Annotated in this window: 56 protein-coding genes and 3 tRNA genes (1 of these 59 running past the window's edge); 29 read left to right on the top strand and 30 right to left on the bottom strand. The window is 62.2% G+C overall.

Annotated features, from left to right (window positions below; genetic code table 11):
* The 7 genes from KUW00_RS09540 to KUW00_RS09510 form a co-directional block, all read left to right on the top strand.
* Window positions 1–210 carry the 3' portion of a phage tail terminator-like protein gene (locus tag KUW00_RS09540; RefSeq protein WP_222568913.1) on the top strand. Its footprint begins 189 nt before the window's first position, so 210 of the gene's 399 nt are visible here — the last part of the coding sequence; its start codon lies beyond the left edge, outside the window; the stop codon is at window positions 208–210.
* A gap of 61 nt (window positions 211–271) precedes the next feature.
* Complete coding sequence (locus KUW00_RS09535) at window positions 272–1,186, top strand: phage tail tube protein (RefSeq protein WP_222568912.1); 915 nt, start codon at window positions 272–274, stop codon at window positions 1,184–1,186.
* Window positions 1,187–1,196: 10 nt separating this feature from the next.
* Window positions 1,197–1,592, top strand: coding sequence for a hypothetical protein (locus KUW00_RS09530; RefSeq protein ID WP_108448757.1), 396 nt, complete (start codon window positions 1,197–1,199; stop codon window positions 1,590–1,592).
* Window positions 1,593–1,874: 282 nt separating this feature from the next.
* The gene (locus KUW00_RS09525; protein WP_222568911.1) at window positions 1,875–2,177 is read left to right on the top strand and encodes a hypothetical protein; all 303 of its coding nucleotides are present in this window, start codon (window positions 1,875–1,877) and stop codon (window positions 2,175–2,177) included.
* An 85-nt stretch (window positions 2,178–2,262) separates the two neighbouring features.
* Window positions 2,263–4,221 carry a hypothetical protein gene (locus tag KUW00_RS09520; RefSeq protein ID WP_222568910.1) on the top strand — a complete coding sequence of 653 codons (1,959 nt, stop codon included), beginning with the start codon at window positions 2,263–2,265 and terminating at the stop codon, window positions 4,219–4,221.
* Between the two features lie 3 nt (window positions 4,222–4,224).
* Window positions 4,225–4,581: a phage tail protein gene (locus tag KUW00_RS09515; RefSeq protein WP_222568909.1), complete on the top strand. Its 357-nt coding sequence runs from the start codon at window positions 4,225–4,227 to the stop codon at window positions 4,579–4,581.
* Complete coding sequence (locus KUW00_RS09510) at window positions 4,578–5,288, top strand: phage minor tail protein L (protein ID WP_045994111.1); 711 nt, start codon at window positions 4,578–4,580, stop codon at window positions 5,286–5,288. Before KUW00_RS09515 ends, KUW00_RS09510 begins: the two co-directional genes overlap by 4 nt.
* Before the next feature lies 1 nt (window position 5,289).
* Here KUW00_RS09510 and KUW00_RS09505 read toward each other — a convergent pair whose 3' ends face one another.
* The gene (locus KUW00_RS09505; RefSeq protein ID WP_222568908.1) at window positions 5,290–5,508 is read right to left on the bottom strand and encodes a hypothetical protein; all 219 of its coding nucleotides are present in this window, start codon (window positions 5,506–5,508) and stop codon (window positions 5,290–5,292) included.
* A 64-nt stretch (window positions 5,509–5,572) separates the two neighbouring features.
* Here KUW00_RS09505 and KUW00_RS09500 point away from each other — a divergent pair, with 64 nt between their 5' ends.
* Genes KUW00_RS09500 through KUW00_RS09465 form a run of 8 tightly spaced genes read left to right on the top strand, consistent with a single transcriptional unit; the run spans window position 5,573 to window position 13,543 of the window.
* Window positions 5,573–6,313 carry an NlpC/P60 family protein gene (locus KUW00_RS09500; RefSeq protein ID WP_261392076.1) on the top strand — a complete coding sequence of 247 codons (741 nt, stop codon included), beginning with the start codon at window positions 5,573–5,575 and terminating at the stop codon, window positions 6,311–6,313.
* Window positions 6,313–6,888 (top strand): tail assembly protein, encoded by a 576-nt coding sequence (locus KUW00_RS09495; protein ID WP_222568906.1) that lies wholly within the window; start codon window positions 6,313–6,315, stop codon window positions 6,886–6,888. The genes KUW00_RS09500 and KUW00_RS09495 overlap by 1 nt, the downstream gene beginning before the upstream one ends.
* Complete coding sequence (locus KUW00_RS09490) at window positions 6,885–10,187, top strand: host specificity protein J (RefSeq protein WP_222568905.1); 3,303 nt, start codon at window positions 6,885–6,887, stop codon at window positions 10,185–10,187. The genes KUW00_RS09495 and KUW00_RS09490 overlap by 4 nt, the downstream gene beginning before the upstream one ends.
* A complete protein-coding gene (locus KUW00_RS09485; RefSeq protein ID WP_222568904.1) occupies window positions 10,184–10,570 on the top strand; it encodes a hypothetical protein in 387 nt (128 codons plus the stop codon). The genes KUW00_RS09490 and KUW00_RS09485 overlap by 4 nt, the downstream gene beginning before the upstream one ends.
* Window positions 10,563–10,922, top strand: coding sequence for a hypothetical protein (locus tag KUW00_RS09480; RefSeq protein WP_222568903.1), 360 nt, complete (start codon window positions 10,563–10,565; stop codon window positions 10,920–10,922). The genes KUW00_RS09485 and KUW00_RS09480 overlap by 8 nt, the downstream gene beginning before the upstream one ends.
* A 39-nt stretch (window positions 10,923–10,961) precedes the next feature.
* Window positions 10,962–12,722: a prophage tail fiber N-terminal domain-containing protein gene (locus KUW00_RS09475; RefSeq protein WP_222568902.1), complete on the top strand. Its 1,761-nt coding sequence runs from the start codon at window positions 10,962–10,964 to the stop codon at window positions 12,720–12,722.
* A 16-nt stretch (window positions 12,723–12,738) separates the two neighbouring features.
* Window positions 12,739–13,161 (top strand): hypothetical protein, encoded by a 423-nt coding sequence (locus KUW00_RS09470; protein ID WP_222568901.1) that lies wholly within the window; start codon window positions 12,739–12,741, stop codon window positions 13,159–13,161.
* Window positions 13,154–13,543: a hypothetical protein gene (locus tag KUW00_RS09465; RefSeq protein WP_222568900.1), complete on the top strand. Its 390-nt coding sequence runs from the start codon at window positions 13,154–13,156 to the stop codon at window positions 13,541–13,543. The genes KUW00_RS09470 and KUW00_RS09465 overlap by 8 nt, the downstream gene beginning before the upstream one ends.
* Window positions 13,544–13,551: 8 nt before the next feature.
* On the opposite strand, the gene KUW00_RS09460 is transcribed toward KUW00_RS09465, so the two are convergent.
* Both KUW00_RS09460 and KUW00_RS09455 read right to left on the bottom strand, forming a co-directional pair.
* Window positions 13,552–14,352, bottom strand: a complete 801-nt coding sequence (locus tag KUW00_RS09460) for a hypothetical protein (RefSeq protein ID WP_222568899.1) — start codon at window positions 14,350–14,352, stop codon at window positions 13,552–13,554.
* A 19-nt stretch (window positions 14,353–14,371) separates the two neighbouring features.
* Entirely contained in the window at window positions 14,372–14,659 is a 288-nt protein-coding gene (locus tag KUW00_RS09455) for a hypothetical protein (RefSeq protein ID WP_222568898.1), read from the bottom strand.
* 1,226 nt (window positions 14,660–15,885) lie between these two features.
* Here KUW00_RS09455 and KUW00_RS09450 point away from each other — a divergent pair.
* The 4 genes from KUW00_RS09450 (at window position 15,886) to nadB (ending at window position 20,436) form a co-directional block, all read left to right on the top strand.
* Entirely contained in the window at window positions 15,886–16,089 is a 204-nt protein-coding gene (locus KUW00_RS09450) for a hypothetical protein (protein ID WP_213227044.1), read from the top strand.
* Window positions 16,090–17,176: 1,087 nt separating this feature from the next.
* Entirely contained in the window at window positions 17,177–17,395 is a 219-nt protein-coding gene (locus KUW00_RS09445) for a hypothetical protein (protein WP_045994191.1), read from the top strand.
* A 343-nt stretch (window positions 17,396–17,738) separates the two neighbouring features.
* Complete coding sequence (locus KUW00_RS09440; protein ID WP_222568897.1) at window positions 17,739–18,884, top strand: FUSC family protein; 1,146 nt, start codon at window positions 17,739–17,741, stop codon at window positions 18,882–18,884.
* A complete protein-coding gene (gene nadB, locus KUW00_RS09435) occupies window positions 18,865–20,436 on the top strand; it encodes an L-aspartate oxidase (protein WP_124804848.1) in 1,572 nt (523 codons plus the stop codon). Before KUW00_RS09440 ends, nadB begins: the two co-directional genes overlap by 20 nt.
* A 25-nt stretch (window positions 20,437–20,461) precedes the next feature.
* On the opposite strand, the gene KUW00_RS09430 is transcribed toward nadB, so the two are convergent.
* Entirely contained in the window at window positions 20,462–21,154 is a 693-nt protein-coding gene (locus tag KUW00_RS09430; RefSeq protein WP_045994194.1) for an energy-coupling factor ABC transporter permease, read from the bottom strand.
* Window positions 21,155–21,359: 205 nt separating this feature from the next.
* Complete coding sequence (gene purU, locus KUW00_RS09425; protein ID WP_045994195.1) at window positions 21,360–22,214, bottom strand: formyltetrahydrofolate deformylase; 855 nt, start codon at window positions 22,212–22,214, stop codon at window positions 21,360–21,362.
* A 289-nt stretch (window positions 22,215–22,503) separates the two neighbouring features.
* On the opposite strand from purU, the gene KUW00_RS09420 reads away from it, so the two are divergent.
* Window positions 22,504–24,090: a ribonuclease J gene (locus KUW00_RS09420; protein WP_222516510.1), complete on the top strand. Its 1,587-nt coding sequence runs from the start codon at window positions 22,504–22,506 to the stop codon at window positions 24,088–24,090.
* 216 nt (window positions 24,091–24,306) lie between these two features.
* Here the strand turns inward: KUW00_RS09420 and KUW00_RS09415 are convergent, their stop codons facing one another.
* From KUW00_RS09415 to mobA, 7 genes are all read right to left on the bottom strand, one after another.
* Window positions 24,307–24,591: a hypothetical protein gene (locus KUW00_RS09415; RefSeq protein WP_045994196.1), complete on the bottom strand. Its 285-nt coding sequence runs from the start codon at window positions 24,589–24,591 to the stop codon at window positions 24,307–24,309.
* Window positions 24,592–24,894: 303 nt separating this feature from the next.
* Entirely contained in the window at window positions 24,895–25,887 is a 993-nt protein-coding gene (moaA, locus tag KUW00_RS09410) for a GTP 3',8-cyclase MoaA (RefSeq protein ID WP_222516511.1), read from the bottom strand.
* Window positions 25,884–26,342: a molybdopterin synthase catalytic subunit MoaE gene (gene moaE / locus KUW00_RS09405; RefSeq protein ID WP_108133107.1), complete on the bottom strand. Its 459-nt coding sequence runs from the start codon at window positions 26,340–26,342 to the stop codon at window positions 25,884–25,886. Before moaE ends, moaA begins: the two co-directional genes overlap by 4 nt.
* Window positions 26,343–26,345: 3 nt before the next feature.
* Window positions 26,346–27,158, bottom strand: coding sequence for a cyclic pyranopterin monophosphate synthase MoaC (gene moaC / locus KUW00_RS09400; protein ID WP_108133106.1), 813 nt, complete (start codon window positions 27,156–27,158; stop codon window positions 26,346–26,348).
* Between the two features lie 9 nt (window positions 27,159–27,167).
* Window positions 27,168–28,418, bottom strand: a complete 1,251-nt coding sequence (glp, locus tag KUW00_RS09395; RefSeq protein WP_222568896.1) for a gephyrin-like molybdotransferase Glp — start codon at window positions 28,416–28,418, stop codon at window positions 27,168–27,170.
* Window positions 28,415–28,984: a molybdopterin-guanine dinucleotide biosynthesis protein B gene (gene mobB, locus KUW00_RS09390; RefSeq protein WP_108448785.1), complete on the bottom strand. Its 570-nt coding sequence runs from the start codon at window positions 28,982–28,984 to the stop codon at window positions 28,415–28,417. The genes glp and mobB overlap by 4 nt, the downstream gene beginning before the upstream one ends.
* On the bottom strand, window positions 28,981–29,592 hold the full coding sequence (mobA, locus tag KUW00_RS09385) for a molybdenum cofactor guanylyltransferase MobA (protein ID WP_045994202.1): 612 nt from the start codon (window positions 29,590–29,592) through the stop codon (window positions 28,981–28,983). The genes mobB and mobA overlap by 4 nt, the downstream gene beginning before the upstream one ends.
* 175 nt (window positions 29,593–29,767) lie before the next feature.
* Between mobA and KUW00_RS09380 the strand changes: the two genes are divergently transcribed.
* The gene (locus KUW00_RS09380) at window positions 29,768–30,349 is read left to right on the top strand and encodes a cupin domain-containing protein (protein ID WP_108133103.1); all 582 of its coding nucleotides are present in this window, start codon (window positions 29,768–29,770) and stop codon (window positions 30,347–30,349) included.
* Window positions 30,350–30,552: 203 nt separating this feature from the next.
* On the opposite strand, the gene KUW00_RS09375 is transcribed toward KUW00_RS09380, so the two are convergent.
* The 15 genes from KUW00_RS09375 to KUW00_RS09305 form a co-directional block, all read right to left on the bottom strand.
* Window positions 30,553–31,806 carry a uracil-xanthine permease family protein gene (locus tag KUW00_RS09375; protein WP_222568895.1) on the bottom strand — a complete coding sequence of 418 codons (1,254 nt, stop codon included), beginning with the start codon at window positions 31,804–31,806 and terminating at the stop codon, window positions 30,553–30,555.
* Window positions 31,807–32,071: 265 nt separating this feature from the next.
* Window positions 32,072–33,811 carry an ABC transporter substrate-binding protein gene (locus KUW00_RS09370; RefSeq protein WP_045994205.1) on the bottom strand — a complete coding sequence of 580 codons (1,740 nt, stop codon included), beginning with the start codon at window positions 33,809–33,811 and terminating at the stop codon, window positions 32,072–32,074.
* Window positions 33,812–33,877: 66 nt separating this feature from the next.
* A complete protein-coding gene (locus KUW00_RS09365) occupies window positions 33,878–34,150 on the bottom strand; it encodes a DUF2160 domain-containing protein (RefSeq protein WP_108133102.1) in 273 nt (90 codons plus the stop codon).
* Between the two features lie 11 nt (window positions 34,151–34,161).
* Complete coding sequence (locus tag KUW00_RS09360) at window positions 34,162–35,055, bottom strand: carbohydrate ABC transporter permease (protein WP_108133101.1); 894 nt, start codon at window positions 35,053–35,055, stop codon at window positions 34,162–34,164.
* Window positions 35,048–35,935, bottom strand: coding sequence for a carbohydrate ABC transporter permease (locus KUW00_RS09355; RefSeq protein WP_045994208.1), 888 nt, complete (start codon window positions 35,933–35,935; stop codon window positions 35,048–35,050). Before KUW00_RS09355 ends, KUW00_RS09360 begins: the two co-directional genes overlap by 8 nt.
* A complete protein-coding gene (locus KUW00_RS09350; protein WP_222568894.1) occupies window positions 35,932–37,035 on the bottom strand; it encodes an ABC transporter ATP-binding protein in 1,104 nt (367 codons plus the stop codon). The genes KUW00_RS09355 and KUW00_RS09350 overlap by 4 nt, the downstream gene beginning before the upstream one ends.
* 1 nt (window position 37,036) lies before the next feature.
* Window positions 37,037–38,191 carry an ABC transporter ATP-binding protein gene (locus tag KUW00_RS09345; RefSeq protein WP_108448787.1) on the bottom strand — a complete coding sequence of 385 codons (1,155 nt, stop codon included), beginning with the start codon at window positions 38,189–38,191 and terminating at the stop codon, window positions 37,037–37,039.
* A gap of 309 nt (window positions 38,192–38,500) precedes the next feature.
* The gene (locus KUW00_RS09340; RefSeq protein ID WP_108133098.1) at window positions 38,501–38,851 is read right to left on the bottom strand and encodes a hypothetical protein; all 351 of its coding nucleotides are present in this window, start codon (window positions 38,849–38,851) and stop codon (window positions 38,501–38,503) included.
* 224 nt (window positions 38,852–39,075) lie between these two features.
* Window positions 39,076–39,705 (bottom strand): uracil phosphoribosyltransferase, encoded by a 630-nt coding sequence (upp, locus tag KUW00_RS09335; RefSeq protein ID WP_045994211.1) that lies wholly within the window; start codon window positions 39,703–39,705, stop codon window positions 39,076–39,078.
* A 160-nt stretch (window positions 39,706–39,865) separates the two neighbouring features.
* Window positions 39,866–40,549, bottom strand: a complete 684-nt coding sequence (ung, locus tag KUW00_RS09330) for a uracil-DNA glycosylase (RefSeq protein WP_222516520.1) — start codon at window positions 40,547–40,549, stop codon at window positions 39,866–39,868.
* A 5-nt stretch (window positions 40,550–40,554) separates the two neighbouring features.
* Window positions 40,555–41,031, bottom strand: coding sequence for a xanthine phosphoribosyltransferase (gene gpt / locus KUW00_RS09325; RefSeq protein WP_045994212.1), 477 nt, complete (start codon window positions 41,029–41,031; stop codon window positions 40,555–40,557).
* A gap of 3 nt (window positions 41,032–41,034) precedes the next feature.
* Complete coding sequence (locus KUW00_RS09320; protein ID WP_108133097.1) at window positions 41,035–41,580, bottom strand: adenine phosphoribosyltransferase; 546 nt, start codon at window positions 41,578–41,580, stop codon at window positions 41,035–41,037.
* 133 nt (window positions 41,581–41,713) lie between these two features.
* Window positions 41,714–43,045 (bottom strand): NCS2 family permease, encoded by a 1,332-nt coding sequence (locus KUW00_RS09315; RefSeq protein ID WP_108133096.1) that lies wholly within the window; start codon window positions 43,043–43,045, stop codon window positions 41,714–41,716.
* A gap of 318 nt (window positions 43,046–43,363) precedes the next feature.
* Complete coding sequence (locus KUW00_RS09310) at window positions 43,364–43,921, bottom strand: cytochrome P460 family protein (protein ID WP_231498667.1); 558 nt, start codon at window positions 43,919–43,921, stop codon at window positions 43,364–43,366.
* A gap of 154 nt (window positions 43,922–44,075) precedes the next feature.
* A complete protein-coding gene (locus KUW00_RS09305) occupies window positions 44,076–44,696 on the bottom strand; it encodes a riboflavin synthase subunit alpha (protein ID WP_108133095.1) in 621 nt (206 codons plus the stop codon).
* A 415-nt stretch (window positions 44,697–45,111) separates the two neighbouring features.
* On the opposite strand from KUW00_RS09305, the gene KUW00_RS09300 reads away from it, so the two are divergent.
* From KUW00_RS09300 to KUW00_RS09285, 4 genes are all read left to right on the top strand, one after another.
* Entirely contained in the window at window positions 45,112–46,155 is a 1,044-nt protein-coding gene (locus KUW00_RS09300; protein ID WP_108133094.1) for a methionine ABC transporter ATP-binding protein, read from the top strand.
* The gene (locus KUW00_RS09295; RefSeq protein ID WP_045992473.1) at window positions 46,136–46,789 is read left to right on the top strand and encodes a methionine ABC transporter permease; all 654 of its coding nucleotides are present in this window, start codon (window positions 46,136–46,138) and stop codon (window positions 46,787–46,789) included. The genes KUW00_RS09300 and KUW00_RS09295 overlap by 20 nt, the downstream gene beginning before the upstream one ends.
* 104 nt (window positions 46,790–46,893) lie before the next feature.
* The gene (locus tag KUW00_RS09290; RefSeq protein WP_045992474.1) at window positions 46,894–47,688 is read left to right on the top strand and encodes a MetQ/NlpA family ABC transporter substrate-binding protein; all 795 of its coding nucleotides are present in this window, start codon (window positions 46,894–46,896) and stop codon (window positions 47,686–47,688) included.
* Window positions 47,689–47,767: 79 nt separating this feature from the next.
* Entirely contained in the window at window positions 47,768–48,232 is a 465-nt protein-coding gene (locus KUW00_RS09285) for a GAF domain-containing protein (RefSeq protein WP_045992475.1), read from the top strand.
* Between the two features lie 179 nt (window positions 48,233–48,411).
* Here the strand turns inward: KUW00_RS09285 and KUW00_RS09280 are convergent.
* The 3 genes from KUW00_RS09280 to KUW00_RS09270 all read right to left on the bottom strand — a co-directional run bounded on the left by KUW00_RS09280 (window position 48,412) and on the right by KUW00_RS09270 (window position 48,727).
* Window positions 48,412–48,488, bottom strand: a tRNA-Val gene (locus tag KUW00_RS09280).
* Between the two features lie 61 nt (window positions 48,489–48,549).
* Window positions 48,550–48,626: transfer RNA gene (locus KUW00_RS09275), tRNA-Val, on the bottom strand.
* A 24-nt stretch (window positions 48,627–48,650) separates the two neighbouring features.
* Window positions 48,651–48,727, bottom strand: a tRNA-Val gene (locus KUW00_RS09270).
* 425 nt (window positions 48,728–49,152) lie between these two features.
* Between KUW00_RS09270 and KUW00_RS09265 the strand changes: the two genes are divergently transcribed.
* From KUW00_RS09265 to KUW00_RS09250, 4 genes are all read left to right on the top strand, one after another.
* Entirely contained in the window at window positions 49,153–49,911 is a 759-nt protein-coding gene (locus KUW00_RS09265; RefSeq protein WP_222568893.1) for a DeoR/GlpR family transcriptional regulator, read from the top strand.
* Window positions 49,912–50,318: 407 nt separating this feature from the next.
* A complete protein-coding gene (glpK, locus tag KUW00_RS09260; RefSeq protein WP_222568892.1) occupies window positions 50,319–51,821 on the top strand; it encodes a glycerol kinase GlpK in 1,503 nt (500 codons plus the stop codon).
* A 51-nt stretch (window positions 51,822–51,872) separates the two neighbouring features.
* Window positions 51,873–53,501, top strand: a complete 1,629-nt coding sequence (locus tag KUW00_RS09255) for a glycerol-3-phosphate dehydrogenase/oxidase (protein WP_222568891.1) — start codon at window positions 51,873–51,875, stop codon at window positions 53,499–53,501.
* Window positions 53,502–53,610: 109 nt separating this feature from the next.
* Complete coding sequence (locus KUW00_RS09250) at window positions 53,611–54,687, top strand: endonuclease/exonuclease/phosphatase family protein (RefSeq protein ID WP_045992479.1); 1,077 nt, start codon at window positions 53,611–53,613, stop codon at window positions 54,685–54,687.
* Window positions 54,688–54,880 lie beyond the last annotated feature (193 nt).

Genomic DNA, 54,880 nt, shown 5'->3' with positions numbered 1-54,880 from the left:
GTTCGCCGCCCCGGGCTGATCATGTGCCAGGTGTTCACCAAGGACAATCAGGGCAGCCGGCAGGCGTACCAGATCGCCGACGCCCTGGCTGCGCACCTGCAGTTCTGGCGTACCGGGCACCTTGAGACGCTCGCCTCGTCAGTGCAGCGCGCGGGCCCCTCTGACGGCTGGTATCAACTGAACGTATCGACGCCCTTCCGCGTCGGCTAAACCGCCCCACCGCCCACCTCCGAGCCGCCTTGAGCGGTTTTTTTCATGCCTGGAGAAAATCATGAGCTCAGGTTCTCAGATCGCAACCTACCTCGCTCCCGAGTCCACGCCCGGGGAAACGCCCGATCCGGCGACCTGGGACACTCTGCGCCTCGCCGGCAATACCCTGACGCCCAACGTCTCCACCGAGGTCTCTGCCGAGAAACGTGAGACGCGCATGCAGGGCGGCGGCATCATCACCAGCCTCGACTACTCCGGTGACCTGGCCGGCGAGATGAGCGCGGGCACGTTCGACAAGCTGCTCGAGGCGGCCTTCTACGGCACCTGGGCGACCGATGTGCTGGAGATTGGTGCTGATCGTCATACCTTCACCATCGTGAAGGCATTCAAGGACATTGGCGTCTACTCAACCTTCAAGGGCGTGCACATTGGCGCCATGCAGCTCGACATCCCCGAAGAAGGCAAGGTGACCTGTAGCTTCACCGGCATGGGCCTCGGCTATGAGGACGGCGAGGCCGACCCGACCGCTGCTGGCACCGTGAATCCTCAAACAACCACCGTGGCGATGGGCTCGGCCACCAGTGTGGGCGACATCCTGGTCGACGGCGCTACGCTGGCTGGCGAGGCCTGCATCAGCGCCCTTTCCATGTCCATCGACAACACGCTGCAAACACAGCGTTGCCTCGGCAAGGCCGGCCCCGGCGCCCTGATTGCCACGTCGGCCAACGTCTCCGGCTCGCTCACCATGGCCTGGAGCAAGGCGGCCTGGAACCAATGGAAGAAGATGCTGACCCGCGAGGCTATCGGCGTGTCCTTCCCTCTGACCGATGCCGCCGGCAACAGCTACACCTTCGAGCTGCCTGAGATCGAGATCGATGGTGATCTGCCTGACGGCGGCAACGACGACATTGTGCAGGTGTCGCTCAACTACACCGCCAAGAACACCCCCATCAAAGTCACCCGCGTGCTGGTATAAGGAATCTACGATGGCTTTCAATGCAGAGCAGAACGACCCCGCCAAGATCGATGGCGGCGCCTGGGTAGAATTGCGCGGAGCCAAGTGGCTGATTGCCCGCTCAGGCAACGCCGCATACCGCGAGGAGCTTGAGGCCCTGCGCACCAACCTGCCCGAGTCACAAGCTGAGCGCATGGAGGCTGAGGCGCGGGCTCTGGCGAAGGGTATCCTTCGAGGCTGGGAGGATGTCGTCGACCGCAACGGCGACCCTATACCTTTCACGGTGGCCAATGCCACACGCGTGCTGCTCGACAACGATGATCTAGCCATTGAGCTGGCCCAAGAATCCCGCCGGCGTGAGCACTTCCGCAGGGAGGACATTGCCGAGCAGGGAAAAAAGCCGCGGCAGCGCTCAAGTACCGCCTGACAACAGCCGGGCGAGAAACCAAGCTCGCCACGATCGCCAAGGCGCTCAATCTCACCAAGCAGGTTGAGCCGCCAGAGATCGACGAGCGCTGCGCCTTCTGGCTGCACCTGTTCGACCTCCTCTCCCCATCAAGGCCTGCTGGCTTGGGGGCCATCCGGCCCATACCATTGTCTGAGATGGCTGCTTTACGCCAGATGATGGTGCTACCCTGCTCAGCGGATGAATTCATCTCTGTCATTCGGGAGATGGACTGGGCATACATGGAAAGCAGGGGATAACAACATGAAGGGATGGCTGACGCTTGCGGCCGCCGCGCTTCTGACGGGGGAGGTAACAGCTGCCGACCATGATGCTTGCAGCGTGCGGTCGCAGCTTGCCGAGGAGATCATGTGGCATCGCCAGGCAGGCACCCCGATCCGCGAAGTGGTAGACCTGACCTCTCAGGACGGCCCTAACTCTCCGTACATAACGGCGATGATCAACATGGCTTATGAGCGGCAAGCGGCAAGGTCCGAGGAATACCAAAAGATCCAGAGAACCGAGTTCGGGAACGTGTTTTATCTCCACTGTATGCAGCAGGAGTAAGTCCTCCCGCATTGATTCTCACCGATCCCTCCCCTCACTTGTAATCACCCGCCGTTGAGCGGGTTTTTTATGCCTGGAGATTGTGATGCCCTATTCCAGCCGCCTTGAGTTAGTGATCGACAGCCGAAACGGGGAGCGCTCCTTGTCGCGCATCGAGCGCAAGCTGGAGGGCGTGGATCGCCAAGGGCAGAAGAGCCAGCGCTCCCTCTACAACATCGGCAAGGCTGTCAGACTGGCCAGCGGCGCAGCGGTGGGCCTTGGCGTAATAGGCGGTGCCATGGGCGCCATGGCGAACTACGCCTCGAATGCCGCCGTCGAGATCGAGCGCATGGCCGGCCTGGCCAACACCAGCGTAGAGAGCTTCCAGCGCATGACCTATGCCGCTGGTCAGCACAACATCGAACAGGAAAAGGTCTCAGACATCCTCAAGGATGTAAACGGTCGGGTAGGCGAGTTCCTGCAAAGCGGCTCTGGTGAGATGGCCGACTTCTTTGACAACATCGCCCCCAAAATTGGCGTCACCGCTGAGCAGTTCCGAAACCTGTCTGGCCCCCAAGCGCTCCAGCTCTACTACGACAGCCTGGAAAGAGCGGGGCTGAACCAGCAAGAGATGACGTTCTACATGGAGAGCATGGCTGACGAAGCCACCTCTTTGATCCCTCTGTTGCGCAACGGCGGCGAGGAGTTCCGGCGCCTTGGCGATGAGGCGCAGAAAAGCGGCCGCATCCTCTCGAGACTGGAGATCGACCGGCTCAAGGACATCAAATCGGAGTTCTCCGACCTTGGGGCGCTGCTGACGACCGAGACATCGCGCGCGGTGTCCCAATTCGACAACTTGATGAAGTCCTCCCTGGAGGGGATTGCCGGTGGCGTCGAGTACCTGGCTCAGCGCTTCAACGTTCTCATGGATACGTTTCGCAATGCTGACGAGATGCGCAGCCTGGTAGCGATCAATGAGCAAATCGCCGAGATCGAGAACCGGGTCAATCGTGGTATCGGCGCTGGCAGCGGCGCCTTGGGCACCGGCACCTTGGGCGCCGAGATCCGAGCGGCGGCAGGACAGACCGAGGATGATCTCGCCGAACTCATCGCCCTGCGCGCGAGGCGCGAGGAGCTGATGTCGGAGGCGGGGAGCGACAATCGCCCCGACCCCGAGGAGCTTGTTCTTCCCCGTCTCAATAGCAAGGACCGGGCCGCGGCTGAGCGGGAGCTAGCCAAAGCAGAGCGTGAGCGTATGCGCGAAGAGGAGCGACTGGCGCAGACCCAGCAGACGCTGCTCGACCGACTCTATCCGCTGGAGGCTGCACACCGACGGTATCGCGAAGAACTCGGTCTGCTCGATCTCAAGGCCGCAGCCGACGACACGCTGAACCTCGCAGACGCCCAGGAGCGACTACGCACACAGTTTTCGGTAGAGCTGACCGGCGGCTTCATGGAGCAGATCGCCACCGGCGGGCTGGCGGAAAAGGTCAAGGAGACTGACGACCTCACTCGGGATCTTGGGCTGACCTTCTCCAGCGCATTCGAGGACGCCATCGTGGGCGGCGAGGGCTTTCGTGACGTCCTGTCCGGCATTGCCGAGGATATTGCTCGCCTTGCCGTTCGCAAGAGCGTCACCGAGCCGGCGGTGGACTGGCTTGGAACCGCGCTGTCATTAGGCGCCAGGGCCTTCGGCGGGGGCAGCCCTATCCAAGGTGGCTTTACATCAGCCATCGATACCGGGGCATCCTATATTGGGCAGGCGCACGATGGCATTGACCGCATCCCCCGGGAAGGCACCTGGCTGCTGGATGGGGGAGAGCGCGTTATGACTTCACCCCAGGCTGACAAGCTCGATCGGTTCCTAGCGTCGCAGCAATCTACTCCGGTTGCTACTACTACCACCATCAACATTCAAGCGCCCATCACCGTGCAGGCGCAGCCGGGCACAAGCGATCGAGACGCAGAACGCCAAGGGCGCGCTGCAGGTAAAGCCCTTGAAGCAACAATGGTTCAAGTCATTCAAAACCAGATGCGCCCCGGCGGGCTGCTCGCCAAGAGGTAACCCATGGAGATCGACTTCCTCCCCGATATTGGCCGGGAGCCTGACTATGGGCTGACCGGCGGCGGCTCGTTTGCTGTGGATGCGGTGAGCTTTGGCGACGGATACGAGCAGCGTCGCCCCGCCGGTATCAACTCGTCCAGGCGAGAGTGGACCGTGACGTGGAGCCTCATCACCCAAGAGCAGATGGAGCGCTTGCGGGACTTCCTGCTGGAGCGCCGGGGCGTTTACGCCTTCCTGTGGCAGGTCTCCGGAGAGCCCGAGGCATGGCGCGTGGCCTGCAAAGAGCACCCAAAGGTCACCGAGGACACCTTTAAGCGGCACACCCTGACAGCCACTTTCATCGAGGACTTCGGGCTATGAGCCAGGTCATCGCTTCCGACACCCAGCGACTGGAGCAGGACGCGATCGTCACCATGTTCGAGCTAGATGCTCGCAACTATGGCGACGGCATTCTGCGCTTCGCGCCCTACCCGGTCGACGGCGGTCCAGTTCGGTTCAATGGCTACGAGTACCAGCCGGTGCCGATCAAGGCAGAGGGCTTCGAGTGGAACGGCCAGGGCACCCTGCCCCGTCCGACGCTCACGGTCACCGCCATGGAGCTCGCGTTTCTGTCGCTGGTGATCAGTGCCGACGACCTGGTCGGAGCCCCGGTCAAGCGCCTGAGGACCTACCGCCGGCACCTGGATGACGGAACGGCGCCCGACCCAGAGGCCTTGTTCCCGATCGACTACTACGTGATCGAGCGCAAGGCCTCGCAGAACCGCCGGCAGATTCAGTTCGAGCTGTCGGTGCAGATGGACCAGGAAGGCCGGATGATTCCCCACCGGCAGATCCTGCGAGACTCGTGCACGCACCGTTACCGCTGGTGGGATGGCACCCAGTACCGCTACGAGGGCGTGACCTGCCCCTATTCTGGCTCCGGCGAGTGGGAGGCTGATGGGTCAGATGCCCTGCCCGGCATGGGGCGCGATGTGTGCGGCAAGCGGTTGAGCGACTGTCGGTTGAGGTTCGGGCAAGCCGGCGTCCTCCCGACGCGGGCATTTCCGGGTGTAGGCCGGGTTAGATGATTCAAAAGTTGCCAGGCTTTGCGCCTACATCAGCGAGAAGACGCTCTCGCTCTAATTCCACAGAATCAATCAGTTCAGAGATGCTCATCTCAGCGCCTTCATCCGGTAAACACATGGTGAACACCCAGTGGACGCCTGCGTCATTGAGGTAATTAGCCTCGACGATACCCCCTCTACAAGGCTCGTCGATGCAAACCTTAGTTAACTTCCAATTACTCATGCCGAATCCTCAATTTGAGGTTTTGAGTATTTCCCATTTTTAGCATCGGGTGATCACGCAACCAATGCCATTAGTCGACTGTCTGAGTTCGAATCATAATGAGGCGCTAATACGCGCCGAAGCCCTGGCCGCCTATCCAAATGAGGCTGTGTGGTTGATCACCGACCACGGCTGCCGGCAGGTAGCCAATGTGGCAGACGCCCCCCGAACCAGCTTCGCCATTGCCAAGCGCGATATGGCAGCGGCCACCGCCCAGGGTCTGCGGGCCATTGTTCACTCACACCCGGACTACCCGGACTGCCCCAGCGAGGCCGACATGCGCGGCCAGATTGCCTCGGGCGTTCCGTGGGGGATCGTGGCCACCGATGGCAACGCCACGACACCCGTTCGCTGGTGGGGCGGCGGCGACCGGCCGGAGCTTATCGGCAGGGGCTTCGTCCACGGCGTGACCGACTGCTACGCCCTGATCCGCGACTACTACGCGATGGAACTGGGCATCGATCTTCCCGAGTTTCCTCGCTCGTGGGAATGGTGGCTCAAAGGGCAAGACCTCTACCGCCAGGGTTTCGAGCAGGCGGGGTTCCGCGTTATCGAAGCGGACAAGGCCATGCCCGGCGATATGTGGTTCGCCCAGCTTCGCAGCGACGTGCCCAACCATGGCGGCGTCCTGGTCGAGAACGGGCTATGCCTGCACCATCCGTCTGGCCGGCATCCTGTCGACCCCACCCGGATTTCGCGCCGAGACCCTGCCGCCCGTTGGATCCCCTACATCACCCACTGGCTCCGACACACGTCGAGGGACTGATGAAAACGCTCTATCTGCATGGCTTTCTTGGGGCTCGCTTCGGCGAGTCCTTTTCGTTGGACGTCCGTGATCCTGCCGAGGCCATCCGTGCGCTGCTGATCCAAATTCCCGGGCTCGAAGCTGTCATCCGTGATGGCGACTGGCATGTCGTGCGCGGCCCCCTCGATGGCGGCGTGTCGCTCGACGAAGAAGGTTTGATGGTCGGCATGGATGACGAAACCGAGATTCATCTGCTCCCGGCGGTCGCCGGAGCTGGGGGCGATGGTATCTGGCAGACCATTGCGGGCGCCGTCCTGATGGTTGCCAGCTTCTGGGCTGGCCCCGTTTTCGGGCCCGGGATGTTCAATGCCGGCCTGGCTCTTGCCTTGGGGGGAGTCGCACAGATGCTGTCGCCCACCCCGCAGACAGGCGACTACGGCGAGCGGGAGCGACCCGACGAGCGCCCTTCTTTCCTGTTCGATGGACCCACCAACACCAGCACCCAGGGCCTTCCGGTGCCGGTGATCTACGGCCGCGTGAAGGTCGGCAGCGTTGTGGCATCTGCCGGCATGACTGCTGAGGAGCTGGACGAATGACCGATCTGGTTGTCTATGGCGCGAAAGGCGGCAAGGGCGGCGGCGATGAGGCCCGCACTCCCCGCGAGGCGCCCAACACCCTTCGCTCCACCTCCAAGGCCAGGATCATCGACGTGCTGGGCGAGGGGCCGATTGTCGGCCTGACCAATGGCCTCAAGAGCATCTATCTGGATGAGACGCCGCTGCAGGATGAGGGCGGCGACTTCAACTTCCAAGGCGTGACCGTTCACACCCGCACTGGTGAGCCTGATCAGTCGCACATCGCCGGCTTCCCTGCGGTGGAGACTGCCAACGATGTATCGACCGAGGTGACCAACGCCACGCCAGTCATTCGCACCGTCACCAACCCGGAGGCCGATGCCGCTCGCGTTACCGTCCAGGTGCAGGCGCTAAGCTATCAGAACGTCGAGAATGGCGATCTGCTGCCCACCGAGGTGGCGGTGGCCGTCGATGTTCGCCCCAATGGAGGCAGCTGGTCCGAGAAGCGCTACGACATCATCAAGGGCAAGACCACCAGCCCCTACCAGCGGTCCTATCGTGTGCCGCTCACCGGCGATGGCCCCTGGGACATCCGCGTGCGCCGAGTGACGCCCGACAACAGCAGCGCCACCCTGCGCAACGCGACGTACTGGGCCACTTACACCGAGATCATCGACGCCAAGCTGCAGTATCCCGATACCGCACTGGTCGGGCTCGAGGTCGATGCCCAGGACTTTGGCAGCCAGATCCCCTCGCGGAGCTACGACGTCAAGGGCCTGATCGTCCGGGTGCCGACCAACTACAACCCCGAGACTCGCGAATACGCCGGCCTGTGGAACGGCTCGTTCAGGATGGCGTGGACCGACAACCCCGCGTGGTGCTTCCTCGACCTGGCCACCAGCGAGCGGTACGGCGCCGGGCTGGAGAACGTCGACAAGTGGGGCCTCTACCAGATCGCGCAATACTGCGACGAGCTGATCCCTGATGGCTTCGGCGGCCAAGAGCCGCGCTTCACCTTCAACACCGTGCTGTCGAGCCGAGAGGAAGCCATCAAGGCACTCAGCACCTTGGCGACTGCGTTCCGTGGCATGACCTACTGGGGCGCCAATACCGTCATGGCGACAGCCGACATGCCGGCCGATCCGGTCAAGCTGGTGTCACCGGCCAATGTCGTCGACGGTGAATTCGAGTACAGCGGTACCGCGCTCAAGGCCAGGCACTCGGTCGCTCTGGTGAGCTGGAACGACCCTGGCGACAACTACCGCCTCCAGGTCGAGGTCGTTGAGGATGCCGATGCCGTCCAGCAATTCGGCTGGAAGCAGATCGACGTCACCGCCGTAGGCTGCACCAGTCGCGGCCAGGCACACCGCCTTGGCAAGTGGATGCTCTACAGCGAGCGCGCTGAGACCGAGACGATCACCTACCAGGCAAGCGTCGACCATGCCGACCTACGCCCGGGCGACATTATCGCAGTCAACGACCCGACCACGGCCGGCGCCCGGCTCTCTGGCCGGATCGTTCGCCCTGGGCTGTCTGCCCTGGTGCTTGACCAGGTGCCCGAGCAGGTCAGCGGCAGCGACTGGTATCTGGACGTACTGTTGCCCACCGGGGGGATTGAGCGCCGGCAGGTCGATCGGTTCGCAGGCGATCATGTCGAGTTGGTCAGCCCGCTCTCAGCTGAGCCGATCCGTGGCGCCATCTGGATGCTGTCGAGCCAGGACGTCGAGCCGCGCAAGTTCCGGGTGCTGTCCGTTGCTGAGCAGGAGACGGCGATCTACCAGATCACCGCCGTCGAGCACGACCCGACAAAGTACGATCGCGTCGAGCAGGGCCTCAGCCTGCCGGACGAGGATTACACGCTGATCCCGACCGGCCCGGTGGCGGCGCCCTACTCCATTACCGTCGAGGCATCCAAGTACCTGGCCGGCGGCACCGAGCACCAGAAGATCACCGTCAGTTGGACGCCCAGCGATGACGCTCGAGTCGTCCGTTACATTGCCGAGGTGCAGGGGCCGAATGACGTGTCATGGGGTGAGGCCTTCACCGGCCCGGGCACATCGTTCGACATCCTCGATGCAGAGCCGGGTGAATGGCAGATCCGTGTCCGCGGCATCACCGGTACCGGCTCCGCGTCGCCCTGGGCGTACCGGACCACCAACGTGGCCGGCCTGCTGCTGCCGACGCCGCCGGATAGCGTGGACATCCGTACGGGAACCTTCGAGATCACGCTGATCCCGAACGGCCTCTACCCTGGGCAGATGTGGGAATTCTGGCGATCTAACGTCGCACTCGACACAGGACTGATCGAGTCGAATGCAGTGCGCGTCGGCGTGGCGCCTACCCTGACCGACACCGATCTCGAGCCCGACACCACGTATTACTACTACGTGCGCGGCATCAACGCCTACGGCGTCTCGAGTTGGTACCCGGTGCAGGCCACCACCGAGAACGACCCCGACAAGATCATGTCGGTGATCAGCGGGCAGATCAAACAGACGGATCTGTTCACGGACCTGAGCCAGAACATCGACGGGCTCAACTCCAGCTATGTGCTGAACGTGACTGGCGGCGGTCGAGTGGCAGGCTTCGGCACGGCCTACGACGAAGATCAGGACGTCTTCGACTTCGGCGTGCTGGCGGACCGGTTCTACATCGCCCAGCCAGGTGACGGCGCCGCCGAGGTGATCCCGTTCATCTTCACCGATGGCACGCTGTACCTGAAAGAAGCGCTAATCCAATACCTGACGTTCACCAAGCTCAAGGCGTCCGATGGCTCGTTCATTGTGGAGAACGGCAAGGTCAAGGCCAGCTACATCCAGGCCGATGAGCTCCATGTGGATTACGGCAAGCTGTTCAACATCGACGTGCAGAACGCCCACATCCGCAACAGCGCCATCACCAACGCCAAGATCGGCAATGCAGCGATCACCACCGCCAAGATTGGTAATGCACAGGTCGACAGGCTGCAGCTCGCTGGGGAGGCGGTGATCATCCCAGTCGGCACGTCTCGAACCTCTGGAAGAAGCAGCAACGGCAATTGGGCCAGCTGGCTATCGGTATACCTCAATGCTGAGGGTGGCCGAGTCTTCGCCAATTTCTCGGCGACCAATGCAACAGGCGGCGGCGGCCGTCCCTACTTCCGGTGGAAGGTCGATGGCAGTGTGTGGTTCGAAATTCCCACGGGCACCGGCGAGCTCAACCACGCCTGCACCCTCGATGTCGGAAACCGCAATGGCGTCACTATTGCCATTGAGTGTCGCGGTGCCGGCACCGTCAATTCCACGCAATCCACCCTGACAGCAGAGGGCAAAAAACGATGATCGTCGCGATCTACTGCGAGCGGACCGGTGTCATCCTACGCGTCACAGGCTGTCCCGAAGACCATGTCGAGATGCAGTGTGGCGAAGACGAGGGCTATATCGAGGTCGAGACAGGCTTCGACGACGCTGCCCACTACGTGGACCTGGCAGACGGCCAAATCAAGTCGAAGCAGCGCCGGGATGCCCAGGTTGCCGTCGAGGGCTTAACGGCCACCATCACTGGGCTGGAGCCTGGAACCCTGCTGGCGATGGACGGCCACCAGATGGTCACAACCGGCGACAGCGCCCAGCTCGATGTCGATGTGCCGGGCACCTACCAGATCAAGCTGGTCGGCCCCGCTTGGCGCCTCGATGAAACCCTAGAGGTGGCGATCGATGGATAGGTTGAGCGTTCGCCGGTTCTCCTCCCGAGCAGAGGCCGAGCGGCACTATCTGGAATTAGTGGACAGCGAGGCCGAGGCTGCTCGCTACGTTTCAACCGCCCAAGAGGCCGTCTACCAACTCAAGTTGGCCGAGGCGGCCCAAGGCGCGGGGCCAATGGTCGAAGCCGAGGCGACCGCCACAGACGCTGACGTGACCACCGTATGTCAGCGCATCAAGCGTGCTCGCACCCGATGGGAAAAGCGTGCCGGCACCATCGAGGAGGCGCGTATCGCGGCCAAAGCCGATATTCGAAGATCCGACACACCCGCCGACATGCATCGGGCCCTGGCCCGCTTTCGCAACGCACTCTAACAGCCCGCCAAGCGCGGGCTTTTTTGTGGGAGACACACCATGGCAGTGACGCTTACCGGCGTACTGAAAGACCCCTATGGCCAGCCGCTGCCCGGGGCGACCATTCGCTTTGACGCCGTCAGGACATCCACCACCGTCCTGAACCACATCCGTGCCGAGGCTATCACCGATGCCCAGGGCGACTACTCCATCTCCGTCGAGGTGGGTCGCTACGACGTGCGCGTGATGCAAGGCCGGTCATTCCTCGAGCTCGCCAAGAACCTGGAAGTGCGTGCTGACTCCACCGCCACCGATCTCAATGAACTGGTGGTCGAGTGGCAAGGCGAACAGGACCTGACGCCTGGCATCGTGATCGAGTTCCGGGCATTGGTGGACGAAGCCCGCGGATACCGGGATGAGGCTGCAAGCTCCGCTGATTCAGCATCAAGCGATGCCGAAGCCACGGCAGCAGACAGAATCCAGACAGGTCAGGACGCCCAGGCCACCGCTGCAGACAGGCAGCAGACAGGGCTGGACGCCCAAGCGACGGCCGCCGATCGACAACAAACAGGCCTCGATCGCCTAGCAACATCCGATGACCGACAGTACATCGACGGGCGCGTCACCCATGTGAACGATCAGGTCGATCACATCGATAGCCAGCGTCAGGCAGTTGATACTGCGGCTGGCAACGCTGCGAACAGCGCCAGTGCCGCCGATGGACACGCAACCGATGCCGGCGACTCCGCCCTAGAGGCCCAACACTGGGCCCAATACCCGAACGATACACCGGTGCCAGAGGGTGACGGCTCCCAGTTCTCCGCCGCTCACTGGGCGGAAGTTTCCCGGCAGCGTGCCGTTAACGCCATGGTCGCCCAAGGCGCCTGGGATGCGAGCACCGGCTCCCTGCCGCCCGAGCCGACTGGGGCCAGCTACTGGCTGGTCACTGGCGCGGCGAATGGCGAGACCATCGGCGGTGTCGAGTACCGCAACAAGGACATGCTGCTCTGGACGCCCAACGAGAGCGGCGGTGGTGGCACTTGGTCGAAGATCGATAACACCGACAGCGTCGCCAGTGTTGCCGGCAAAACTGGCGCCGTCACGCTCGTGCCGGGAGACGTTGGTGCAGATCCCGCTGGAACAGCTTCATCTGCCGTCGCGACACACGAGGCAAAAAGCTCTGCTCATACTCCCGCACAGGTCGGCGCCGACCCAGCGGGCTCAGCCGAAAGCGCTGAGCAGGCCGCCAAGGACCACGCTGACACCAAGGCCAGCGAGGCTCAGGCCTACGCAGTACAGCGCGGCAACCACACCGGCACGCAGCCGCTGAGCACTATCTCAGATGCCGGGACGGCGGCTGCAGCCAACGTGGGTACCGGTGCGAATGACGTTCCCAAGACATCCCAGGCTGATGCACGGTATGCGCGGCTGTCCGGGGCGAACGATTTTGACACGATGCCTACGGTAAATGGGCATGACATGATCGAATCGGACAGCAACGATGATGGTGAGTGGACCCGTTGGGCGGATGGAACTCAACACTGTGTTGCAGAAGAAGTCTTTGTGGAAGACATAACTGACATGTGGGGGGATATTTCGATGGGGCCACTGGGGCGTAATCTTACTTTCCCTGTTCCCTTCGTCTCTCCCCCCAATTTTCTGGGCTCGATACTCAACACCACTACTGGGGGGCTTATATTGTGTGGTCACATATCGGAAGCATCTAATACGGCAAGCGGAGGCATGCGACCAGTCAGGGGTACTCCCTTATCAGGACTGACAAATAAGTACCTAGCTTTTGCTTGGGGCTATTGGAAATAATTAAGGAAGGGCACAGATGAAAATAAAGTTACTGGCAACTGCGCAGGCGCCCGACCGCTACTCCTTCTCCCAGGAAATAGTTGTTGCAAATGAGGCAGGTCACGAAAAAGCATACGACCTGTCTTCCTTCCCTGAGGGCGGGGGGTTCAAAGAGGCAGAAAAGCTGCCGTCAGGGGCTCAGGCTATCCGGTGCATTGAGCGCGTTAACGGGGAGCTATACGTAACCCTCGTACAGAAAGTTATAGCCGGACAATACCCAGGCCGCAAAGCCCACTGGCGAGAGTCGCCCATCATCGACGCCGACGACTACGACCCCAATACCTGCTACGTCATCCCCACCGGCATGGCTGGCGTAGACGATTACGAGATTGTCCAAGGCGTGGATGTCGCCGGCAACACAGGCTGGACGGTTCGCAAGAAGGAGATCGCAGATGGGTAACGTGTACTGGATTCCGCCCAAGACCGAGGCTGAAAAGCTGGCGGAGGCTCAGCAGGCTGCAATGCGCCGCGTCAATGCGGCGTACGAGGCCGAGCTGGCCAGCATCCGCAGCGAGTATCCCGAGTCTGAGCAGATGACTTGGGACAAGCAGGAGCGCGAGGCACGGGCGTTTCTGGCTGACTCAGCCACCGCCACGCCCCTACTGGATGCCATGGCCACTGGCCGAGGCATGGACAAGGCCGAGCTGGCTACGCGCATCATCGCCAAAGCCGATGCCTGGATGCAGGCAAGCGGCCTGGCAACAGGGAAGCGCCAGGCTCTTGAGGATCAGGTAAAGGCTGCAGAGACAGTGGAAGCGGTTGAGTCGATAGGCTGGGAGTAACGATGCAACTATGGGTGACCTTGCTTCTTAAGCTTGGCCACCCTTTCCACAGTAGCTCTTTTCCTTCCAACGAATAGCCGATCTTCGCCGACAACCATATCTAAATTTATCTCATCAATTCTACCTTGATCACGGATCACCAATGGCGAATGTCGCTTCCCCTGTTGCACGGCCACTAAAACCATATCTGGGCAAATCGGTATAATAGAAAGCTTTGGTGGAGTCATGGGAGCAACAAAATCTCCTGCTTGAGATATAACAAGCTGCCATTTGACGTCAGGATTTTCAGATAAGAACGCCATAATATCCATCAGCATCTTCGACCCAGTATAGTCAACACCTCTAACTATAGCTCTGCCTCCTCTACTGACTATCCCAGTAATATTTCTTGACTCAAGAACATCTAATTCAACATCATTCAGGTCGCCGGCTGAGCAGCCAAATAATTCTTGATCTTCCAGCACATTCCTCGATAAGTAATCTTTTGCGCGCCAAGCAGCGTAATATTCGCTTGCAGCAGAATGACTTCTGAAGACACGCTCAGACTTACACCTGGCTATTTTATTGTGCAACCCCTTTTCATAGCTAGCAGCAACTTTCTCCGCACCATGGCTCCATTGCCGAGGCAACCATGACCCCCTCCAGCTTCGACTTTTCCTTTCAATTTTTTGCGCTGTTTCTGAGAAAACATAAAGATAGCCGCATGAAGAAAACTCAGAGATGATGCAACTCGACAAAATATGATGTTTGGTGCTAATCCCAAGCGATAGCGATTTATTGTGCTGCGGAGAAGGGTAATTATTCGTCATTAGTCGCCCTAGCTTCTGGTCAATACCTACGTCTCACCTGCCCCACTTCTGCCCGCTGGTCCTTCGCCAGCCGCCACACTCCATCGCTGATGCCGTGCTTGCGTGATAGCAGGTACTGCGGTGTGCCTGGTTCCCACCGGTCACCCGCGGGCTCGTCGCCCAGCCGGCAGCGCCCGCTGATCAGCCAACCCTGCCAGACAACGTGGTACTCGACCAGCCTGTCGATCGGCGGCGATGACCGGCTCAGGCCGAGCCAGCCCTTGCGCTCGAGGCGTTTGCGCCACTGGGTGATCCCGTACTCGCTCATTGGCACCACTGGGTCTTGCTGGCCCCTGGCCGGTGTGGCCGTGCGAGACAATCAGTACGGGCACGAGTCAGCTCTACGAAAAGTGGCGCTCAATCCGGTTGCAGTGAGTTCCGGATAGCCTCGTGGCCACATGAACGGCATTTTATGATGTAGCACCTCCCATGCGGGGCACCCGGCCGGATCTCGAACTGGCTCCACGGTGAGCGATCCGTGACGTTGAACTCGGCAGAGTGGCATTTCAGGCAGTACATTTCCCAGCCGCCTTCCACGGTCGCAAAATTGATCATCGGCATGTCCAACATGACTATCCTACGTCTAGCCTCCTAGTGCTTAGCGTAGAACATAATGTCAGCTTCTGTGCCGAAGCGGTACTAGCCGAGTAAGTCTGTGCAGGCTCAGCCGTCTGCCTGCTGACTACCAAAGACACCAGGCTCACGAGCACCGGGGCTCATTGAGATGGCGTCACAGCATGATGTCGTAGCTGACTGCCCACTTCAGCCATACCAGTCAGGCTGCATAGAGGCGCGCAGGTTCTTGTGGCCACAGGCCCTGCACGTAATGATGAAGCATCTGCCCCAAGGACCGTCTGGCACCACTTCGAAAAGCCTCCAGCCTTGCCGCCCTGTCTCCTGAAATTCGACGGCTTGGCAAACCAAGCACCGCATTTCCAGCCCGCTCTCCACAACCTGGTAACTGATCATCTGCGTGAGCATCCCTGTCTCCTGAAAACAAAGTGCTTGGCTCAGCGTAGATCAGAACGGTACGAGGTGCGATCCACAATCTACGATCTGCTATAACCTTTCCGCCATCGCCACTACCTTGCTCGCAACCCGAATCTAAGATGGTCGAAGACTATCCGGATGCAGCGATTTTCGTCGCGATACATGGCGGCATACGCGGCACCTGACGGTGTATCGTCCCCCATTTTTTGTTTCAGGCTGAATTTCGAATTGGAGCCACGGAGAATCTGAGTAGTGGTTAAACTCTAGCGTGTAACAGTTTCTACAGAACAGCTCCCATCCACCATCTACAGCTGTAAAGCTTATTATTTCTTCTCTCATGAGCCCTGCCCCTGCGAGCCAAAATTCACTGACCTGTGCTCGAACACGCCGCAACCAGGCCTTAAAACTATCTTTTTTCACTTCTCTATGCTGGTCCGAGCGTGAGCATCCCAATGCCTCAAAATACTGTTACACTCAGGAACATAGAGGACTTGGAGAGACGCTATGAATGTCACAACATCCATCAAGGTAGAAGCGCATTACAGCGAGATTGGATCAGAAATCGAGTGGGACATTGTGGAGTACAAGCCGGGTGCCCAACGACATGTACTTGATACACTCGAAAGTGAGGTTGATGCTCGCTGCAAAGCAGCCTGCATTGCCTTTGAGACTTATATGAAATCAGTGGGAATTTCTACCCAAAAATAGGCAATACATTATCTTTAACTATCTCCTTTCCCTGCGTCATCATTGTTGATGACCATCACGCCGCCTCTGTGACGTGAAGTATTCTATAACATCGATGAGAAGCATGCCAGTATGAGAAAATCGCCCAATTCTCACCCTGTTTCTATCATCTCGCCAATCGGTAGACTTAGATATAATTTCTATAGAAGACAGTATCTCCCTGAGCAGCTCTAACTTTTCCTTAAGCTCATCTTGCTCGCAACCATCAGTTTCTTCTAACAAAAGCGTTCCCGTTTCAGCAATTCATATAGTATATGCTGACATAGCAAAGCTCGTAGGACCACAACGTTGCTCACACCTGCACAATTCCGGAAAATCACTCCGTAAAAGTAATAAAAATCAACTAGACAACTCATAAAAGAAGCTAAGCAATGACTAGATTTCTAGTACATTGCTTGTAAAAATACCAGTCAGATGCTTTGCTAGACGCCTTTGTCCCGTTCCTAAGTAAAAGTCGTTGTCACCAAGAAATCTCACCGTACCTTGATATGGTCGCAATTTGGTCGCACAGTTAATGCCTGAGAGGCAGCTATGTCCAGCATTACGCAACTTTAAGTGACTGATTTTCATAAAAACCGCATTGCAAGCGCGGCCGCCAATTAGATCAGATCGAACTTAAAATCCCTCGGTGGCAACACCGTGCCGGTTCGAGCCCGGCTCCGGGCACCAACCCTATCGATGTCTTACGTGACTCACTCCCTCGATGACCTGCCTTGTGGTGGTGTTCTGGTCGCGTTCTGGTCGCGCAGCCCACTTTAGCCATCTAGCCGTTGGCGTTGCACGCCAGACGCTTTCCCTGCCCCGCCCCGTCTTTCATCGTCCTCTGATCGCCTTCTCGTCGCTTTCTCATCGTTCCCCACACCCTTGCTCATCGTTCCCTGCACCCTTGCTCATCGCTTGCGCCGAAATATCAATAATGGCGAATAAAGAAATACCTCCTATAGTGAATTGTGCCAGTTCAGTTCACGGACGGCAGAGCGCCATATCGCCTCGATGGAGTGAGCGCGGGCCTTCACAGGGTTCAGGGACGACTTCCAGGAGATGCCACATGAAACGCACGCTAGTCGGATCGACCATGATCGCCGCATTTGTGATGGCGGGCAGCACCTTCGCCATGGATTCGGAAGCCCTGCAGGAGCACATGCAGGAAATCGAGGAAAAAGCCCAGCAGAACAGCGAAGAGGACCGGGTGGAAGCCCTCGAGCAACAGGTCGAGGACCTCAAGGAGCTCATTCACAAGATGATGGAAGAGGACGCTGCCGCCTGAGCCTTTGGCGCTGAGTCCTGCCAAGTCATGACGTGCGGCCATAACGTGCGACCATGACTCACCATGATGAAAGGGGCCCCAGGGACGGGGCCCCTTTCCGTTGTCAGCCACCTGGTCACCGTCCCTCGAGACATCATTTGGCTCGGGACGGCACGCGAGCCTGCGTGGTAAACTTCACCCCCATTTTCATCAGCACTGCACGGTCTTCAGCATCTTGAGCGACAATGCTTCTCTACCCCGAGATCCCCTGCCCGACGATCTCGGACAGCGTATGACGGCGCCTCCCACCGCCCACCCTCAACCGGCTCGAGAGCCGGCCCCAGGCCGACAGAGAGGCTGAACCATGCTGCTCGGACGCCTGCGCGACCCTTTCATCAATCACCGCCATCGCCGCCTCTTCCACGTACTCCGGGTCAGTCTGGCACTGATCGTGACCTTTGCCATCGTCCAGACGTTCCCCTTCCAGCACAGTGGCTGGGCGCTGGTGAGCACGGTCATGGTGATGGGCAACCTTCCCCATATCGGGGGCGTACTGGACAAGGGGCGCCAGCGCCTGGCCGGCACCCTGATCGGCGCCGCCCTCGGCCTGGCGCTGATCATCCTCCCGCTGCCAGGCTGGGGAGTACAACTCGGCGCACTGATCGGCATCGCCATCGCCACCTGGGTGGTCTTCGGCGGTCGCCAGGCCTACAGCGGACTGATGTTCGCCATCAGCCTGCTGCTGGTGATCGGCGACGGCTCGCAACAGCTCAGCGTGGCACTCTGGCGAAGCGCCGACGTACTGCTCGGCACCCTGGTCGGCATCGGCGCCACCCTGGTCTTCCTGCCACACAAGGCCACCGACATGCTGCGCTTCCTGCTGGCCGACTGTCTGGATCGCATGGCACGGTTGTATCACACCCACACCAGTGCCACATCGGCACCGGGCGTCGATACCCAGGCACTGTTCAAGGCCGCCAGCCAATTGCTGGTCAAGCAGCGCGGACTGACCGACGCGGTCCACCGCGAAGGACGCCTGACCCGCGGCGAGGTCGATGAGCTGATCTCCTACCAGCGACGCATGCTGTCCACCCTGGAGCTATTGCTCGAGACCCACTGGACCACGCGCGCCGGTCACGAACAGATCGATGCCATGGCAGGACTGCGCGATCAGCAGCATGCCCTGGCGCGGGATCTCGGCACCCTCGCCTTCGAGGTGCGCACCGGACGCCCGGTCACGCTCGAGGTCACGCCCTTCGCGCTGGACGATTTCGCCGACCTCGCCTCCACGGCACGCGCCGAGGATGGCAGAATGCTGTTCAGCCCCAGCGGCTATCTCTGGCTGAACCGGGAGCTGGCCCGCCTGACCGAAGCGACCGCCCGCCGCCTGGGCGGACTCGAGCGGCTACCCAGCAGGCGCCTGCGCCGCCGCGCCCCCCGACACGGGCTCCACCGAGCCCCCTCTTTCGACCGCAAGGAAGGAACCACGCATGGCAAACGCCCCTCTTGACGTCCTCATCATCGGTGGCGGCGTCGCCGGTCTGGCGATGGCCCTGGAGATCGCCGATCGCCGGCCGGTCACCCTGCTGCGCCCCGGTGTCGAGGCGCAAGGTGCCAGTCGCTGGGCCCAGGGTGGTATTGCCGCGGTGCTGTCGCCTCAGGACGACATCGAGGCCCACATCCAGGATACCCTGATTGCCGGGGACGGGCTGTGCGATGAAGCGGCGGTGCGCTTCACCGTGGAAAACGGCCCCGACGCCATCGCCTGGCTGTTGAGCCTTGGCGTGCCCTTCACGCCGGATCCCGAGGCGGCCAGCGGTTATCCCTACCACCTCACGCGGGAAGGCGGCCACAACGCTCGCCGAATCATCCACGCCGACGACGCCACCGGCCGGGCCGTGACCGACACCCTGCTGGCCCGGGTGCGCGCCCATCCGCAGATCACGCTGCGCGACGACCTGATCGCGGTCGAACTGCTCACCGATGACCTGGGTGCCTGCTGCGGTGCCCGCTGCCTGGACGCCCACCAGCGTCCTCACGACCTTGTCGCCCAGGACACCGTCCTGGCTACCGGCGGCGCCAGCGGGCTCTACCTGCATACCACCAGCCCCGCCCCGGCCAGTGGCGAGGGCATGGTCATGGCCTGGGAGATCGGCGCCGAACTGATGAACCTGGAGTTCCAGCAGTTCCACCCCACCTGCCTATTCGATCCACAGGGACCGCCCTTTCTGGTCAGCGAGGCGGTAAGAGGCGAAGGCGGCCTGCTGCTGAACGTGCGTGGCGAGCGGTTCATGCCCGCCATCGATGAGCGCGCTGAACTGGCCCCGCGAGACGTGGTCGCCCGCGCCATCGACGCCGAGATGCAGCGCACCTCGAGCGACCATGTGCTGCTGGACATCCGTCACCTCGGCGACGCCGCCATACGTCACCACTTCCCCACCATCCACGCTCACTGCCTCACACGCGGCCTGGATATCACCACCCAGGCCATCCCGGTGGTGCCGGCGGCCCACTATAGCTGCGGCGGCGTCGCCACCGACCATCGGGGAGCCACGCGCGTGGCGGGGCTCTACGCCATCGGCGAAGTCGCCTGTACCGGACTGCACGGCGCCAATCGCATGGCCAGCAACTCCTTGCTCGAGTGCCTGGTCTACGCCAGATCCGCCGCTCGCCACCTGAGTGAGCCGGCGCCGGGACGCACCTTGACACCACGGCCGAGCGCAACAACCGGAGATCGACAGGTTTCCAGCGAGAGACTCGCCTCGTTGCGCCAGCGCGTCCGCCAGATCATGAGCGCGAGGGTCGCCATCGTGCGCCAGGACGAAGGGCTGGCCGAGGCACGCACGACCCTCGAGCAACTGGAATCGGAGTTTCATGACCTGACTCGGGGCGGCGCCGCGAGTGTCGAGCTGCACGCCTGTCGCCAGGCGCTCACTCTGGCCAGTCTGACGGTCGCCAGCGCCTGCACCAGGCGAGAATCCCGGGGACTTCACTACAATCCGGACTGCGCCCGCCACGCGGACCCGACACCGCAACCGTCACGCCAGATCAAACCGGCCTGAGGCAAGGTCGCCGGCCCTGCTCAGCTCACGGGCCCCGGCCGCCGCGACCATCGTCGTCCAGGTAACGGCTGTCATTGAAGGTGGCTACCCAGTGTGGGTGGTAGAACATCAGAATGCTCAGCAGCATGCCGCTGATAAAGGCCTCCGACGGCATCAGCAGCGGCAGGAAACGCGCGTACTCACTGGCCTGGAATAACGCTGACGGGTCACTAGCGCCGAGCCGCGTCAACCCCAGCACCGCGAGCCCCGAAGCCAGTGCCGACAACGCCGCGCACCAGAAACCGCCGATAAACAGAAAAACCATGGGATGAGATGGCAGCCGTCGATCAACCAAGCGCCATATCAGCACCGTCACCAGCATCGGTACCAGGCCGGTGACCACCAGATTGACGCCCAGCAGTGGCCAGGCGACGCGCCCGGTCAGCACCAGTGACAGATTGACCAGCAGACAGCTCAAGAGCGCCAGGGGGCCTCGAAAGACCAGCGTCATCAGAGTGGTGAACAGCAGGTGCAGACTGAGCCAATCGACCGCCTGGGCTCTTAGTTGCCACAGCATCGCCACCATCAGCGTTGCCGCCAGCCAGCGATGCTGCAGGCCAGTATCTTGAAAGAGGGCGCGCCAGGGACGCTGGAAAAGGGCAAGCACCAGGGCCGACAACGCCACCCCCGCGCAAACCCAGATCAGCCAGGGGGCAAGGATCACCTGAGCAAAGGACATGGCCCCTCCTCTTCCTGCTGCCTACCTGTGCGGGCGATTCCGGCTCGGTAGGCATGCCTGGGCGAGTGACCGGACCAGGCTTTCGACACTCCCTCGATCACCCATTCCCGCGCTCACCCGCTCCCACGCAAACCCACTCCCACGCTCCCCCACTCCCGCCCAGGCGCCGGGCGTCGAAAGAACGGCCGGCGCCCTTGATACCGGCTCAGGCAAAGACGACGGTCTTGTTGTCGTGGATCAGCACCCGATCCTCGAGGTGCCAACGCAGCCCCCGTGCCAGCACGGTCTTTTCTACATCGCGCCCGAAACGCACCAGGTCATCCGGCGTATGACAGTGACTGACCCTGTGAATATCCTGCTCGATGATCGGACCGGCGTCGAGTTCCTCGGTGACGTAGTGGCAGGTCGCACCAATCAGCTTGACGCCGCGCTGGTAAGCCTGGTGATAAGGCTTGGCCCCGGCAAAGGATGGCAGGAAGCTATGGTGAATGTTGATGACTCGCCCACTGTAGCGCTCGCACAGATCAGGCGGAAGAATCTGCATATAGCGCGCCAGCACGATACTGTCGGCCTCGGACGCCTCGACCAGACGCTCGACCTCGGCGAAGGCGGCACTCTTGTCGTCTGCCGAAACCGGCACATGATGGTAGGGAATACCGTGCCACTCGACCATCTTGCGCATGTCGTCATGGTTCGAAATCACCGCCGCGATCTCGCAATCGAGCTCTCCAGCGGTCCATCGATACAACAGATCCACCAGGCAATGAGATTCCCTGGAAACCATCAGCACGACGCGCCGCTTCTGACGAGTGTCGCGCAGCGCCCAGTCCATCTCGAATTCACGCGCTACCGGCGCAAAGGCCTCGCACAGGGCTTCCTTCGACATGCCGATGGAGTCGGCCAGGATTTCGTAACGCATGAAGAAGCGACCAGAGGCCAGGTCCGAGTGCTGATTGGCCTCGGTGATGGAACCACCGTGGCCAGCAATGAAGTTCGACACCCTGGCGACAATACCCAGTCGATCGGGACACGACACGACCAGACGATAGAAATGGGACATAACACCTGTATCCTTGGACCAACGCTCGGTGACCAACCTTGCACCACCATGGGGAGGGGCGATGAGCACGCCCGTTCGGGGCATGCATTGTAGCGAAAAGTGAGATGGCGAACGACCGCTGCACGGGTCCTTTGACCTCTCGCGTTGAGTCGTGCGCGGTCGATCCCGTATAGTGAAATGAACACCGTCCACGATGCCGAGCATGATGCCGATTCCGCGAGCCCAGATTCGACCACGACGCCGCCCACCGGTGCATTTTCTGCCCCTGGGAGGCTGTGGCGAGATCGGCATGAATCTAAGCCTGTACGGCTATCAGGACGCCTGGATTGCCGTCGACTGTGGCATGCTTATTCGCCAGGACCTTCCAGGTGAGCCGCTCCAGGTGCCGGACACCTCGATACTGGATACCCGCGGCATCCGTCCGCAGGCGCTGCTCATTACCCATGGCCACGAAGATCATATCGGTGCCGCCGCCTGGCTATGGCCACGCTGGGCCTGCCCTATTCTGGCGACCCCTCTGGTCGCCGCCATGTTGCGCGTCAAGTTCAGCGAACGGGGACTTCCCACCGACGCGATAGACGTCATCGAACCCGGGGACGCCAGGGACATCGCAGGGTTTTCCCTTCGTTTCCTGCCGCTGACCCATTCCATCCCGGAAAGCTGCGCTCTGCTCATTCAGGCAGGCAACTCGCGCATCCTGCATACCGGCGACTGGAAACTGGACCCAGAGCCGCTGATCGGCCAACCGGTGAACGAAGATCTGTTTCGCGCCCTCGCGCCGGTCGATCTGGTGGTGGGTGATTCCACCAATGCCAACGTGGCCGGCCATTCACGAAGTGAAGGCGAGGTCGCAAGGGCCATGGTGTCTACCATCTCCCGCTGCCAGGGCCGCGTTGTCGTTTCCTGCTTCGCCAGCAATCTGGCACGGGTCCTGGCCATCGGCCGCGCCGCTGCTCGTTGCGGACGCCGGGTCAGCCTGCTCGGGCGCTCCATGGAGCGCATGGTGGGCCATGCCAGGCAACTGGGCTATCTCGACGACTTTCCTGCGCTGGTGCCCGTCAGCGACCTGGGCTATCTACCACCCGAGGAAGTGCTGGTTATTGCCACGGGGAGCCAGGGCGAACCCCGCGCCGCGCTGTCGCGCCTTGCCCAGGGAAGGCACCCCCACTTCGAGCTGACCACTGGCGATACCGTCATCTTCTCGGCCAAGGCCATTCCCGGCAACGAGCACCTTATCGAGAGGCTCAAGCGCGGCCTGGCGCGCTTTCAGGTCACCATCATCGATGATACCAGCCACCCCGAACTGCATGCCTCCGGGCACCCCGCACAGCAGGAACTGGAACGCTTCTATCGCTGGCTCCAGCCGACCAGGCTGCTGCCGGTCCATGGCGAGGAAAACCATCAGTCAGCTCATCAGGAACTGGCCTCTCGCCTGGGCATCGAGGCTCCGCTGGCACCTCGCAACGGCGATCTGATCCGGTTCGACCAGGGCGGCCTGACCCGCGAGGAAAGCTTCCCTCTGTCTCAGTGCATCATCGAACGCGGGGGCATCGACCGGCGTCAATCTCCGGCACATGCGCGCAATCGCCACGGCGTACTCTTCCTCGCCATCAGCCTGGTAGCGACCGACACCGGCTGGGCCAGAATTGGCCGGCTGATGATCGACTCAAGCCAGACCAGCCCCCTGGACGAGGACAATTTCATCGACTGGCTCGACGAACAACTCGACGACCTGGCCGTCGATACCCTGTCGGCGCTCCGTCGTGGCCTCTACCCTCGTATTCAGGCCTGGCTGGGCGAACACTTACAGCGTCTGCCACAGGTCGAACTCCAGTTGATGGCGAGCGATATCGAAGGCATCGCCGGCGACGTCTGAGCCTCCCCCCTATAAACAAAACAACCGGCCCTGGACGTTTCCAGGGCCGGTCGCGGCTCGACGTTCGCCGTACTTGTGGCCGTGCCGTCACCATTCACGCGCTTTGCGTCATGCACGCGCCTTGGTGACACAGCGGCCAAGCTGCACTGGCGACGCGACACGTCCGTGCAAGGTCAGGTCAACCGAACTCGCGTGACCACACCTGCGCCAGCAGAATCACTTGGCGTTCTTGGGCGGACGTCCACGCTTGCGCTTGGGCTGCTCCGATACGAGATCATCCAGCGACAGGCCGGCTTCGGTGATCTGCTCACGGATCTCCGCCAGCTTCTGGGCCTTCTGCATCTCTTCTTCCTGGCGCTGGCGCTCCTCGTCGCGCTTCTGATCGATGACCTCCTCGACCACTTCCGCCAGTTTTTGCAGCTGTTCCATGCTCAGTTGACGAGCCGCTGCCCGTGCCACGTTCTTGTTTCTCGCAATGCGTTCCAATGATTCGCTGGACATAGCTCACTCCATAGCTTTGACACCAAGCGGCGCACGCCGCAATTCACTTGAAGAAAAGTATATGCAACCGGCCACTCTTGGCAAGAAATGCTGGAGATTTTTCCTTGTCAATTACCGAAATATTGGCGGTCTTTATACGTCAACAGCGAGCTCATTGGACGAGCCCAGTCACCCCTTGACCGGTCAATATTGGTTGAAACGCTGACACCTCGAGGAAAAAAGACAGCGGCCAGGATACAAAGAGCGGGCGCCCAAGGCGCCCGCGCAGGTAAGGAAACAAACGGTCACTTGGCGAAAGCGCTGTCAGCCACCGGTCATGTTCATGAAGCGAACCACCTGAACATCCCCATCGGTGGTGAAATGGTGCCGCTCAGGCTTTAGCGGCATCGCCTCCACGATGGCGGCCTTGAGCTTCTCCATGTCACCGGGGTAGCGCCTCAATACCGCCCTGAGATCCACCGAATGCTCGTTGCCAAGGCACAGCAGCAGACGCCCTTCCACCGTGACCCGAACACGATTGCAGGAAGAACAGAAGTTATGGCTATGGGGCGAGATGAATCCGACCCGAGTCTCGCTATCCTCCATACGGTAGTAGCGAGAAGGCCCTGCGGTGGCTTCCGTCGTGACCATCAGGGGGTAGCGCTGCTCGATCCTTTCGCGCACTTCGTCACTTGAACAATAGGTCTCGGCACGGGAATGGTCGGAAACATCGCCCAGCGGCATCTCCTCGATAAAGCTGATATCCAGCCCCTCTGCCCTGGAGAACTCGACAAGATCCAGCACCTCGTCTTCGTTGCGCCCCTTGAGTACCACCGCATTGAGCTTGATGCGCTCAAAGCCGGCCTGCCGAGCGGCGCTGATGCCGTCCAGCACCTTGTCGAGGTCACCGGTACGCGTCAGCCGTCGAAAGCGCTCGGGATCCAGCGAATCCAGGCTGATGTTGAGACGCTTCATGCCGCCCTGGCGCAGCGCCTCGGCATGCCGCCTCAGGCCCGCCCCGTTGGTGGTCATGGCAAAGTCCCGAAGCCCCGGCAAGGCCCCTATACTGGACACCAGTTGCTCGATATTGCGACGGACCAGCGGCTCTCCCCCGGTCAAACGAATCTTTTCCACGCCGAGCTCGGTGAAGGCTTGCGCCACCTGAGCGATTTCCTCCAGCGTCAGCACCTGGGCACGTGGCAGGAAGGTCATCTCCTCGCTCATGCAGTAGACGCAGCGAAAGTCGCAGCGGTCGGTGACAGACAATCGGACGTAGGTCACCCGGCGACCGAAACTATCGATCAACTGTTGTGTCATTGCGAAGCGACCTCCCAACGCTTGGCGTCGTCATGATCCTGACGACGTTCAGATACCCAGTAATCGCCGCTTTCGGTGTGCTCCTTCTTCCAGAATGGCGCCCGGGTCTTCAGATGGTCCATCAAGAATTCGCAGGCTTCGAAGGCGGCACGCCGATGGGCGCTGGCCACCACCACCAGTACGATGGGATCACCGGGCTCCAGACGACCGATCCGGTGGATCAGGGTTACCTCATCGAGCGGCCAGCGCTGTCGCGCCTCAGCCTCGATCTCGGCCAGCGACGCTTCGGTCATGCCGGGATAATGCTCAAGCGTCAGCGCCGTGACGTCCGGGCGTTCATTGAAGTCCCTGACCAGTCCAGTGAAGCTGACCACCGCTCCGATGTCGGTGCGATGCTCAAGCATCCGGCGCTGTTCATGACCTGCATCGAAGGTCTCATGCTGCACGCGTATCATCGATCAGCCTCCTGTCACCGGCGGGAAGAAGGCCACCTCGTCCTCACAGGTCAGACGGGTACCGTCACTCGCCATCACCTGATTGACGGCGCACAGCACACGCCCTTCATCCAGCCCCTTGAAGCGATCATCCAGGGTCTTCAGTGCCTGCTTGAGACCGGCAACATCGGCACTGGGCAACCTGTCCAGGGGCACCGATGCTTCACCGACGCCAAGCCTTTCGCGCAGTTCAGCCAGGCACTTCACCCTGACACACTGCTCCGCGGCGGACGCAAGCCCCAGGGTCAACGCCGGGCTGTTCTCGGGGCTGGTCACGATCGGCGTTGCCGTCGCAGCGGTCGCGTTCCGACGCAGATAGTCACCGGACTTGCCGCCCTGCTTGGCATCCACGTGGATTTCGCCGATCTCCATCTCCTTGTCCACCGCCTTGCACATGTCGTAAAGGGTGAGACAGGCCACCGATACGGCCGTCAGGGCTTCCATCTCGACCCCGGTCCGTCCGGTCAGACGGCAGGTGGCGGACACCCTGACACAGCTGGATTCGGCGTCGATCTCGAAGTCGACGCTGACCTTGGACAACGCCAGCTGGTGGCAAAGCGGGATCAGCTCGTGGGTGCGTTTCGCGGCCTGAATACCGGCAATCCTGGCGGTCGCCAGCACGTCGCCCTTGGGCAACTTGCCATCGCTCAACAGCGCCAGAGTCTCCGGCGCCATGGAGATGCTTCCGGTCGCCGTCGCCTCCCGTCGGGTCGCTGCCTTGTCGCCGACATCGACCATGTTGGCTTCGCCGCGTGCGTTGAGATGGGAAAGCGTCATGTTCAAGCCTCAGGAAAATCGAAAGAGAGGGAGTACCATCACGATATCATCGATGGACGCCGAGTCCGTATCCTCGGGAATCTCGACCAGGCAATTGGCCGAGACCATGGACGACAGAATACCGGAACCCTGATTGCCTGTATTGACCACCCGCAAGGTCCCGTCCGCATCACAGTGAAAGACACCGCGACTGTAGTCCGTACGTCCGACCCTGCTGCGAAAGGCGCTACCGGCCACGGCCTTCCAGCGTGGCTGAGTGGGTGAGCGCCCTTCCAGAGCCGCCAGCATCGGCACCACAAACACCAGACAGGTCACCATGCAGGCCACCGGGTTACCCGGCAGTCCCAGCAAGGGTGTCTCGTCGGGGCCAACCACCCCACATGCCATGGGCCGGCCTGGCCGCATGGCGATCCGCCACAGGGTCAACCTGCCAAGACGCTCCACCGCTTCCCGGGTGTGGTCCGCCTGCCCCACCGACACTCCGCCACTGGAGACCACCAGATCCGCGGTCCGGGCGGCGTCAGCGAGCTGTTCGACCAGGGCGTCGGTGTCATCGGCGACGATGCCGAGATCGATTACCTCGGCGCCATGCTCCTGCAACAACCCCATCAGAGAATAGCGGTTGGCATCATAGATCGCCGCCTGGGCGCGTGCCTCACCGGGTGCCGTAACCTCATCGCCGGTGGAGAACACGGCTACCCGAGGACGTCGCCGCACCCGGACCTCGGCCTGCCCGAGAGACGCCAACAGGCCAAGCGCGGCGGCTTCGAGGCGCCTGCCTGCTGCAATGGCCACCTGGCCGGCACGCAGATCCTCGCCCGCCTGGCGCACGTTCTGCCCCTGCTTGACGCGGTCGGCGCGTGTCACCCTCACACGATCGCCATCTCGCTCGAGCTGTTCGAGCATGACCACGGTGTCGGCCCCTGGCGGCAAGGGCGCCCCCGTGGTGATGGCAATACACTCACCGTCGCCCAGGCGACCCTGAAAAGGCTGCCCCGCCAGGGCTTCTCCCACCTGGAGAAAGACCTCGCCGGGGTCCTCGGTCGACCAGTTGAGCGCCACCCCATCCATCGCGGAGTTGGTATGCCCGGGCACATCGAAGGGCGCTTCTACCGCCTCGGCCAGCACTCGGCCGTGGGCCCTGGCCAGGGGCACCTTTTCCGCCGCCAGGCGACCAGCCACCAGCGTCAACAGGGCATCGCGCGCCTCCACGACGCCGAGCATGCGCTCACCAAGATCGAAACAGGAGAGCGTTGTCATGACGGTTCTCCTCCCTGGTGCGCGACAAGCCATTCGGGCCATCGCCTCACCCAGGCCTGGACCCAGGCGGCGATGGCGTCATGATCATTGAGATCGAGCGCATCGCCCCTGGTCGCCAGGGGGGCGTCACTGGCGACGGCCTGAATCCATGGATCGTCTTCCGCCATCAGCGGCTTTTCCAGCGCCGGCCGATGGAGCTCCAGCTTGGGTAAAGGCCAGTCCTTGAAGCCCTCGACCAGCACCAGTTGCGGTTCCAGCGGCGCGACCATGGCCAGCAGGGTTGCCAGATCGGCCTCTTCGCCCCCCGGCGTCTCCATCATCAATGCCAGCCGGGCGCGGGAGGCGATCAGGACAGGTTCGGCCCCCGCCATACGCAGGCGATGACTGTCCTTGCCAGGCTGGTCTACCTCGAAGCGGTGGTGGGCGTGCTTGATCACCGCCACCTTGAGCCCGGCGCCCTTCAACATCGGTACCAGACGTTCGAGCAGGGTGGTCTTGCCGGTCCCGCTCCAGGCGGCGATGCCCAACAGCGGCTGATCGGGGCGCAAGCTCAGCGCCTGCGTCATGAGTCACGCTCCTGACGACACGCCTCCAGCCGTCGTCTTTCCTCTTCGGTGTTGAGATTGGCGAAGGCGGCAGCGCAGTCGCTGACGTCGACCCGGTCCCAGCGGTGGCGATCGTACCAGCGGTCGATCTTGCGTTCGCCCTGCTCCAGCACCGCCGCCAGATCCTCATGCAGGTGACGGGACAGCAACGCCACCACGGGGTGCAGCCGCTCTCCGTCATGGGCGACGACAATATCCAGCCCATCGCGCCAGCCAGCCACCAGCCGGGGCACCAGATCGGCGGGCAGCGCCGGGCTGTCGCAGGGCACCACCACCACCCAGGGCGTAGAGGACGCGACCAGACCACTGTAGATGCCCATCAAGGGTCCGTGGTAGCCCGCCTGGTGATCCTCGACCACTCGATCGGCGAGAGCCGCGTACTCGTCCAGATGGCGATTGGCATTGATCATCACGCTAGCCACATGGGGCTTCAGACAGGCAACGGCGTGCGCCGCCAGCGGCTTGCCGTCGAACGGCACCAGCCCCTTGTCGACTCCCCCCATGCGTCGCCCCTGGCCTCCCGCCAGAACCACGCCGCTTATCTCCTTCGCGTCCAGCCTCGCCACCATTGCACCTCTTTTATTGGTCGTCGACAGCATCCTCCATGATGCCTTAGCCACCCGCAGGCTGCCATGAGCGTATCGGGGTAGACAGTAGACGCCAGGGATGTCGGACAGCGACGTTAGCGGGTATCATGTGTCCATCATTATGCACAACATCGGCTTTGCCGAGACGGGAAACAGGATGGAAGACAGTTTCGACGTCGGCGCCAGATTGCGCCAGCTACGACAGGAAAAGCAGCTTTCTCAACGCGAACTGGCGAAAAGAGCCGGCGTGACCAACAGCACCATTTCGCTGATTGAGCTTAACAATGTGAGCCCATCGGTCAGCTCGCTTAAGAAGATTCTTGACGCCTTGCCGGTATCGATCAGCGCTTTCTTCGCGGGTGACGAACCGAACCACCCCAGCCCCTTCTATCGTGCCGCGGAGCTCACCGAGATCGGCGATGGCCATCTGTCCTGGCGGCTTGTCGCGGCCAGACGCCCGGACCGACGCATGTCGGTGCTCCACGAGCGCTATCCGCCCGGAGCCGATACCGGCGAAGAGATGCTTGAACACGACGGCGAGGAAGGCGGCGTCATCATCACCGGCGAGATCGAGATCACCGTCAACGGCGAGACAGGTCTGCTCGGCCCCGGCGACGCCTACTACTTCGACTCACGTCTGCCCCATCGGTTTCGCAACCTGGGGGATCAGGAATGCGTGATTGTCAGTGCGAATACTCCCCCCACCTTTTCCGATGGCGGAGAGCAGCTGCACCATTGATTTCCCCCACCTTTTCCGACGGCGGAGAGCAGCTACATCACTGATGTGAACCTGTAGGCAAGCAGCTGCACCATTGATGAAAGACGACGACAGGGCATGATTGTCAGTGCCCTGTCGCCAACAGCCGATGGCCCGGCTGTCACGCCGGGCCATGGCAATAGCAGGGTTCATTCGTCCTCGCTGGCCCGGGGCAATAGCAGGGTTCATTCGTCCTCGCTGGCCCGGGGCAACACCAGGTTGAGGGCGATGCCGATCAAGGCGGCGAGGCTGACCCCCTGCAGGGCGAACTGGCCATCGCCGAACTGCATACCACCGATGCCGAACACCAGGATCAGCGAGACCACCACCAGGTTACGCGGGGCGGTCAGGGGTTTGCCGGCGCGCACCAGGGTATTCATGCCGACCACCGCGATGGAGCCGAACAGCAGGGTCATGATCCCGCCCATCACCGGGGTAGGAATGGTCTGCAATACTGCCCCCAGCTTGGCGACGAAGGCCAGGGTGATGGCTACCAGTGCGGCGGACACCATGAACATCGGATTGAAGGCGCGGGTCAGGGTGACCGCCCCGGTGACCTCCGAGTAGGTGGTGTTGGGCGGCCCACCGAACAGCGCCGCCGAAATGGTCGCCAGGCCGTCGCCCAACAGGGTGCGATGAAGGCCTGGTTTCTCCAGGTAGTTGCGTCGGGTCACCGAGCCGATCGCCACCATGTCACCGATATGCTCCACCGCCGGCGCGATGGCGACAGGGATCATGAACAGGACCGCCGCCCAGTGAAAGCTCGGCGCGGTGAAGGATGGCAACGCCAGCCAGGCCGCCTCACGTACCGGGCTGAAGTCGACCACCCCCATCAGCAATGCCATCAGATAGCCGGTGACGACCCCCCCCATGATCGGCACCAGGCGCAACAGACCGCGCCCGAAGACCGCCAGGATCAGCGTCACCAGCAGGCTCGACATGGACAGCACCATGGCCTGGGTGTAACCGATGGTCTCGCTGTTCTCGCCGGTGGCCATGCTCACCGCGACCGGTGCCAGGGCCAGACCGATGACCATGATCACCGGTCCTACCACCACCGGCGGCAGCAGCCGATGCAGCCACCCCGTCCCCTTCAGCCGAACCGCCTGGGAGATCGCCACGTAGACGAAACCGGCAGCGATCAGCCCGCCCAGGGTGGCGGAGACACCAAAGTGGGCGATGGAGCCCTGAATAGGGGCAATAAAGGCAAAGGACGACGCCAGAAACACCGGAACCGTCAGACGCGTGGTCAGATGGAACACCAGGGTGCCGATACCGGCGGTGAACATGGCGACGTTGGGATCGAGGCCGGTCAGCAATGGCACCAGCACCAGGGCGCCGAACGCCACGAATAGCATCTGGGCACCGACCAGCGCCAGCCGAAGCAAGGAATCCGCCGATGGGGCGACGGGCGAGGAAGAGGACGAGGGGTCTGACATGGAGGGCTCCGCGGTGGACAAACGCCGGCTATGGTACCAACGCACGCGCAACGTTTCGGCAAAATTTTGCGCGTCTTTCGACGCCACCGCCAACGCTTGGCAGACGCTCCTCTCATCCAGCCTGCGCTATCCAGCCGGCGCCATGTATTGCCCACAAGGCGCCGGGCCCCCGCTGTCTCCAGCGAGGGCCCGGCGTCCTGCACATCAGGGGCCATGCACGAAAGGCGACCTGCGAAGCGCCGTCACCTGCGCACAAGCCTCCGTCCTACTCGCGGGTACCGGCCGACATCCATTCCTCCATCATCTGCTCGTAGGGCACCGTGGTGCCCTGGGGCATCTCGTTGTCCAGCTTGGCCTTGGGCGCGCCGGGCTGGCTCAACCATTCTTCGGGGTCCTTGGGTTCATTGAGCACCGGCGCGTAGGTGGCAAACACCTTGGCCCGCGCCAGACGCGCCATGATGTTGTCGAGGTCACCGGCCAGATTATCCAGCGCCTCCTGGGCGGAGATGTCGCCATTGACCGCGGGAGCCAGATTCTGCCACCACAGTGGCGCCATGCGCGGATAGTCAGGCACGTTGGTGCCGGTAGGCGTCCAGTTGGACTCGTTGGGACTGCGGTAGAATTCCACCAGACCACCCAGCTTCGGCGCCATCTCGGTCATCTGGTCGGAGAAGATGTCGGACCGGCGGATCGGCGTCAGCCCCGCCATCAGCTTCTCCAGCGAGACGGTCTTGGACACGGTGAACTGGGCAAACAGCCAGGCCGCGCTGCGCCGATCCTCCGGCGTCGAATCGAAGAAGGTCCAGGCCCCCACGTCCTGATAGCCGACTTTCATCCCCTCTTCCCAGTACGGGCCGGTGGGAGACGGCGCCATGCGCCACTTGGGATTGCCCTCATCGTCGGTCACTGCCACATCGGGACTGACCATGTCGGCGGTAAAGGCGGTGTACCAGAACATCTGCTGGGCCACGTTGCCCTGGGCCGGCACCGGCCCGGCCTCGCCGAAGGTCATGCCCTGGGCTTCGGGCGGCGCATAGTCTCGAAGCCACTCCACCATCTTGGTGACGGCGAACACCGAGGCCGGTGAATTGGTGGCGCCGCCACGGCTGACGCTGGCCCCCACCGGGTGGCTCTCTTCATCGACCCGAATGCCCCAGTCGTCTACCGGATTGCCGAACGGCACCCCGGGACTGCCCATGCCGGCCATGGACAGCCAGGAGTCATGGAAACGCCACCCCAGCGACGGATCCCGACGGCCGTAGTCCATGTGGCCGTAGACCTTCTGGCCGTCGATCTCGCCGACGTGCTCGCTGAAGAACTCGGCGATGTCCTGATAGGCGGTCCAGTTGGTGGGCACACCCAGATCATAGCCGTAGATGTCCTTGAACTGTGCCTTCAGGTCATCGCGCTGGAACCAGTCATAGCGGAACCAGTAGAGGTTGGCGAACTGCTGATCGGGTAGCTGGTAGATGCTGCCGTCGGGCCCGGTGGTGTACTGAATGCCGATAAAGTCGTCCAGATCGAGGGTCGGCAGCGTCAGGTCCTTCCACTCGTTGGCCATGGCCTCGCTCAGGTTGATGGTCGAGCCGTAGCGAATGTGGGTACCGATGGCGTCCGAGTCGTTGACGTAGGCGTCATAGATATTGCGCCCCGACTGCATCTGGGTCTGCATGTTCTGCACCACATCACCTTCGCCGATGATGTTGTGGGTTACCTCGATACCGGTCAGTTCGGTAAATGCCGGCGCCAGCACGTCGCGCTCCCAGGTGTGGGTGGTCAGGCCCTCGGCGACGGTGTTGATCTCCATGCCTTCAAACGGCTCGGCAGCCTTGGCAAACCATTCCAGTTCAGCGATGCGTTCCTCGCGGCTCAGGGTCGAGTCCTTGAACACCTCGTCGGCCAGGCGCTCGATCACCGCCGTTCGATCGTCCTGGGCCAGGGCGCCGCCGCTGAGCAGCAATAGCCCCACAGCACCTAGTCTGGTCAGCTTGAGTCTAGCGTTCATGGTCACCTCTATTGTTGTCGTCGACCGTCAGGTCGATCGTTGTCGTCGAAGGGAGCCTGGCCCCCGCTAGCCCCATCGCAGCAGGACCAGCATCCACACCACCGATACGCCCAGCGCCAGCCACAGACTCAGGCTGGTGAAGCCCACGACCGCCAGATGGATGTAGGCCGCCGACAGCATGCCGATGAAGAAACGGTCCCCCCGGGTGGTGCTGATCGGCAGAAAACCGCGCCGTTCCCGCGTCGGCGATACCAGCTCCCAGGTCGTCATGACCACCAGCAACAGCGCAATGACACCAAAGAAGATCGCCGTGGGCAGGGTCCATACCATCCAGTCCATGTCGGTGCTCCTCAGGTCCGGCCCAGGGCAAAGCCCTTGGCGATATGATGGCGCACGAAGAACACCACCACGATGCCGGGCACGATGGTCAGTACCCCGGCCGCCGCCAGGGTGCCCCAGTCGATGCCCGAGGCGGTCGAGGTTCGCGTCATCACCGAGGCGATGGGCTGGGCCTCGGTGGAGGTCAGAGTGCGTGCCAGCAACAGCTCGACCCAGGAGAACATGAACAGGAAGAACAGCGTCACGCCGATGCCGGAGCGAATCATCGGAATGAACACCTGGACGAAGAAGCGCGGGAAGCTGTAACCATCAATAAAGGCGGTCTCGTCGATCTCCTTGGGCACGCTGGACATGAAGCCTTCGAGGATCCAAACCGCCAACGGAATATTGAACAGACAGTGGGCCAGCGCCACGGCGATGTGGGTATCGAACAGGCCCACCGTGTAGTAGAGCTGAAAGTACGGCAGCAGGAACACCGCCGGTGGCGCCATCATGTTGGTCAACAGCCAGAAGAACAGGTGCTTGTCACCGATGAAACGGTAGCGACTGAAGGCATAGGCCGCCGGCAGCGCCACGCTCATGCTGATCGCCATGTTCATCAACACATAGGTGATCGAGTTGACGTAACCCATGTACCAGCTCGGGTCGGTGAATATCTTGGCGTAGTTGGCCAAGGTCAGCGATTGCGGCCACAGGGTCAGCTCGCCGAGGATCTCGCTATTGGTCTGCAGCGACATGTTGACCAGCCAGTAGATCGGCAGCAGTACAAACACGATGTAGGCCAGCATCAAGAAGCCACGGCGAAAGCGTCGCCCTGTCGAACGGCCCTGTCGACGGCGGCGGGCCGCCTCCTTTTCGGCGCGCTTTCGCACCTGGTCGGGACTGGATGGCGTGGAATCAGTCATGGCGAGCCCCTCCCTGCCGGTCCTTCTGCAGATTCATGATGGCGGTATAGAACACCCAGCAGACCAGCAGGATGATCAGGAAGTAGATCAGCGAAAAGGCCGCCGAAGGCCCTACATCGAACTGGGCGGTGGCCATGATCGCCAGCGATTGACTGAGGAAGGTGGTCGCGCTTCCCGGCCCGCCGCCGGTCAACACGAAGGGTTCGGCGTAGATCATGAAGGAATGCATGAAACGCAGCAGTACCCCGATCACCAGTACGTTGGTGAGCTTGGGTAGCTGGATATAGCGAAACACCGCCCAGCGTGAAGCGCGATCGATGCGCGCCGCCTGATAGTAGGCCTCGGGAATCGCCTGCAGACCGCTGTAGCAGAGCAGTGCGATCAGCGAGGTCCAGTGCCAGACATCCATCAGCACGATGGTCACCCAGGCGTCCAGCGGACTCGAGGTGATGTTGTAGGGATAGCCGATCTGGCGCAGGCTCCAGCCCATCAGACCGATGTCGCCACGGGTGAATATCTGCCAGATGCTGCCCACCACGTTCCACGGGATCAACAAGGGCAAGGTCACCAGGATCAACACCAGTGACGCCCGCCAGCCACGCTTGGGCATCAACAGCGCGATCCCCACCCCCAGCGGCACCTGAATCGCCAGAATGGTCAGCGAAAACGCAAACTGCCGGGCCAGCGCCGCCTGCAGCGCCGGATCGTTGAGCATCTTGACGAACCATTCGGTGCCGGTGAAGAACCGGGTATTGGCGTCGAAGACGTCCTGCACCGAGTAGTTGACCACCGTCATCAGCGGCACGATGGCCGAGAAGGCGACCAGCGCCAGCATCGGCAGCACCAGCCACCAGGCGCGATTGTTGGGGACCTTGTTCATGGCGCCACCCCTACCCGGGATTCATCTACGTACAAACTCAACCATCTTTCGGGAAAGCGCACCGATACGCGCCCGGAAAGCGCGAGCCCGCCCTCCTCCACGCGCACCTTGAAGCGCGCCTGGTCTAGCGCCAGCGTCAAGATCGAGTAGGTCCCGAGATCCTGGCAGTGGTCCACCACGGCGCTGAGGGTGCCGCTCGTGCCGTCCTCGGAAAGCTCGATGAATTCCGGACGAATGCCCAGCTTGAGGTTGTCGCTGCGTTCACGAGCATCAAGCAGCGACCGTCGCATCTCGGCGGACAGCTCGAGGCGCTGGCCGTCGATCAGGATGTTGTCGCCATCGATGCATGGCGTGAAGAAGTTCATGCCGGGACTACCGATGAAGTAGCCGACGAAGGTGTGAGCGGGGCTTTCGAACAGCTCGCGCGGGGTACCGAACTGGACGATTCGACCGTCGTACATCACCGCAATCTTGTCGGCAAAGGTCGAGGCTTCGAGTTGATCGTGGGTCACGTAGATCATGGTGATGGCGAAGCGCTGATGGATCTCCTTCAGCTTGCGCCGCAGCTTCCACTTGAGCTGCGGGTCGATCACCGTCAGTGGCTCGTCGAACAGGATGGCCGCCACATCATCACGGACCAGGCCACGCCCCATGGACACCTTCTGTTTCTCGTCGGCGCTGAGGTTGCGCGCCTTGCTGGCCAGGCGGTCGGTCAGATCAAGGATGTCCGCGACCTCCTCGACCCTCTCGCGAACCCGCTCCTCCGGGGTCTTCACGTTGCGCAGCGGGAAGGCCAGGTTGTCGTAGACCGTCATGGTGTCGTAGACCACCGGGAACTGAAACACCTGGGCGATGTTGCGCTCTTCAGGCGGCAGCTCGTTGACCATGACCCCGTCGAAGCGCACCTCGCCCTGGGAAGGCACCAGCAGCCCGGAGATGATATTGAGCAGGGTCGACTTGCCGCAGCCGGATGGCCCCAGCAGGGCATAGGCACCACCCTGCTCCCACACGTGATCCATCTGTTCGATGGCGTAGTCGCTGCGCTTCGAAGGCGACGCCGAATAGCTGTGCGCCAACTGTGAAAGGCGAATCTCGGCCATGCTAGCGCTCCTCCCCTGACGCCGACGCCGGCGGTGCCTGCCGTGACGACGGAAGCGGCGGACGCACCCCTCCGTCACCGGCTTCCGGCGGCACGTGCAGGGTCTTACCATCCATGTCGAACACGAACAGGCGATGCACCGGTACATAGAGTGTGATCGGCTCATCCACACGAAAGCTGTGAACACCGGGAAGGTGCGCCACCAGCGACATCCTTTCGTTGCCTACGTGCAGGAAGGTCTCGGAGCCACTGATCTCGGCCAGCTCGACCTTGACGTCAAGCGCCAGGTCATCGTCCGCCCGGGGCTGCATGGCCAGATGAGCCGGCCGCACACCGAAGCGGTAGCTGCCCTCGTCAAGCGCCGCCAGAGCTTCATCGAGCGGAAAGTGCACCTCGTCGTCAAAGCTCACCTCACCGTCGCGGATACGCCCTTCCAGCACATTGATGGGGGGTTCGGAGAACATCTCCGCCGCGGTCAGGGAGGCCGGCTGGCGGAACACCGTAGCGGTCGGGCCATGCTGAACCAGGCGCCCCTCGTGCAGAATTGCCGTATTGCCACCCAGCGCCAGCGCTTCCGCCGGTTCGGTGGTGGCGTAGACCGCGATGCAGTCACGCCGGGCGAACAAGGCACTCAACTCCTCGCGAAACTCCTCGCGCAGCTTGTAGTCGAGGTTGACCAGAGGCTCATCGAACAGCACCAGGTCCGCGTCCTTGACCAGTGCCCGTGCCATGGCGGTGCGCTGCTGCTGGCCACCGGACAGCTCCAGCGGCTGGCGGTCGAGCAGGCCCTCGATGTGCAGCAGCTCAGCGATCTCGTGGACACGCCGCTGGATCTCGCTCTTGGCGACACGGGCCAGCTTCAGCGGAGAGGCAATATTGTCGAAGACACTCTGGTGGGGGTAGTTGATGAACTGCTGGTAGACCATCGCCACGTTGCGTTGGCGCACCCCCTTGCCGGTCACGTCTTCACCCTGCATCAGGATGCGCCCGCGGGTCGGCTGGTCCAGCCCGGCCATCAGGCGCATCAGGCTGGTCTTGCCGGCCAGGGTGCGGCCCAGCAGGACATTGAAAGAACCCGGCTCCAGGGTCAGGCTGACGTCATCGATGTGGGTCTCGCTCGCCACCTTGCGGGTGACGCCGTCGAGGATCAGGGACATGGGCGTACTCTTTCGCGCAGAGGTTCCCCTCGTCTCCGAGGGGCGTCATCTGTACGGTAGTAGAGAATCTCTACTCGCCCGTGATGTTTTTAAACGAAAGGCCCCGCCACGCGCCAGAAGACGCCCTTTTTATGCCTCATCTCCTTGTTTTTGCTTTTCTTTTTCACCGACACCAACTTTTGTCTAATGCGAAAAGCCACCTCTCTGGTAGCTGAGTATTGGTGCAGATGTTGTTTCCAGAAAAAAAAAGCGCCCAATGTTCGCAAAGGAACATTGGGCGCACGACGGAGGCGGGAGAACCCGCTGACGTCAGTTCAACAGCGTACGCACTGGCTTATCCAGCGCATCATCGACCTTCCCGCCCGCTCGCTCGACGCTGTCGTGTGCAGTATCCACCCGATCGGAAACCCCACCCCGAGCATCGTCGACGTGATCCGCGACCCCGTCCCGGGCGTCATCGACACGATCATTGACGTTGTCCTTGGCGTTTTCCACGGCGCGATCTGCGGTGCAACGACCAGACACCCCCACCGTGGCCTCGAGTGCCGCATTCTTGGCGACCTTTTCAGCATCGCAGTCGGGGCGTATCACCCCAGCCTGAACGCTTGCCGCCAGACTCAGAATTACTGCAGCACTAGCTGCCACACGCAACAACTTCATCCATGCCTCCTTGATTCTTGAATCAACCACCGACAGCCACAACGAGAGCGCGGCGTCTGTCCAGACGGACAATGGCTGAACTGCGTTCCCGCCCAACTGACTTGCGGACACAGCAAAGCAGACATTTCACCTGAAATGTCTGCTTTCGATCATAGGCATGAAACCACTGGGTAAAATGCCACCGCAGGATAGTCTGGCCGTGGCATTGGCGGGATATCGCGTGCTTAGCGGGTACCGAAGATCTTGTCCCCGGCGTCGCCCAGTCCCGGCACGATATAGCCGTTTTCGTCGAGGCGCTCGTCCACCGAGGCGGTGTAGATCTCGATATCCGGGTAGGCTTCCTGAACGCGGCGGATGCCTTCAGGAGCCGCCACCAGCACGATCACTCGCATCAACTGGCAGCCACGGTCGCGCAGCATGTCCAGGGTGGCCACCATGGAACCTCCGGTGGCCAGCATCGGATCGATGACCACCGCCATGCGCTCGTCCAGGTCGTTGGCGAACTTGGAGAAATAGGGCACTGGCTCGAGGGTCTCTTCATCGCGGTAGAGACCGACCACGCTGACCCTTGCACTGGGAATCAGGTCGGTGACACCTTCCAGCATGCCAAGTCCCGCTCGCAGGATCGGTACGATGGTGACCTTCTTGCCCTTGAGCTGCTTGACGGTGATGGTCTCGCCACTCCAGCCATCGATGTCATAGTCCTGCAACTCCAGGTCCTGGGTCGCCTCGTAGGTGAGCAGTTTTGCCACCTCGCCGGCCAGTTCACGGAAGCTCTTGGTGCTGATGCCGGCTTCACGCATCAGACCGAGTTTGTGCTGGACCAGGGGGTGATCGATGGCATGGACGCTCATTGGCGAGTCCTCTTTGATAACGGGAGGTGGTGCTTGGACGACCTTCGTCGCATGGACGCGGGCGACAAATTGCGCGCCATTCTACCTGCAACGCCGCGTCAGGTTAACCCGCAGCGTGCACCGAAAGCCGGCGGACGACCACGCCGTCCGCCCAACACGTTCATGGAGTCGGCGGCAGCTGCCAATCCACCGGGGACCGCCCGTGCTCGGCGAGAAAGGCGTTGGCCCGAGAGAAATGGTGATTGCCGAAAAAGCCGCGGTGGGCCGACAACGGCGACGGGTGCGGCGACTCCAGCACCAGATGCCGCTCCTGATCCACCAGCGCCTTCTTCTGGCGCGCGTGGCTGCCCCACAGCAGAAAGACACAGGGCGGCGCCTCGGCGTTGACGGTCTCGATGGCGCGGTCGGTGAAGGCCTCCCATCCCTTGCCCCGGTGGGAGCCGGCGTTGCCCTCCTCCACCGTCAAGGAGGTGTTGAGCAGCAACACCCCCTGGCGCGCCCAGGCCTCGAGGTGGCCGTGGTTGACCGGAGTCACCCCCAGGTCCTGGGCCAGCTCCTTGTAGATATTGACCAGTGACGGCGGCGGCTTGACGCCCTCGCGCACCGAAAAGCACAACCCATGAGCCTGGCCAGGACCGTGGTAGGGATCTTGCCCCAGGATCACCACTCGTACCTCGTCCAGCGGCGTCAGCTCGAAGGCCCGAAACCAGTCCGACGAGTGCGGATAGATGGTCTTCCTGGCGGCCTTCTCTGCCGCCAGAAACGCCTTGAGCTGCTGCATGTAGGGCGCCTGGAACTCGACTCCGAGCCAGCGCTCCCAGCTGTCGGGCAATACCTGAACCATGTCGCTCACCGCCGCTGGTCCGCCAGGGGCTCGACGTAGGCCACGCCCATGTCCCAGGGGAACTGGATCCAGCAGTCCTGGGCGACCTCGGTGAGGTACTGATCCACCAGCGGACGACCCTCGGGCTTGGCGTAGATGGTCACGAAGTGCGCCTTGGGCAGCATCTCGCGCACCTTGCGCGCGGTCTTGCCGGTGTCCACCAGATCATCGACCAGCAGCCATCCTTCGCCGTCGTGATCCACGCCCTTGAGCACCTCGAGGCTGTCCTGCTCCATATGGTCGTAGCTCTTGATGCAGACGGTGTCGATCAGGCGAACATTGAGCTCCCGAGCGATCAGCGCGGCGGGAATCAGCCCACCCCGGGTGATCGCAATGATGCCCTTGGTATCGCGCTCGATCAGGCGATGACACAGCTCGCGCACGTCGCGATGAAGCTGGTCCCAGGACACCACGAAATGGCGATGGTAGCGTTGACTGCTCATGGGTCACTCGTCCTCGGTGAAGGAACACACGGCGAACACGCTGTGGCCAGCGTCACGGATTCTCTGGGAGCCGCCGAGATCCGGCAGATCGACGATGGCAGACGTCTCCACCACATGTCCCCCGCTGCGGCTGATCAGTTCGGCCGCGGCCAGCATGGTGCCACCGGTGGCAATCAGGTCGTCCACCACCAGGATACGGTCGCCATCGCGGAAGGCATCGGAGTGCAGCTCTACCTCGGCCTGGCCGTATTCCAGGGTGTAGGTCTGACTGATGGTCTTGAACGGCAGCTTGCCCTTCTTGCGTACCGGCACAAAACTGCAGCCCAGCTCGTAGGCCACCGGCGCGCCGACGATGAAACCGCGGGCGTCGATGGCGGCGATGGCGTCCAGATCCATCTCCTGATAGCGGTGCACGAAGCTGTCGATCAGCTTGCGAAAGGCCGCACTGTTCTGCAGTAGCGGGGTGATGTCACGAAAGTTGACACCCGGCTGGGGCCAGTCGGGAACGGTGCGAATGACGGACTTGATATAGTCGCCGTAGATACTCATGGCGGTTCTCGCTAGGGGTCGAAAGAAGAATGCATGACACATGCGGCGCCTTGTCTCGGCGCCGCACGGCGGGGCTGGCCAACCTGCCGGCTCAGCCGGTCCTGGTCAGCCAGCCCCGGTCAGCCCGATGGGCTCAATCGAGGTAGATCATCTTGATCGCGAACAGCACACCGAGGATCACCACGGCGGCGTTCAGGTCCTTGAAGCGACCGGACAGGGCCTTGATCGCCACGTAGCTGACGAAGCCGAAGGCGATACCTTCGGCGATGGAGAAGGTCAGCGGCATGGCCAGGGCGGCGATCAATACCGGCGCCGCCTCGGTGGCGTCGTCCCAGTCGGCGTGGGCAAGGCTTCCCGCCATCAGCGACGCCACGTACAGGAGTGCCCCCGCGGTGGCATAGGCCGGAATGGAGCCCGCCAGCGGAGCGAAGAACAGGCTGGCCAGAAACAGTACCGCGACCACCACGGCGGTCAGACCGGTACGCCCACCGGCGGCGATGCCGGCGGTGCTTTCCACATAGCTGGTGGTGGTCGAGGTACCGAGGGCAGCGCCGGCCATGGAGGCGGTGGAGTCCGCCATCAACGCACGGCCCAGGCGCGGCAGCTTGCCGTCCTTGTCGAGCAGGCCACCGCGATGGGCAACGCCCACCAGGGTACCGGAGGTGTCGAACAGATCGACGAACAGGAAGGCAAAGACCACGCTGATCATGGCCACGTCGAAGGCACCGGCCAGGTCCATGGACATCAAGGTCGGCGCGATCGACGGCGGCATCGACACCACCCCGCCGAATTCATTGTGGCCCAGCAGCATGGCCACCAGGGTCACCCCCAGAATGCCGATCATCACCGCCCCGGTGACGCGCAGATGGGCCAGCGCGGTAATCACGAAGAACCCGGCCAGGGCGTACAGCGGGGCCGGCTCGGACAGATCGCCCACCGACACCAGGGTGGCCGGGTTGTCGACGATGATGCCGGCATTCTTCATCGCCACCATGGCCAGAAACAGACCGATACCCGCCGCGATGCCGAGTCTCAAGGTGATCGGAATCGAGTTGATGATCCACTCGCGGATGCGAAAGATGCTGAGCAGAAAGAAGGTAACACCGGACAGGAAGACCGCTCCCAGCGCTGCCTCCCAGGTGTAGCCCATGCCCAGCACCACACCGTAGGTAAAGAAGGCGTTCAAACCCATGCCTGGCGCCAGAGCGATGGGATAGTTGGCCCACAGCCCCATTACCAGACAGCCCACCGCGGCGGCGACACAGGTCGCCACGAAGACCGCCCCGTAGTCCATGCCCGCCTCGGACAGGATGCTCGGGTTGACAAAGATGATGTACGCCATGGTCAGGAAGGTGGTGATCCCGGCGATCACCTCCGTCTTGACGGTGGTGCGGTGCTCACTGAGCTTGAAGAAGCGATCGAGCGGGCTCTTGCCGGAGCTCGGTTCAGGCTGCTGGTTGGACATGCGCTGGGTCCTGCACGTGGAGTCAATAGGGGAGTGTCCAGGACGAGAGTTCGCCGAACGCGCCCTGCCACCCTGCGACTAGTGACACCATATAGCAGGCCGTCCAGGGAATCACGACGATCCTGCACAACCTGGCCAACGCACAGGGAGCACGCAGGGTCGTCCGCGCGACCTCCAGCGCCACCACGTCAAGCAAGGCTGCCCGCCCCATAAAGCGGCATCCCAGCCCTCGACGATCGGCCGGGGCCAAACGCACATCGGGCGCGGTACGGCGAGTCCGCCGTACCGCGCCCGATGTCGGCGACTCTCGAAGGCGCGCTACTCTACCAGAATCGGATAGGCTTCGGTATAGATCCAGTCCTTGTCCTGGGCCGGGACATGACAGCCAAGACAGTCGGCCTTGTAGTCGGCCGAAACGTTGGTGGAAGGATCATCGGTCTTGAACAGCGCCCAACCCCAGCCATCGCCCCAGCTGCCATTGCTGTCGGCAAAGCGGTCGGTGGAGTCCTTGACCATCACGAACCATTGCTTGATGGTCTCGTTCTCGTAGCTCACCCCGGCGCCGGTGGTGTAGTCGCCGGTGCTGTGTGCCCGCAACTCCTTGACCAGCACGGCGCCGTCGGGGAAGACCCCGTTCTCGCGGAAGGACGCGACGCTCTCGGGCTCGGTATAGACGTTATGGAAGCCACTGGCGTCCCCTTCGGGTACGAACCAGGAGCCCAGATGCGCCATCTCGGTGCGGAAGTTGTCCGGCAAGGAGATGGTGCCCTCGCTGTCCACCCAGGGAGACAGATCCTGGGCCACGGCAGCCGTGGCAATTCCCAACGCCGCTGCGGCGCACACGCCTGTCGCCAATGCCTTGGCTGTCATTTTCATGGTAGTCCCTCGCTGATCACGGTCGGTGCACTTAAAGGAATGTTACATCCGGTTAAGTTAGCAGCTTCTCAAGCGAGGGAGACCACCGCCGACGCCCGTCCGGGCGCTGCGGCACAAAGCTACAGCACTTGGCTGCAAAGGTACTTGTCGACGCTCAGCCCCTGGCCGCCATGACCCGCTCTACCGTCTCGACGATGGCCTGGGTCTGGGGATCGATCTCGAGATTGACCCTGTCCCCCGGGCGACGGTCGGCCAGTGTGGTACGGGCCAGCGTTTCCGGGATCAGGTCGACGCAAAAGGCCGGCCCCCGGGTATCGTTGCGCAACTCACCAATGGTCAGGCTGATGCCGTCCACGCCGATGTAGCCCTTGGCAAAGACAAAGCGCTCGAGTCCTTGCGGCAACAGGAACCACAGGCGACGGTTGTTGGGTGCCTCGTCGAGTTCCACCAGCTCCGCCTGCCCCATGACGTGACCGGACATGGCGTGCCCGCCGATCTCGTCACCGAAGCGCGCCGCCCGCTCGACGTTGACGCGATCACCGACGCTCAGACCGCCGAGATTGGTGACCCGCAGGGTTTCGCGCATCAGGTCGAAGCTGACCAGATCCCCGTCGATATCGGTGACGGTCAGACAGACTCCGTTGTGGGCCACCGATGCGCCCAGCTCCAAGCCTTCACACAGGTGACGCGGCATCCGCACCAGATGGCTGCGAAAGGCCTCCGCTTCCTTGATCTCGACCACCTCGGCGGTGCCCTGAACGATACCGGTGAACATCTTTGTCTCCTTGCCATCACGGGGCCTTCCCCGAACCGGCCCAGTCTAGAAGCCGTGCCTCCAAAGGTCCACGCTTGCGCTATTGTTCAGAAAACCTATCGCCAGTCACGGCGTCCGGCGGGCGGATCCACTACGACGTGGCGCCTACCTCGAAAGACCTTGCCAGTGGCTATGCGTAAACGATTGACAGGGTCCTTCGCTCGCCCTATCCTTGCCCGCTACATTTTTAGGCGCCGATTTGTACCCGGATTGCGGGCGCCCGTGCCGCGACGCTCACAAGGCGTCGGTGCATGAAGTGCAGCTAAAAGGGTGTGTCCAGCGTTGATGGCCACCCGTCAGGGTGGCCTTTTTTTATGCCTACCCATTGCCGTTCTCTTGCCCGCCCAGGTCCCTCGGTGCCCACCCGGTAGCTGAGATGATACGACTGACCAACCTTTCCAAGACCTTTGGTGCCGGCTCACGCGCCGTCAAGGCGCTAGCCGACGTCGACCTGCACGTACCCCAGGGGCAGATTCACGGCGTCATCGGCCTGTCCGGCGCCGGCAAGTCGACGCTGATTCGCTGCGTCAACCTGCTCGAGCGGCCTACCTCCGGCACCGTGGAGGTGGATGGCCAGACGTTGACCAGCCTCTCCGGCCCCGCCCTCAATCAGGCGCGCCACCGTATCGGCATGATCTTCCAGCACTTCAATCTGCTGACCTCGCGCACGGTATTCGCCAACATCGCCCTGCCGCTGGAACTGATGGGCGTCAAGCGCGACGAGATCACCAAGCGCGTCACGCCTCTGCTGGAGCTGGTCGGCCTGGCCGACAAGGCCCAGCAGTATCCGGCACAGCTGTCCGGCGGTCAGAAGCAGCGCGTGGCCATCGCCCGCGCCCTGGCCAGCCGCCCTCAGGTACTGCTGTGCGACGAGGCCACCTCGGCGCTGGACCCCCACACCACCGCCTCGATCCTCGAACTGCTCAAGGACATCAACCAGAAGCTCGGGTTGACCATTCTGCTGATCACCCACGAGATGGAGGTGGTCAAGTCGATCTGCCATCGCGTCAGCCTGATCTCCGGTGGCAGGCTGGTCGAGGAAGCCGATGTCGGTGACTTCTTCACCGCCCCGCGCACTCAGCTCGGCCGCGACTTCCTCAACGAATTCCTCGAACTCGAACCGCCCAGGGAGCTGATCGACCGCCTCGAGCAGACCCCCGGGCCGAATTCGCATCCGGTGGTACGCCTGGCGTTTTCCGGCGACGCCGTGTCCACTCCCCTGATCTCGCGGCTGGCGCGGGAGTGCGGCGTGGACGTCAGCATTCTGCAGGCCAAGGTCGAGTCCATCCAGGAGCGAACCCTGGGCCTGATGATCGCCGAACTGATGGGGGACGCCGAGGACACCCGGCGCGCCCTCGCCTACCTGCAATCTCACGACCTGACAGTGGAGGTGCTTGGCCATGTCCAGCGCGATGTTTAACCTCATCCTCGAAGCCACCCTCGACACTCTCTATATGGTGGCGGTGTCCGGTGTGATCGCGGCCCTGGTCGGCATCCCTCTGGGCGTGCTTCTTTATGTCACTCGCCCGGGCCAGATCCTGGCCCAGCCGGTGCTGCAGTCGGTCCTCGGCATCATCACCAACATCGGCCGCTCGATCCCCTTCATCATCCTGATGGTGGCGATCATTCCGTTCACGCGCATGCTGGTGGGGTCGTCCATCGGCACCAACGCTGCCGCCGTGCCGCTGACCATCGCCGCGATTCCGTTTATCGCACGCCTGGTCGAGGGCGCGCTGAACGAGATTTCTCCCGGGCTGGTGGAAGCCGCCCAGTCCATGGGTGCTACCCCTTGGCAGATCATCACCAAGGTACTGCTGCCGGAGGCCCGCGGGGGCATCTTCACCGCCCTGACCGTCACCGCGGTGACCCTGGTCAGCTATTCGGCCATGGCCGGCGCCGTGGGCGGAGGTGGTCTTGGCGACCTGGGCATTCGCTACGGCTACAACCGCTTCAATCCGACCATCATGCTGATCACCGTTGCCATCCTGGTGGTCATGGTTCAGGCCTTCCAGAGCCTGGGTGACTATCTGGTGCGCAAGAGTGACCACAAGTGACATGCACCCTGCATGGCCTTAATAACCAAATTGCATTAGCGAAAGACGTGTTATTCCATTAACATCGCCACACACGTCACACACCGTTTCGGGAGACACTGAAGATGCGCAAGACACTGCTGGGCGCCCTGGCGCTTTCCACCCTGTCACTGGCGATCAGCCAGGCCAACGCCGATGAGCACAGCCTGAAGGTGGGCACCGTCGCCGGCCCCGAGACCGACGTCATGCAGGTCGCCGCCGATCTGGCCGAGGAGCGCTATGGTCTAGAGATCGAGATCATCGAGTTCACCGACTACGTGACGCCCAACGCCGCCCTGGCCGACGGCAGCCTCGACGCCAACGCCTACCAGCACGAGCCCTACATGAACGCCATGGTCAACGACCGCGGCTACGACTTCGCCATCGCCGGGCGCACCTTCGTCTACCCGATCGGGGCCTACTCCGAGAAGTACGAGAGCATCGAGGACCTGCCCGAGGGCGCCACCATCGCGCTGCCCAACGACCCGTCCAACGAAGGCCGCTCACTGATCCTGCTCCACAACGAGGGCCTGATCACCCTGGACGACCCCGAAAACCTGGAAGCCACGCCGCTGAATATCGTGGAAAACCCCCACGACTTCGACTTCCGCGAGATCGAGGCGGCCCAGCTGCCGCGCGTTCTGCCCGACGTGGATATGGCCTTCATCAACAATACCTTCGCCCAGCCGGCCGGCCTGACCCTGGACGACGCCCTGGTCAAGGAAGGCCCCGAGTCGCCCTACGTCAACATCATCGCCGTGCGCGGTGGCGACGAGGATCGCGAGGAGATCCAGCAACTGGTCGACGCCTACCAGAGCGACGAAGTCGCCGCCAAGGCAGAAGAGCTGTTCAAGGGCGCCGCCGTTCCTGGCTGGAAGTAAGCCTGACGCGCGCTCCCTCTCGAGGCCGGCCCCAGGGCCGGCCTCGCCGTTTTCACCCGCGGACACTGCCACACTCGACATGTCTTCCTACGATCTTCTCGACCGCCAGCTCACCGCCCTGCTCGACTCCGGCGACTGGCTGACCAACGCCGCCCAGACCTCGGCCTTCATCATGCAGGAAGTCCCGCGCCTCAACTGGGTCGGCTTCTATCTGCAGCGCCAGCCGCGCATGCTGTCCCTGGGCCCCTTTCAGGGCAAGCCAGCCTGCCATCCGATCCCCTTCGACAAGGGTGTCTGTGGCGCCGCCGCCCGCAGCCGCCAGACCCAACGCGTCGACGACGTCCACGCGGTCGCGGACCATATCGCCTGCGACAGCGCCTCGCGCTCCGAGCTGGTGGTACCGGTGCTCGACAAGGACGGTGAACTATGGGGCGTGCTCGACCTGGACAGCCCCGACCAGGGGCGCTTCAGCGAAGACGACCAGGCCGGCATCGAGCGCCTGGTGGCCACCTTCCGCCGCTTGAGCGGGCTCGGCGACGCCTGAACCGTCCCAACGGATGAATCGCGCCGCCCCGGAGGCGGCGCACTCACTTCAATGCCAACCCGCGGCTCGGCCACTGCGTTGATCAGCCGGTGGCAGCAGTTGCCAAACACCGGCGACGGCGACGACCCTAGAAACGACAAAAGCCCCGAGGCGAGGCCGCGGGGCTTTTGTCTGTAATCTGGTAGGACCAGGCGGATTTGAACCGCCGACCTCCACGATGTCAACGTGGCGCTCTAACCAACTGAGCTATGGTCCTGAAGCAGGAAAGCGAGATGGCACGTCGCAATACGCCTTGCAATGGCACTGCGAGGTAGTGCTGGTAGGACCAGGCGGATTTGAACCGCCGACCTCCACGATGTCAACGTGGCGCTCTAACCAACTGAGCTATGGTCCTGCATCACTCGATGTGCGATCTAGCTGGTAGGACCAGGCGGATTTGAACCGCCGACCTCCACGATGTCAACGTGGCGCTCTAACCAACTGAGCTATGGTCCTACACGGCTGCCGAAACGAGGGAGTCACCACCCTCGCTGCTGACAACGGATGCGAATTCTACGCCTTCGGCAGAATTTTGCAAGCCCTTGAGTTCACCGAATGATTTTTTCCTTCGAGGGGCCCGTGCGGCGTCTCGAACGCCTTCACCGCAGCGCGATTCCACCATCGCCAAATCCGGTCGCGTTCGTTTACGATCATCGGGAATGCGTCTGGTGAAGCGAGATCCACGACAGCCTCATCGGCGTCCCCAAAGCGACGTCCTCGCCGGCAATGTACCAGGACGTTCCATTCACCAGGGCCTGCCTGTTCCAGGGCCATCGATACACAAGGGCTTTTCTTCTATCGAGGCCTTCCGTCTGTCATGGGCCTTTCAGGCACAAGGGCTTTCCATCTTTCAAGGCCTTCCAAGCACAAGGGCAATCGGGATGAACCAGCAGCAGCGTCAGGACGCCATCATTGCACTGGTCAGTCGCCAGGGATACGCCAGCATCGAGCAGTTAACCGATCACTTCGCGGTGACCCCTCAGACCATCCGCCGCGACCTCAACACACTGGCAAGCGAAGGCCGGTTGCGCCGAGTCCACGGTGGCGCGGGCCTCGAGTCGAGCACCGTCAATACCGCCTACGCCACCCGCAAGACGCTCAACCTCGACGCCAAACGACGCATCGCCGATGCCGTGGCGCGCCAGGTGCCGCACCACGCCTCGCTGTTCATCAATATCGGCACCAGCAATGAACTGGTGGCCGAGGCACTGCTTGAGCATCAAGGCCTGGAGATCATCACCAACAACCTCAACGTGGCGTCCATCCTGCATCACAAGGAAGACTTCAAGGTGATCGTCGCCGGCGGCCAGGTCAGACCCCGTGACGGCGGGATCATCGGCGAAGCGACCATCGACTTCATCCATCAGTTCAAGGTGGACATTGGGCTGATCGGGATCAGCGGCATCGATCAGGACGGCTCCCTGCTGGAGTTCGACTATCAGGAAGTCCGCGTCGCTCAGGCGATTATCGAGAACTCACGTCAGGTGTTTCTGGCCGCCGATCACTCCAAGTTTCACCGCAACCCGGTGGTGCGCCAGGGCAACGTATCCCAACTCGATGCCCTGTTCACCGATCGTGAGCCACCGGAGGCCATCGCACGGCTACTGCAGGAACACGGGGTCGTCCTGCACCTTGCGTGATCCTGCACCTGGCCTGATCCTGCAACTGGCCTGGCCCAGCCGCTCTGTGTCATCTTGCGAAAACGCCAGTCCACCCCCGCTTCCTCTTCGGCCTCGTGGACGCCTTGGCGCACAAACCCAGCCGAGGCGACGTTCTTCCCCTGCTCTCCAGACGGCACGACCAAAGTGCTATCGAAAACTTTCGCGCTCTGGTTGTTCGTTCACGACCTCAACGCTACCTTTATTTTCGATAACGAACTTGTTGTGGCCTCGTACGACCATTGATCACCCGCGGCGGCGACGTTGCATAGGGGCACCCGACGTCGCTGCATCTGGCCATGCCCCTGCCGGCAGCACTAGACGGAAACCGTCTGCTCACCGAAGGTGAAGGTATCGCTCGACCACAACAACCGTCAGGACACCGGAACATGCCAACACGCTATATTCTCGCCTTTGATCAGGGCACCACCAGCTGCCGGGCCATCCTGTTCGACCAGGACACCCGCATCGTCGGCATCGCGCAGAAGGAATTCACCCAGCACTACCCCAAGCCAGGCCAGGTGGAACACGATGCCATGGAGATCTGGGGCAGCCAGATGGGAGTCGCACGAGAAGTGCTGGAAACCCAGGGCGTCAAGCCGTCCCAGGTAGCCGCCATCGGCATCACCAACCAGCGCGAGACCACCCTGATCTGGGACCGGCACACCGGCAAACCGATCCACAACGCCATCGTCTGGCAGGATCGACGCACCGCACCGCTATGCGACGAGCTCAAGGCCCAGGGGCTGGAAGCCCATATCCGCGACACCACCGGCCTGGTGGTCGACGCCTACTTCTCCGCCACCAAGATTCGCTGGATCCTCGACCAGGTGGACGGTGCCCAACAGCGCGCCGAGGCCGGCGATCTGCTGTTTGGCACCATGGACAGCTGGCTGGTGTGGAACCTGACCCGCGGCGAACGCCACCTGACCGATGTCTCCAACGCCTCGCGCACCATGCTGTTCGACATCAAGCGGCTCGACTGGGACGACCGACTGCTCGAGGCCCTCGATATTCCCCGGGCGATGCTGCCCGAGGTCAGGCCATCCAGCGAGGTCTACGGTACCACCGCCAAGGAAATGTTCGGTGGCGCCCAGATCCCCATCGCCGGTATCGCCGGTGACCAGCAAGCCGCCCTGTTCGGCCAGGCCTGCTTCGACAAGGGCATGGTCAAGAACACCTACGGTACCGGCTGTTTTCTGCTGATGAATACCGGCGAGACCCCGGTGCCTTCGACCTCGGGCCTGCTGACCACCATCGCCTGGGGGCTCGACGGCAAGGTCACCTATGCGCTGGAAGGATCGATCTTCATCGCCGGCGCGGCGGTGCAGTGGCTGCGCGACGAACTCAAGATGATCGACTCGGCGGAAGACTCCGAATACTACGCCAGCAAGGTCGAGGATGCCGGTGGTGTCTACGTGGTCCCCGCCTTCGCCGGCCTCGGCGCTCCTTACTGGGACATGTACGCCCGTGGAGCGATCTTCGGCCTGACCCGAGGCTCCGGCAAGGAGCATATCACCCGCGCCACCCTGGACGCCCTGGCCTATCAGACGCGAGACATCATCGACGCCATGCAGAAGGACTCGGGGATCACCCTCAAGGCCCTGCGGGTCGACGGCGGCGCCGTCGCCAATAACATCATGATGCAATTCCAGGCTGACATGCTGGCGGTCGACGTCGAACGCCCCAGGGTCATCGAGAGCACCGCCCTGGGGGCGGCCTACCTGGCGGGGATCGCGGTGGGCATGTGGAACCTGCCGGAGCTCGCCACCCGGGGCGACATCGAACGCACCTTTACGCCTGCCATGGAAGACGCCGAACGGGAACGACGCTACAAGGGATGGAAAAAGGCCGTGCGACGGACCATGAACTGGGAGCGCGACGAAGACTGACCACACCGGGGCCTTGCGTCCCGACTCCTTCAGGAACCGCGGGGGACATGCATGCAACTACGTGACGCCAACCTTCAGCGCCTGAAGGAGGAGCACTTCGATGTACTGATCATCGGCGCCGGCATCAACGGCGCCGCCAGCGCCGCCGCGCTGGCCGGCAAGGGCGCCCGGGTGGCCTTGATCGACCGTGGCGACTTCGCCGGCGAGACCAGTCAGCACTCGTCCAATCTGGTGTGGGGCGGCATCAAGTACATGGAAAGCTATGACTTTTCGCTGGTGCGCAAGCTATGCAAGAGCCGCAACCACCTGATCAGGAGCTTTCCGTCGACGGTCCAGGAAATTCGCTTTCTGACCACCATCGACAGGGGCTTTCGCTATCACCCTCGCATGCTCTGGGCGGGCACCTGGCTGTACTGGCTGATGGGCAACGCCTTCACCCGACTGCCGCGCTACTTGACGCCAAAAGGCATCAACCGACGCGAGCCACTGGTCGATACGCGTGCGGCGATCGGTGGCTTCGAGTACTCCGACGCCTACCTGCATGACAACGATGCCCGCTTTGTCTATAGCTTCGTACGCTCGGCGCTGGACTACGGCGCGGCGGCGGCCAACTACGTCGAGTCGCGGGGGGCACGACGCAGCGACAACGGCTGGGTCGTTGACGCCCGGGACAACCAGAGCGGCGAGACCTTCAGCCTTCGCGCCGGAATCATCATCAATGCCACCGGCCCCTGGGTGGACGACCATAACGCCTTGAGCCGACAGACCACCGATCACCACCACGCCTATTCCAAGGGCATCCACCTGATCGTGCCACGGCTGTCGGAGCGCCAGCGGGTGCTGGCCTTCTTTGCCGACGACGGGCGGCTGTTCTTCGCCATTCCCATGGGGCCGCGCACCTGCATCGGCACCACCGACACCAAGGAAGAGCGCCCGGAGGTCGCGATCAGCGACGCCGACATCGACTTCGTGCTGGACAACATCAACAAGCGCCTGAGTCTGAAGCGCCCACTCAACCGTTCGGACATCATCGCCACTCGCTGCGGCGTGCGCCCGCTGGCGGTCAAGGCCAACGCCGGCAATGGCCGCGACTTTCTCCAGATGTCGCGCAAGCATGCCATCGACATCAACGCCAATGAGCGCCATATCAGCATCTTTGGTGGCAAGCTCACCGACTGCCTCAACGTCGGCGAGGAGATCGTCAGAGAGGTGCAACGATTAGGCCTCGAGCTGCCACAGCCCCGCGCCCGCTGGTACGGCGAACCTTCGGACACGGACAGGCGAGAATTCCTGCACCAGGCAAGCCTGCTGGACCTCGATGAGCGCACCCCCTCCTCGTCCAGCGAACCTCTGAGCAAGCGCCTGTGGCGTCGCTACGGCCTCAACGCCTTCGACATGCTGGAGCAGATCCGCCAGGACCCGCGACAGGGAGAGCTGTTGATCGAGGGTACCGAATACCTGCGCTGCGAGCTCGAGCACGCCGCCCGGCGAGAGATGATCACACGACTCGAGGACTTCCTGCGCCGCCGCTCCAAGATCGCCCTGGTGGTGGACACTCAGACCCTGCACGGGTCACCTGGCCTCGATGAGGCCGCCCGAATCCTGTTCGGCGACGAGGCCCAAGAACGGCTCGAGGAATACTTCGCGAGTGCCACACCGACATCGCGCGAACGGGCCTGAGGTCCTCAACGGCGCTCCTTGGCTCTATCGTTAAAGGCCGAGGACCGTTAGGCTCGTCATCATCATTGTTGCGCCGAGCCGGTGCGCCGGACCGAAAAGGGACCCCTGCATGCTCTCACTTGTCATCGATACCCTTCTGATCGCGGTGGTGACCATCGTCGCCGGCGCAACCCTGATCGCCAGGATTCCGTCCCACTGGTGGTGGCTCAGGGCCTGCGAGTTCCCCCGTGTCCAGATCGGACTCATCGGGTTGTTCTGTGCTTTGGCAAGCCCGCTGGCGAGCGACTCCCTGACACTCTGGATTGCCACGGCCGGCCTGGTCGTCTTCGCCATCCAGGCTTTCTATGTACTGCCCTGGACACCGCTGTGGCCGGTGCAGGTCATGGCCGCCAAGGGCGACGCCCCGGAGCGTTGCCTGACGCTCTTGATCGCCAATGTACTCACGCCGAACCGGCGCAGCGACGACCTGCTGGAGATCATCGCCGAGCGCGACCCGGACATGGTGCTGACCCTGGAATCCGACCAATGGTGGGGCGACAAGCTCGATGCCGGCCTGGCAGACGGCTACCCCTACGCCGTGCGGGTCCCGCTGGACAACCTCTACGGCATGCACCTGTATTCCCGTCGCCCGCTGATCGACCCCGAGGTCAAGTGGCTGATCCAGGATGACATCCCCTCGATCCACTGTGAGGTGGAACTCGAAAGCGGAGATCACATCCGCTTTCGCGCCCTTCACCCCAGGCCACCGGCGCCGAGCGAGAGCGAGGAATCGCTGTGGCGGGACGCGGAGCTTTCGCTGGTCGCCGAAGAGATCCACCAGAACCCGGTACCGACGCTGGTCGCCGGCGACCTCAACGACGTTGCCTGGTCACGCAGCACGCGCCTGTTCTGCCGCGTCAGCGGCATGCTGGACCTGCGGCGGGGCCGCGGCATGTTCTCGAGCTTCCACGCCGGCTATCCGTTCCTGCGCTGGCCGCTGGACCATGTCTTCGTCAGCGAGCACTTCACCCTTGCCAAGATGGATCGGCTGCGAGCCTTTGGCTCAGACCATTTCCCGATCCTTGCCACCGTCTGTTATCGCCCCTCCAGAGCCGACGAGCACGACACCCCGGACGCCGACAACGAAGAGCATCACGACGCCCGTGAAACCGTCGAGGAAGCCAGGGAGCGCGATCAGTCGAGTTGAGTTCCCGCCTTCCAGGCGATGTCCATGTAGTGGTAACAAGTGTGGCGATGGACTCGCAGCAATAGAAAAGACGGGTAGCAGTAGAAAAGAAGAGCCTTGCCGTCGTGGCAAGGCTCTTCTTCTTCAAGGGGCGCTATTCCAAGGGGCGTTATTCCAAGAGGCGCTATTCCAAGAGGCGCCATGTCGGCCGCGC

This window comes from Halomonas sp. DP5N14-9 (assembly GCF_019802175.1).
Taxonomy (GTDB): Bacteria; Pseudomonadota; Gammaproteobacteria; order Pseudomonadales; family Halomonadaceae; genus Halomonas; species Halomonas litopenaei.
This window is presented reverse-complemented; position numbering and strand designations above follow the sequence as displayed.

Coding starts and splice junctions, on each gene's coding strand:
- mobB (WP_108448785.1), bottom strand. CDS start 28,984: ATGACGCAGGCGCTGAGCTTGCGCCCCGATCAGCCGCTGTTGGGCATC.
- KUW00_RS09355 (WP_045994208.1), bottom strand. CDS start 35,935: ATGAACAAGGTCCCCAACAATCGCGCCTGGTGGCTGGTGCTGCCGATG.
- KUW00_RS09350 (WP_222568894.1), bottom strand. CDS start 37,035: ATGGCCGAGATTCGCCTTTCACAGTTGGCGCACAGCTATTCGGCGTCG.
- KUW00_RS09305 (WP_108133095.1), bottom strand. CDS start 44,696: ATGTTCACCGGTATCGTTCAGGGCACCGCCGAGGTGGTCGAGATCAAG.
- KUW00_RS09250 (WP_045992479.1), top strand. CDS start 53,611: ATGCTCTCACTTGTCATCGATACCCTTCTGATCGCGGTGGTGACCATC.
- KUW00_RS09295 (WP_045992473.1), top strand. CDS start 46,136: ATGTCCAGCGCGATGTTTAACCTCATCCTCGAAGCCACCCTCGACACT.
- KUW00_RS09455 (WP_222568898.1), bottom strand. CDS start 14,659: ATGAGCGAGTACGGGATCACCCAGTGGCGCAAACGCCTCGAGCGCAAG.
- KUW00_RS09480 (WP_222568903.1), top strand. CDS start 10,563: ATGGATAGGTTGAGCGTTCGCCGGTTCTCCTCCCGAGCAGAGGCCGAG.
- KUW00_RS09475 (WP_222568902.1), top strand. CDS start 10,962: ATGGCAGTGACGCTTACCGGCGTACTGAAAGACCCCTATGGCCAGCCG.
- KUW00_RS09365 (WP_108133102.1), bottom strand. CDS start 34,150: ATGGACTGGATGGTATGGACCCTGCCCACGGCGATCTTCTTTGGTGTC.
- KUW00_RS09375 (WP_222568895.1), bottom strand. CDS start 31,806: ATGTCAGACCCCTCGTCCTCTTCCTCGCCCGTCGCCCCATCGGCGGAT.
- KUW00_RS09525 (WP_222568911.1), top strand. CDS start 1,875: ATGAAGGGATGGCTGACGCTTGCGGCCGCCGCGCTTCTGACGGGGGAG.
- mobA (WP_045994202.1), bottom strand. CDS start 29,592: ATGGTGGCGAGGCTGGACGCGAAGGAGATAAGCGGCGTGGTTCTGGCG.
- KUW00_RS09300 (WP_108133094.1), top strand. CDS start 45,112: ATGATACGACTGACCAACCTTTCCAAGACCTTTGGTGCCGGCTCACGC.
- nadB (WP_124804848.1), top strand. CDS start 18,865: ATGGCAAACGCCCCTCTTGACGTCCTCATCATCGGTGGCGGCGTCGCC.
- KUW00_RS09485 (WP_222568904.1), top strand. CDS start 10,184: ATGATCGTCGCGATCTACTGCGAGCGGACCGGTGTCATCCTACGCGTC.
- KUW00_RS09505 (WP_222568908.1), bottom strand. CDS start 5,508: ATGAGTAATTGGAAGTTAACTAAGGTTTGCATCGACGAGCCTTGTAGA.
- KUW00_RS09460 (WP_222568899.1), bottom strand. CDS start 14,352: ATGACGAATAATTACCCTTCTCCGCAGCACAATAAATCGCTATCGCTT.
- KUW00_RS09360 (WP_108133101.1), bottom strand. CDS start 35,055: ATGACTGATTCCACGCCATCCAGTCCCGACCAGGTGCGAAAGCGCGCC.
- KUW00_RS09290 (WP_045992474.1), top strand. CDS start 46,894: ATGCGCAAGACACTGCTGGGCGCCCTGGCGCTTTCCACCCTGTCACTG.
- KUW00_RS09500 (WP_261392076.1), top strand. CDS start 5,573: ATGCCATTAGTCGACTGTCTGAGTTCGAATCATAATGAGGCGCTAATA.
- KUW00_RS09310 (WP_231498667.1), bottom strand. CDS start 43,921: ATGAAAATGACAGCCAAGGCATTGGCGACAGGCGTGTGCGCCGCAGCG.
- upp (WP_045994211.1), bottom strand. CDS start 39,705: ATGAGCGTCCATGCCATCGATCACCCCCTGGTCCAGCACAAACTCGGT.
- KUW00_RS09315 (WP_108133096.1), bottom strand. CDS start 43,045: ATGTCCAACCAGCAGCCTGAACCGAGCTCCGGCAAGAGCCCGCTCGAT.
- KUW00_RS09345 (WP_108448787.1), bottom strand. CDS start 38,191: ATGTCCCTGATCCTCGACGGCGTCACCCGCAAGGTGGCGAGCGAGACC.
- KUW00_RS09370 (WP_045994205.1), bottom strand. CDS start 33,811: ATGAACGCTAGACTCAAGCTGACCAGACTAGGTGCTGTGGGGCTATTG.
- KUW00_RS09265 (WP_222568893.1), top strand. CDS start 49,153: ATGAACCAGCAGCAGCGTCAGGACGCCATCATTGCACTGGTCAGTCGC.
- KUW00_RS09415 (WP_045994196.1), bottom strand. CDS start 24,591: ATGTCCAGCGAATCATTGGAACGCATTGCGAGAAACAAGAACGTGGCA.
- KUW00_RS09515 (WP_222568909.1), top strand. CDS start 4,225: ATGGAGATCGACTTCCTCCCCGATATTGGCCGGGAGCCTGACTATGGG.
- purU (WP_045994195.1), bottom strand. CDS start 22,214: ATGTCCCATTTCTATCGTCTGGTCGTGTCGTGTCCCGATCGACTGGGT.
- moaC (WP_108133106.1), bottom strand. CDS start 27,158: ATGACGCTTTCCCATCTCAACGCACGCGGCGAAGCCAACATGGTCGAT.
- KUW00_RS09380 (WP_108133103.1), top strand. CDS start 29,768: ATGGAAGACAGTTTCGACGTCGGCGCCAGATTGCGCCAGCTACGACAG.
- KUW00_RS09530 (WP_108448757.1), top strand. CDS start 1,197: ATGGCTTTCAATGCAGAGCAGAACGACCCCGCCAAGATCGATGGCGGC.
- KUW00_RS09420 (WP_222516510.1), top strand. CDS start 22,504: ATGAATCTAAGCCTGTACGGCTATCAGGACGCCTGGATTGCCGTCGAC.
- KUW00_RS09510 (WP_045994111.1), top strand. CDS start 4,578: ATGAGCCAGGTCATCGCTTCCGACACCCAGCGACTGGAGCAGGACGCG.
- glp (WP_222568896.1), bottom strand. CDS start 28,418: ATGACAACGCTCTCCTGTTTCGATCTTGGTGAGCGCATGCTCGGCGTC.
- KUW00_RS09490 (WP_222568905.1), top strand. CDS start 6,885: ATGACCGATCTGGTTGTCTATGGCGCGAAAGGCGGCAAGGGCGGCGGC.
- KUW00_RS09470 (WP_222568901.1), top strand. CDS start 12,739: ATGAAAATAAAGTTACTGGCAACTGCGCAGGCGCCCGACCGCTACTCC.
- KUW00_RS09340 (WP_108133098.1), bottom strand. CDS start 38,851: ATGAAGTTGTTGCGTGTGGCAGCTAGTGCTGCAGTAATTCTGAGTCTG.
- KUW00_RS09520 (WP_222568910.1), top strand. CDS start 2,263: ATGCCCTATTCCAGCCGCCTTGAGTTAGTGATCGACAGCCGAAACGGG.
- KUW00_RS09430 (WP_045994194.1), bottom strand. CDS start 21,154: ATGTCCTTTGCTCAGGTGATCCTTGCCCCCTGGCTGATCTGGGTTTGC.
- KUW00_RS09445 (WP_045994191.1), top strand. CDS start 17,177: ATGAAACGCACGCTAGTCGGATCGACCATGATCGCCGCATTTGTGATG.
- glpK (WP_222568892.1), top strand. CDS start 50,319: ATGCCAACACGCTATATTCTCGCCTTTGATCAGGGCACCACCAGCTGC.
- KUW00_RS09255 (WP_222568891.1), top strand. CDS start 51,873: ATGCAACTACGTGACGCCAACCTTCAGCGCCTGAAGGAGGAGCACTTC.
- KUW00_RS09535 (WP_222568912.1), top strand. CDS start 272: ATGAGCTCAGGTTCTCAGATCGCAACCTACCTCGCTCCCGAGTCCACG.
- gpt (WP_045994212.1), bottom strand. CDS start 41,031: ATGAGCAGTCAACGCTACCATCGCCATTTCGTGGTGTCCTGGGACCAG.
- ung (WP_222516520.1), bottom strand. CDS start 40,549: ATGGTTCAGGTATTGCCCGACAGCTGGGAGCGCTGGCTCGGAGTCGAG.
- KUW00_RS09440 (WP_222568897.1), top strand. CDS start 17,739: ATGCTGCTCGGACGCCTGCGCGACCCTTTCATCAATCACCGCCATCGC.
- KUW00_RS09320 (WP_108133097.1), bottom strand. CDS start 41,580: ATGAGTATCTACGGCGACTATATCAAGTCCGTCATTCGCACCGTTCCC.
- KUW00_RS09465 (WP_222568900.1), top strand. CDS start 13,154: ATGGGTAACGTGTACTGGATTCCGCCCAAGACCGAGGCTGAAAAGCTG.
- KUW00_RS09285 (WP_045992475.1), top strand. CDS start 47,768: ATGTCTTCCTACGATCTTCTCGACCGCCAGCTCACCGCCCTGCTCGAC.
- moaA (WP_222516511.1), bottom strand. CDS start 25,887: ATGACACAACAGTTGATCGATAGTTTCGGTCGCCGGGTGACCTACGTC.
- KUW00_RS09495 (WP_222568906.1), top strand. CDS start 6,313: ATGAAAACGCTCTATCTGCATGGCTTTCTTGGGGCTCGCTTCGGCGAG.
- moaE (WP_108133107.1), bottom strand. CDS start 26,342: ATGATACGCGTGCAGCATGAGACCTTCGATGCAGGTCATGAACAGCGC.
- KUW00_RS09450 (WP_213227044.1), top strand. CDS start 15,886: ATGAATGTCACAACATCCATCAAGGTAGAAGCGCATTACAGCGAGATT.